Raw genomic sequence first — 57,128 nt, forward strand, 5'->3', positions numbered from 1 at the left:
AACCCCGGCACCCAGGCGCGGCGCTGCTCCTCGGTGCCGAACCGGTCGATCATCCAGGTGACCATGTTGTGGATGGAAATGTAGGCGGCGATCGACGGACAGCCCTTCGCCAACTGCTCGAAGATGCGGGCCGCATCGACCCGGGTCAGCTCGGAGCCGCCCACGTCCTCGCGGATGTAGATCCCGCCCATCCCCAGCGAGGCCGCCTTCCGCAGCACATCGACGGGGAAATGCTTGGCCTGATCCCATTCCACCGCATGCGGCGCCAGATGCTCGGCCGCGAAATCACGGGCCGTGTCGCTGATCGCCCGCTCGTCATCGGTCAAGGTGAACATACAAATCGACCCTTTCAGGTTCGGGTAGTTGGAAGTACTATAGTTGGATATCCATGTAAATTGCCAGTGGGATGTGACCCGAAAGTGGTCGTTCATTGGATGCCCGAGTACGAACCACGAGGAGGCTACCGGTGGCCACTACGCAACCACCCCACCCGGCGCCCGCTGCCGATTCCGTCGCGCCGGCCACGGCGCTGATCGCCGCCGTCCTGCAGACGCAGAAGCTGATCACCCATCACCTCAACTCCACGCTGCGCCCACTCGGCCTGTCCTTCGCCCGGTACGAGGTCCTGGCGATGATGGTCGCCGCGAACGGCCCCCTGCCGATGGTGCGGATCGTCCGTGCCCTGGACCGGCACCCGACCACCATCGGAACGCTCGTCGACGGCCTCGAAGAGGCAGGGCTGTGCGTGCGGACGATCAATCGCTCCGATCGTCGCTCGACCCTCGTCACGGTCACCGACAAGGGCCTCGAGGTGGGGGCCTCGGCGAGCCGAGCCCTCGACGGCGTCGCTCTCGCGGACCCGCAGGACATGCACCGTCTCCACGAGGGTCTGCAACAGTTACTCACCGCAACCCGGCGGGCATCGACCGCGGCCGCCGAAATGTCGGAGGGTCGGCCGTGATCGACGTACGCAACATTCGCTCGGATGATCTGCGGTACCTGCTCGCCGTGGCGCGCACCGGTCGTCGCCAATCCGCGGCGATGGACCTGGGCGTCGATCACACCACCGTCTCGCGGAGAGTGCGCGCGCTCGAGAAGGTCCTCGGCGTCCGACTGCTGCAGCGCAGTGCCGACGGGTGGGAGTTGACCGATGTCGGCCGATCGATCGCGGAGAAGGCGCAACAGATCGAGGAAGCCGTTCAGGAAGCTGCGGACGTGGTCCTCGGCATCAGTGAGAATCCACTCCGCGGAACGGTCCGGATCACCGCCCCGGACGGATTCGGCTCGTTGTTCGTCGCTCCGGCGCTGGCCAAGCTGAGAATGAATCATCCGCATCTCGTCGTCGAATTGGTCACCGATACAAGGCAACTCAACCTCTATCAATCGGGGTTCGACCTGGCCGTCGCGGTGGGGACACCGATCACCAGTCGGCTGGTTTCCGAACGCGTGTGCCAGTACTCGCTCGGGTTGTACGGCAGCGAAGAGTACTTCCGCGACTACGGTGAACCCGGCAGCATCGAGGAGCTGACGGCGCACCCGCTGGTCTTCTTCGTCGATTCCCTGCTGCAGGTCGGGGATCTCGACTTGAACCGGCATCTGCCCGGGGTCGCGGCAAAATTCATGTCCACCAACATCTTCGCTCACGTCGCGGCCACCCGGTGCGGCGGCGGCATCGGACTGCTGCCGGCGTTCATGGCCGACCAGCACGCCGATCTGCGCCGGATCCTGCCCGACACCGTCGACGTCCGGCTCGCCTTCTCCCTGGCCGCTCGCCGCGAAAGCCTGACCAATCCTGCGGTACAGGCTGTCCGGCAAGCGATCCAGGAAGAGGCGCTCAGTCGTCGAGACGAACTGGTCCCGACCCGGTAGTCCCCGGGGCGGCGTTGCAGGACGCAGACTCCCGCAACGCCGCTGACCGGTGTGCCAGGCGGACTCTTGCCGAATTCACGCCTGCGCGGGCACCTTGGTGTCGAGCGGATCGGCGGCGTCCACCGCATCGAGCCAGTCGAGGATCTGTTCGGTGTGCTGCCCGAGCACCGGTGGTGCTGCATGCTCGGCGCGCACCAACGAGTCGCCGCCGGCCGATTCCATCCGCAAGGACGGACCGGGCAACTGCACAGTTCCCACCACCGGGTGCTCGACCTCGAGTAGCAGTCCCTGGCTGCGGGTCTGCTCCCACTCGTATACCTCGTCGATCGTCCGGATCGATCCCGCGGGAACACCCGCGGCCTCGAGCGCGGCGAGCACGTCGACCCGGGTACGGCCGGCGAAGTCGGCCTCGATCGCGGCGATCAAGGCATCCCGGGCCGCGACCCGGTCACGGTTGACCGCGAACCGCGGATCAATTGCCGACAGACCGGCCACCGGGGCGAACTTCGCCCAGATCGCCTCGCTGCCGACCGCGATCTGCACGTAGCCGTCCGCGCAGCGGAAGCTGCCGTACGGTGCGATCTGCGGATGGTGGTTGCCGGACCGCTGCGCGACCTGCCCGCCGACGGTCCACTTCGTGCCCTGGAAGGTGTGCGCGCTGACCGCGGCAGCCAACAGCGACGTGCGGACCACCATGCCCTTGCCGGTCTTCTCCCGGGCCGCCAGCGCCGCCGACACCCCGGCAGTTCCGTGGACACCGGCGAGGACGTCCGCCATCGGCACACCGATGCGCGTCGGTTCCCCGTGGGGATCACCGGTCACCGACATGAGTCCGGCCTCGCCCTGGGCGATCTGGTCGTAGCCCGCCCGGGATCCTTCCGGCCCGTCGTGCCCGAACCCGGTGATCGACAACGTGATCAGCCGCGAGTTGAGCTCTTCGAGCACCTCCGTCGAAAATCCGAGGCGGTCGAAGGCGCCGGGCCGGAGGTTCTCGATCAGCACGTCCGCCCGCCGGATCAGCCGACGCAGCGCGTCCTTGCCGTGCTCGGATTTCAGGTCCAGCACGATCGATTCCTTGTTCCGGTTCGCCGACATGAAGTACGACGACTGCGGGTCGTCCTGCGGCCCGACGAACGGCGGCCCCCAGGTGCGGGAGTCGTCGCCGGTGCCCGGGGCTTCGACCTTGATCACCCGGGCGCCGAGGTCGCCGAGCATCATCGCGGCGATCGGCCCGGCCAGTGCCCGGGAGACGTCGAGCACGAGGATGTCGTTGAGAGGTCCGACAGTCATGATGCGTTCCCTCCTCAGAGTGTGCGCAGGCGCACGTTGACCTGCTTGGTCTGGGTGAATCCGGCGATCATGCCCTCGAGGGACACCTCGCGGCCGAGGCCGCTCTGCTTGTATCCGCCGTACGACTGGCCGATCATCTGGCCGCCACCCTGGTTGACCTGCACCCACCCGGTTTCGAGGGCGTGGGCCGTGGACAGGGCCAGGTCGAGGTTGTGCGTCCACACGTACGCGGCCAGACCGTAGTGCGAGTCGTTGGCCATCGAGACGACGTCGGCGTGGTCGTTCCACGGGATCGCGACCAGGGCGGGTCCGAAGATCTCTTCCCGCGACAGTCGCCAGGTGTTGTCGGCGCCGGAGAAGACGGTCGGGCCCATGTAGTAGCCGTCGGTGTTGCCGATCGTGTCGGGGGAGCCGTCGAGGACGGTGGAGACCTTCGTCGAGCTCAGGCCGTCCTCGAGGAACCCGTTCACCGACGCGAACTGCTTGTCGTTGATGATGGCGCCCATGTCCGTCGACTCGTCCAGCGGGTTACCGACTTTCAGGCCGGCGAGGGTGGTGACGAGTCGGTCGAGGACCTGGTCGTAGATGTCCTGGTGCAGGAACAGCCGGGATCCGGCGGTGCAGCTCTGGCCCTGCCGGTGCACCCGGGTCGAGAGCAGCAGCTGGTTGATGAAGTCGTCGTCGACGTCGACGTCGGGGAACACGATGGAGGGGTTCTTGCCGCCGAGTTCGAGCGAGACGTGCGCCAGACGGCCACCGGCTTCGCGGGCCACGTGGCGGCCGACCTCGGTGGAACCGGTGAACGACACCTTGTGGACGTCCGGGTGCTGCACGAGCGCCTCACCGGCCACCGACCCGGATCCGGTGATGACGTTGAGGACACCGGCGGGCAGGTATTCGGCGCAGATCTCGGCGAGCAGCAGGACGCTGAGCGGTGCGGCTTCGGCGGCCTTGACGACGACGGTGTTGCCGGCGACGAGGGCCGCGGGGATCTTGAAGCCGGCGATCATCAGCGGGGAGTTCCAGGGCAGGATGGCGCCGATGACACCGAGCGGTTCCTGCCGGGAGTACTGCAGCTGGTCGTCGCCTGCGGGCAGCACGGTGCCCTTGATCTCACCGGCGACGCCGGCGAAGTAGCGGAACAGGTTCGCCAGGGTGGTGACCTCGGGGCGGGCCTGGGTGCGCAGCGCGTTGCCGGTGTCGAGGGCGGTGAGGCGTGCGAGTTCCTCGGAGCGGGCGTCGATGGCGTCGGCGATCTTCGCCAGGATCCGGGCTCGTGCGGTGAAGTGCTGGGAACGCCACTGCGGGAATGCCTTGTTCGCCGCGCGGACCGCCCGATCGACGTCCTCGGCGCTCGAGGACGGGACGCGGCCGATCACGTGCTCACGCAGGATCGGGGTCGTCACGTCTCGCCATTCGCCGGAGCGGGCTTCCACCCAACTGCCGTCGACGAACATGGGATAGTCGCGGGTTTCGGGAATCTCGAGATCGGCGAGTGTGGGCTGTGTGGAGGTCATGTCGGAATCTCCTTGAAATACGGATAGGTCTGCCGGGGTGCAGGGAAAGTGCTAGGTGGATGGAGCGACGCTTCCGCGCTCGGACAGCGCGTCGATCGCGTGGGTGTAGACGTCGTCGACCTCACCGTCCGCATCGACCGACAGCAGAAGTGCCGAGTAGTAGTCGAGCAGTGGGCGGGTCTCGTCGTGATAGACCCGCAGACGTCGGCGAATGACGTCCTCGGTGTCGTCGGCGCGGCCACGGGCCAGCATCCGCCCGACGACCGCATCGTCCGCGATCGAAAAATCCAGAACAGCGTTGATCTGGATCAGCTGCTCGCCCAGGAATTCGTCGAGGGCGATCGCCTGAGCCACGGTGCGGGGGAAGCCGTCCAGAATGAACCCGGCGGTCGTGTCGTCGTCGGAGAGTCGCTCCACCACCATCCCGATGGTGACCTCGTCCGGCACCAGTTCGCCCGCATCGAGGAACGACTTCGCTCGCCGGCCCAGTTCCGTGCCCTGCGCGATGTGGCTACGGAACAGATCGCCGGTCGAGATGTGAGGGAGCTGCAGTGCCGACGAAAGCGACTGCGCCTGAGTTCCTTTGCCCGCTCCGGGCGGTCCGGTCAGGATGATGCGCACAACGAATTCCTTTCGCGTCGAGCGGGGATTACGACGGTTATGCCTGCGCGTCGAGAGCGCCGGAACGGATCGCCGTCACGATTGCGGAGAAGTCACGGCCCGGGCCGTCCTGAGCGACGAACTGTTCGTACAGTTCGGTCGCGCGCCGTCCGAGCGAAGTGTCCACCCCGTTATCGGTTGCGGCGGCCTGCGCGAGGCGAAGATCCTTGAGCATCAACGCACTCCCGAATCCGCCGGCGTAGTCGCGGTTGGCGGGGCTGGTCGGCACCGGACCGGGGACCGGGCAGTTGGTCGTCAACGCCCAGCACTGACCGGACGCGGTCGACGAGACATCGAACAGTGCCTGGTCGGTCAGGCCCAGTTTGGCGCCCAGCGCGAAAGCTTCGCTGACGGCGATCATGGAGATTCCCAGGATCATGTTGTTGCAGATCTTCGCGGCCTGACCGGCGCCGGCGTCGCCGCATCGGACGATACGGGACCCCATGGCATCGAGGAACGTGGCGGCCTGGTCCACCGCCTCGGCCGGACCACCGACCATGAACGTGAGGGTTCCGCCGTCCGCACCGACGGTGCCGCCGGAGACGGGGGCGTCCACGGCACTGTGCCCGGCGGCGACGGCGAGTTCGGCGGCGGCCCGTGCGTCGGCGACGTCGATCGTCGAGCAATCGAGGAACAAGGTTCCCGGCCGCGCGGCCGGGACCAGGTCGGTGTAGACGTCGAGCACGTGCTTGCCGCTGGGCAACATCGTGATGATCACGTCGGCATTCTCGGCGGCGGCGACAACACTGTCAGCGGGGGCGACCCCGTGTGCGCGAGCCTTCTCCGCTGCTGCCGGGGAGGGATCGAATCCGACGACCGTGTGGCCGCCCCGCGTCAGATTCGTGGCCATACCCAGGCCCATGTTTCCGAGCCCGAGGAAAGCGATCTTGCTCATCTGTACTCCTTGTGGTTGCCGACGTTCCACGCACGGGGCATCGATCCGAACAACAGGTCGTGGGTGAATCCCGGGAAGCGGGCCGCTGTGCGTCGCTCTCCGCCGGGAACGGTTTCGAGTGTGCCCGCGCGGGGACGATTGCGGAATCACCGAACCTGCACAGGGGATGTGCAAAATTGCATCGCCGCGGTCGCTCGGGCTTGCGATGCGTCACACTTGCCGGATCATCGCCCCCGGCAACTTAGGAGCAGGCGAAAACCGCGGGCGTCATCGACCTGGGGGTGCGCTGGATCCGACGGCTCGTCCTGATCGGGGCGGGTCTCGGCATTGCCCAGCAGTTCACTCCGGGACGCGGGCTATTCCGGACCGCTCCCGATCGAGAACGAGGACTACACCCTCGGCCAGTGAGAGTCCGTCGCCCTCGCCGTCGACACCCTCCAGCGCGCTCGCAGCGCAGCGACCGCCCGGAAACCGACCCCGACGAGGCATTTTACCGTCAACTGCTCGCTCCGTGTTACCGGCGTGAACTCGCCTCACTGGCGACCTGACGTTTCGACATACGACGCCAGGTTGGCAAGCGAGGACGCGATGCCGGCCTCGTGGTCCGCTTGGCTGATGCCCGGTGGCACGTCCGTGGCGGTGACGGTCACCTCGGTCCCGCCACTGGTCGGGGTGAGTTGCCAGGTCATCGTCATGGTGCCCGCGAACGACGGGTCGTCGGCCTCGAACACCGCCTGCTGCACCACCCGCTCCGGCGGCACCAGGGCTGCAAACCCGACGTCGACGACATCCGTCGCAGCCGAACTCTTGCCGAGGCTGTCGGCGGGATCGAGGTAGGTGAGGACCATCCGGAACCCGCCACCCGGCCGAGGGTCCCACTGCTCGATCCGACCCCGCATGCCGTCCGGCGGCAACCAGGCCTCGACGGATTCCCGATCGAGCAGGGCGTCGTAGACGGTTGCCGGTGATGCCGCGATCACCCGGCTGGCGCGGTCGGTCCTTCCCATGGGCCGAGTCTAGGGCGAGGTTCCCGCCCGGCAGAGGCATTTCGATTCACAGATCGAGGACCAGTCGGTCGGACGTGCACCGCGATACGCAGATCATCATGGTGTCGCCGCGCTCGCGCTCGTCGTCGGTCAGGACGGTGTCGCGGTGCTCGGGCCTGCCTTCGAGGACCGGCGTTTCGCAGGTGCCGCACAGCCCTTCCCGGCACGACGAGAGCACCGGAACCCCGTGCTCGCGGACCACGTCGAGGATGGAGCGGTTTTCGAGGACGTGCAGGATGTCGCCGGTGCGGGCGAGTACGACATCGAACGCGGTATTGATCTCATCGTGCTGGGTTGGGGCGCTGAATCGTTCGGTCTGAAGGGTGAGGTCTACGGCGCTGGACGCGGTGGCGAGGGCGTCGAGGAGCGGCGCGGGCCCACAGGCCAGGACTGTCGTGCCCGGATCCGCGGAACCGAGGAACGCTTCGAGGTCGAGAAGCCCGTCGGTGTCCTGCGGGCTGACGAGGACCTTGTCTCCGTGGCGTTCGAGGTGGGACAAGAAGGCCATCGATGATCGGGTTCGTCCGCCGTAGAGCAGCTTCCACGGTTTTGCGCGTCGTTCGGCGTCCTCGATCATCGGCAGGATCGGCGTGATGCCGATGCCACCGGCGACGAAGACGTATGACTCGGCGTCGGGCATGCGGAAGTGGTTGCGTGGGCCACGAACTCGGATCGACGCACCGGCTGCGATGTGGTCGTGTACGTGCGCCGATCCTCCGCGAGAGCGGGGTTCGCGCAGGACGGCGACGCGCCACCTGTCGTGGTCGTGGGGGTCGCCGCACAGGGAGTATTGACGGGTCAGGCTGTCGGTCAGGCACAGGTCGATATGAGCGCCCGGCTCCCAGGCGGGGAGCGTGACCCCGGCGGGTGGGGTGAGGGTGAGCGAGGCGACGCCGTCGGCTTCGGGCTCGACGGCCTCGACCACCAGGCCGGCCTCCCACAGCGTGCGTTGGGAGACGGGCGGACTCGCCGGCCCGTCGGTCACCGACGCGGACCTTCCCTGGGGTTCCGGGTGCTGGCGGACGGTGGTGTCAGTGGCGGCCATGGCCTGCCAGGTTCTGCGTTGGAACATGGCGATGGTCGACTCGCAATTGGTCATCAACCGGCCCTGCGGGACTGCACCGGAGTCGTATCCGCCCTGCTGGGCGGCGACGACTGTCTTGTCTTCGTCGAAGGTGCGGTCGTAGACGTCGAGCCATTGCCCCAGCACCTCCGGGTCGGTGCCGGGTTTGACGAACGTGTCGACGACGAACCGACTGCCGTGTGAGCCCGCCGGTATCTCGGTGAGGTCGATGAGTCCGGACCGGGGTTCGAAGGCCACGATCAGGCTTTCAACTGTTGCCGATATGTCGAACACTAGTTAAAGGTTGCTTCGGCAATAGGGTGTCTCGTTGCGCGTGATTCGCACCGTGCTGCTTGATCATTGATGAATGGCAGGGAAGGAAGCCCGTTCCGGCGAGGGGTCCGACGCCCGGAAAGTCAAGCAGCGCGGGCGGCGGCAGGTGGATGTCGCGGTCGAGTTGGAGGTCTCCCAGCAGACCGCCTCACGCTGGCATCGACAGTGGATCGAAGGAGGCAACGAGGCGTTGGAAGGTGCCGGTCGGGCGGGACGCCGGCCCCGGCTCGATGACGCCCAGATTGCCGTGATCCGAGAGGAATTACTCAAGGGACCCCAAGATCACGGCGTCGCGACCGGGGTGTGGACGCTGGGCAGGGTCGCGATCGTGATCGAGCGGCTCACCGGCGTGACCTACGGACCCACCCAGACCTGGACGATCCTGCGGACCAGGCTGGGCTGGAGCCGCCGGCGTCCCGCACGGCGGGCAGTCGAACGCGACGAGGACGCCATCGTCGCCTGGCGTGAGAGATGAGTGGCCGCGGATAAAAAATAGCGCGGCGCCACGGTGCATGGATCTGATTCCAGGACGAAAGCGGTGTGTCGCTGCTCCCGGTGGTCCGAGCAACCTGGGCGCCGAAAGGCGTGACACCGGTGTTGCGTCACCGATTCTCGTTTCAAGCGCATGTCCATGGCCGCCAGTCCTGGCCTATCGACACGACCGCAGCCGCAGCGCATTCGTGTTCTCCATGACTGACGGTGCCGAGGGCACCGACAAATTCATCGAGTTCCTCACCGAACTCCGCACCCATTTCGCCGGCGAGATTGTCATCGTGATCTGGGACGGGCTCATGGCCCACCGGTCGCGCGCGATGACCGCGTGGCTGGCCACCCAACGCGACTGGCTCCACGCCGAACGCCTCCCTGCGTTTGCGCCTGAGCTCAATCCCATCGAACAGTTTTGGGGCAACATGAAATCCACCGAACTGGCCAACCTGTGCCCCGATGCTCTCGACGAGGTCCGTGTGGCGACCGAGTCCGGGCTGACCCTGATCGGCTCGAGCTACGACCTGTGTCACAGCTTCCTCGACCACGCCCGACTTTCCTTATGATCAGCGCTCACTCAATTACCGAAGCATCTTTGATGGGTTCTGACATTGTCTGCCTGTGTGAATTGGTGAGGCCGCGGAATGCTTGGGATGTCGGTGGTTGTGGTGTGCAATACGGCGGCATGGGGCCGGTGGCCTTCTGGGAGTGTCGGTTCGGGTCACCGAATCATTGACCGCGCGGACCTCGCTGCTCTCTGGGCAGGCCCGGAGGGGAGTGTGCGGGAGCGACGCCGGAGAGGGGGTGGAGGCGGTGTATTGCCGGGTGTGGGGCTCGAGGGGACAACGGGACGTCGATGGCCGATCGGGAAAAGATGTTGCGGGACAGCGCCACTGGTGAGGTGTAGCGGGGGTGGGCATGGATCGCGGCCCCGAGTCCGCGGGGGCGGCGCGCGGGGTTGGGCCGGATGCTCGGCGGCGCGGCCGCGCGTCGGTTCACGGTGGCGCGGGTGGTGTGGCGCGGGATCGATTGGGCCGGTTCGCCCGTGGGCTGGTTCGGGCGGCGCATGTCGGAGGTCGGCGTTACAGTCGAGATCTTACGAGAGGGGGGTGTCACATGTGCTGGTGGGAGGGTCGATGAATGACGTCACGGCGGCGCCGGCATCGTTGTCCGGCCCGTTCTCCGGGCGCTGTGGCCGACACAGCAACAACGACGGGGTCTCCACGACGCCGCGGCAGTTCGCGTTTACCACCCGCGCCCACGTGGCGGTCGACGACGCGACCGGCGAACCGATCGGCCTCGACGACGTCGACACCCGGGTGCGGTGGCTCCTCGACCTGATCACCGCGGCCGGCGGCCAGTTGGTGTCGCGGCTGTGGCAGCCGGCGACGTTCGACGTGCTCGCCGCCGGCCGGGACCGGCACGATCGCAGGCTGCCCGCACAGGGCCACGTCGCCGCGGCCCGCCTCGGCTGGAACCCGCACTACCCGGACGGAATCTACGTGCCCTCGCGGGTGAGCAGGGTGGTAGCGGCGCAGGTGATGGCGACCCTGCGGACCCTCGCCTACCGGGACACCGCGATCACGGCACTGTCTGAGCGGTTCGACCCGGCCACGGGCCGGATAGCCCCACCCACCGCCGCCGCGGACTGCGCGCCGTTGGGTTTCGCCCGAGGCGTGCGGCGCCAGCTCGTCGCCCACGCCCGCCGCACCGGCGGGGCACTGGCCGGCCGGTTGCGGATCACCGACGTCCAGGGGCCGCCGCAGGTCGCGGCGATGGCCCAGCTCTCCGCCGCCGATCGGCAGCTCGCACAGATCACCGCGACAGACCGTGAGTTGGTGTTCACGGTGAAGCTGCCGACCTGCCCGGCCCCGGCGGGGCGGGCGCAGTGGCGCAATGTCCGGCTGACCGCCACCATCCCTGGGCACCTGCACGGCCGGGCGATCACCGACTGGCACCTGCCGACCCTGGTCCTCGACCGGAAGGGTCTGCTCTGGCGGTGCGCGGCGACCGAACTCGTCCCCGACTGTGACCTGGGATCGGCGACCGTCGCGGTCGGGGTCGACTGGTCTCCGTCCACGCTGGGTGCCGCCGCCATCACCACCGAGAACCCGGACGGGCTGTCCTCGGATTACCGGGGCTTCACCTACGACGACCGCGGCCTCGGGACCAAACTCGCCCGCCTACAGACCGAGGGGCAGATGCTGCACCGCAAGGCTGCCCGATTGACCCAACTGGCCGCCACCGCCCCACCCGAGGTCCGCGCCCGGCTGGAGGAAAAGATCGCCGTCCTCAACGAGCACCGCACCTCGGTGGGCGTCAAGCGGGGCAGGATCAACCGGGAGCTGGGATTCCATTTCGCTCGCCAGGTCACCGATTACGCCGAGGCGGCGGGCGCGCAGGTGATCGCGGTCGAGGACCTCACGACCCTCGAGACCCGCGGGCACGGTCGGGTCAACAACAATCGGGCCGCGCAGTCCGCCCGCCGTAAAGCGGTCACCGCCCTTGCGCACACTGCCGCGAGTGTCGGTGTTGCGGTGGTGTCGGTGCCGGCTCGGGGATCGTCCGCGCAGTGTCCGGGCTGCGACGCACCGCTCGCCCGTCCCGGCGGCTACCACACGGCGTGGTGCCCCCGCTGCGGGGTCGGCGGCAACCGGGACCACGTCGCCGGGGTGAACCTGGCCAAACGCGCGCTCCTGGGTAGAGGCAAGGCCATCCGCCGGCGGGGGCAGCTGCCCGCGATCCGGGTCGCCGAGCATGCACCGGTGCGCCGGTCCCGGGACAAGACCAGTCCGACACCACCTCGGCCGCGGCATCGCCGGGTCCGCCGCAGCCAGCCCACCGCAACGCCGCGGGTGGGGGTGACTCCGAAACAGCATGTTCCTGCACCACAAGCGTCGGTGTGGGACACGGTCAAACCCGCACCGCCGCACGGTGATGCGGGTAGCCGTGACACACGTTCTATCTCCGACATCCGCCACGCAAGTGGCAGAGAGTATGAGATCTACGTAGACGCTGTCTCCGTCCATCGGGTATTCGTACTGTGCGAAGTTCAGGACGGCGTCGCTGTCGGCGAGGGCGGCGAACTTCCCGATGTCGCCCTTGACGCGGATCCAGACCTTCACTCCGCTCGATGCCTGCCCCTCGGAGGCGACAGTCCGGGGGTGACGGCGATGCTGCCCAGAATGTTGAGCGGCACGGTGATCACCACCCTTTTGCCGCGCAGTCTGGTTCCGTCGCCGCAGGTGACGGTGACCCCGTCGGCCGTTTCGTCGATGCTGGTGACGGTGGTGTTCAGGCGGATGTCGGCGCCGGCCGCGTCCGCGGCGATCGCGTCGAGAAGCGACTTGGTTCCGCGGGCGAACTTGTAGGTGGCGCACGCCTCGAACATCAATTTCCAGTCGCCGCCGGAGAGGGCACACCAGCGCAGGGCCTGGGTGTAGCCGCCGCGGGCGGGATCGCCGCTGAAGTTCAGTGCCCACATGCCGTCGAGGAGGGCGCGTTGCTGCGGGTCGAGGTCGAGCCTCGCGATCTTGTCGGCCACGCTGACCTGGTCGAGGGTCTTCATCTCCTCGGACAGCGGAAAGTAGTCGTACGGCTGAGGCAGTATTCGGCGGGACTCGGCGAGGACTTCGGTCATCGACGCGTCGAGTAGATCGAGCATGGTGCCGGCGGTCCCGGTGCGGACCTCGTCGCCGACCCGCCAGTAGGCGGTGTCGAGTTCGGGGCTGGCGACCAGGTCCAGGTTGTAGCGGCTGATCTCGGCCCACACGTGCGGCTGGATCCAGTGCACCCAGGTGCCGCCCATGTCCAGCTCCCGGCCGAGGGCCGTGTCGCGGGTCCAGGTGCGCCCCCCGAGGCGGTCGCGGGCTTCGAGGACGACGGTCCGCACGCCCTGTCGGGTCAGTTCCCGGGCGGCGGTGATTCCGGCGAATCCACCGCCGACGACGATCACGTCGGTGTCGTAATGCATGTCAGTACTCCTGAGAAGTGAAGGACGAATTCGTTGACGCGGCAGCGGGTCGGGCGAGCGCGGGTGCCATTGGGCTTTCCGCCCGGGCCGAGAACTGTCCATCTGGACAGCAGTGATCTATGGCACATAGAATGCACCTCGTGGAGAAACTGGTCAAGTGGACAGGGAGAAATTTCTTCGCAGGGTCCGGAACGGCCCAGGTTGGCGACGACCGAGTACAGAATCGGAGAATGACCACGATGAGCAGCTCGCAGGAAGACCCCGCCCGTCAGGCGCCCCGCTACGGAGAGGGCCGCACCGCCCTCCTTTCAGCGGCCGTGCGTGTGGTCGCCGAGCAGGGACTCCGGAAATTGACGTACCGGGCGGTGGCGCGCGAGGCCGGCGTCGCTCACGGGTTGGTGGCCCATCACTTCGGCTCTCGCGACGCGCTCCTCGAAGCGGCGCTGCAGTTCTCCCTGGACAACAGCGTGACCTCCATCAGCACCCGTCCGGGAAGTGGTGATCTCGACGCCGTCTTCGCCGGGTTGGTGACGATGGTGGAGAACAACCCCGACGATCAAGCCTTCCAGTACGAGCTGATCCTCGAGTGCCGACGCCGGCCGGAACTGCGCCCGTACGTCGAGTCGATCTACCAGGCGTACATCGATGGGCTCCAGTTCGAGCTCGAGTGCGCCGGGATGGACCCCGACCCCGCCTTGAGCCACCTGATCTATGCGGCCGCCGACGGCCTGGTTTTCCATCAGATCACCATCGGCTGCCCCGAGTTGACCGAACGATCCCTCACGCATCTGCGAGCCCTGCTCCAGCAGAGCAGATCCGGGCGAGGAGTATCGCCGTCTTCGTCGAAGCCGACGGAGCACCTGCACTCCGGTATCGAGGACCGAGTCAACTATGGGTGAGATCGTCGAACGTCGGAATCGATCCGTCGATCTCGACACGTTCCGAGCGTCGGTGATCGACAGCTTCGTCCCCCTGGAGACGTCGATTGCCCCGGACACCGATTTCGAGGGCTACATCCACGGCACCTCCCTCGGTCAGGTCCAGGTTGCCGAGGTTGTCGCGTCGGCGCACACCGTGCGCCGCACTCCGAGGACGATCCGCGCGAGCGATCCGGGTTTCTACAAGGTGGGGTTGCAGGTCCGCGGCTACTGCGTGCTGACGCAGGACGACCGTGAGGCAGCGTTGACGCCGGGTGACTTCGCGATCTACGACACGACGAGGCCCTATCAACTCTCGTTCGACGATCGGTTCCGGATGCTGGTCATGATGTTCCCGCGCGAGCTGCTGCGGGTCCCGCCCACAGGAATAGCCGAGCTCACGGCGCGGAGGATCTCCGGCCGCCAGGGCATAGGCGCGCTGGTCGCTCCGTTCGTCAAGGATCTGGGGGAGCGGGTCTTCGATACCGCGCCCGCCGTGGCGGTGCATCTCAACGACGCGGTCCTCGATGTGCTCGCCGCGGCATTTGCCGAACAGCTGCAGATCACCGACAGCCTGTCGCTCGAATCGCGGCACACGGCTCTCCGCGTTCGGGTCGGTTCGTTCATCGAGGATCACCTGTCGGATCCGGGCCTCGATACGGCGATGGTCGCTGCCGCGCATCACATTTCGGTGCGGCATCTGCAGAAGATCTTCGAGGCGGACGGCACCCCCGTTGGCGGGTGGATCCGGGAGCGCCGACTCGAGCAGTGTCGGCGAGATCTCCTCGATCCGCGACATTGCCACCTCCCGGTGGCCGCCGTGGGAGCGCGCTGGGGGTTCTCCGACCCGGCGCACTTCTCCAGGTTGTTCAAGACCCGTTTCGGAGTCACCGCCGGCCGCTATCGGTCTGCCGGCGGTGCCCTCGATCAGGCTCTTGACTGAAAGTGCTTGTTCAGCAGCATTGTTTGTTGTCGCCTACTCGACCATCTGCGGAACCGGCGTGGTGACGACAGGCGTGGCGATCCGCCGGGGTTGGGCAGCGATGATCAGTGCCAGCGACAGGACCAGTCCCGCAGCACTGACCGCGATCAACGTTCCGTATCCGCCTGCGCTCTCGACGAGGCGGCCTCCCATGAACGGGCCGATCGCGAAGCCGCCGCCGATTGCGATGTTGGCCAGGTTCACCACCCGCCCCGACCGGTCCAGGCCGGACAGGGTGGACATGATGTAGGGGAGAATGAACGTCCAGGTGAACTTGAAAAGGAGTGCTGCAATGGTGAACCGGAGCAGCCCGGGCATTCCGGCGAGCAGGCCGACCGACAGCGTCATCGCCACATACCCGACGAGGAGGTTGGTTCTCGTGCTCGGCCGGGAGCCCAGGACAGTGGCCAGCGCAGAACCGGCGATACCCAGGACGGTGGCGACCGACAGGATCGAACTCGAGGTTTCGGTGTCGATGGTGGATGCCGCGGCAACGCCGCCGACGAACGTCCAGACTCCGCTGAGGCTCACGTAGAAGGCGAGCACGGCGACGAGTCCGAGTGCGGCGCGCAGCACGTAGTTGCGCGTCGGTCCGGTCTCGTCGTTGCCGTCGTGGTCGGCCGTGACGTTGCGCTCCGGCAGGAATCGTGCGAGCGGGAGAACGAGGATCATCAGCACGGCGAGGGTCCAGTACACGATGCCGATTCCGAAGCTGCTGAAGAAGTGCGGAAGCACCGCCAATCCGATCGCCCCGAAGGACAATTGCCCCATCACCCACAGTCCGTACACGCGGTTGCGGTCGCGGGTCTGGGCGGCGAGCGACATGCACAGGACCATCAACGACCCGCCCGCGAGGGAGGTGAGAAAGCGTACGGCGAGTAGGGTGCCGTAGTCATCGATGTACGCGGAGCTGACGTTGCCGGCGATGAAGATCACGCCGAAGATCGTGGACATCGTCCGGATGTTGAATCTCTTCATCCACCACAGTGCGGGGATCGAGGCGAAGCTCATCGCACCGAGTTCGGCAGAGAACAAGTCACCCGTCTGCGAGGGATTCAGTCCCAGCTGAAGTTGGAGCTGACTGGCCACGGCAGGAGCCATGAGCAGGAGAGTGCCGACAACGGAGGAGAAGAGAACGATCAGTGCCACGCGTCCCCTGGAGTTGGGATCGGTGCTGTCGAAGGGGGTGCGTCGACCGTCGAGAGTGTGGGGCATCGGGTGGTCCTTCGTGATTGGGGGAAGTTGGATTCACTGCAGTCCGAGCTGGGTGAGAACGGTGAGCTGATCCCAATACCGCCGGGTCGAAGCGATCCGGCCGTTCTCGACCCGGTGGATGTCGCAGAAGGGAACCGACAGTGTGCGACCGGTGGGGCGGATGTCGTCTCCGTCCGGGGTCGGGAGGGGGCCGGTGTGGGTGCCGACGGCGACGAACTCCGTGACGACAAGACCGTCACCCCCCCGCGAAGGTCAGCTTCTCGCACGTTCCGTCGCGGAACGGCCCGTCCCAGTGCCAGTAGTTGTCCGCCATCCCGTCGTGGCCCGCATGGATCTCTCCGGTGGGCAGATTCGTCCAGGTCGCGTCGGGGGTGAAGGAATCGACCCAGGCCGCGATGTCTCGGGTGTTCCACGCCTCGTACAAGGCTGCGACGATGTCGAAATCGGGATTGGACACGGTGGGTCCTCCAGGATTGGTCAACGGTTGGTAGGGGTGTACTGCGCTCAGCGCTGATGAAGATCGGTGGCGGTCGATATTTCGGCGTCGAAGACGGTGCGCCCCTCGAAGAGGGTCCGCAGCACCTGCGTGGATCCGACGTGCTCGGAAGGGACCTCGAAGATGTTGCGGTCGAGCACGATCAGGTCGCCGGACTTCCCGGGGGTGATCGTGCCCTGCACGTGGTCGCGACCGACGACCCGTGCGCCGCCGAGGGTCATCAGATACACAGCGGTGGCGAGATCGACGGCCTCGTCTCCGCGTTGCAGCATGCCCTGAAGGGCAGGGAACAGGTTCGGATTCGGGGTGATGATCCAGTCCGAGCCAACGGTCATCGTGGCACCCGAGTCGAGGATGGTGCGAAATTTGAATGCATCGTCGTGCCCGGGAATGTCGAGGTGCCAGATCGCGGGCGACATCTCGGCGATCACGTCGAGCTGGCCGAATCTCTTGTAGTCGTCGTCGTGGATGAATGGGCAGTGCGCGATCTCGTGAGCTGGGCCGCGTGTGCCGTTGATCCGGCGGACGGTCTCGAAGGCGTCGAGTGCGGCGCGCACGGAACCCGCACCGGCGCAGTGAATTTTCACCGACAATCCAGCCGCGTCGAATCCGCGTAGCACCTCGGTGAGTTGATCTTCGTCGACGAGAATGTTGGTGGGGTCGACGCTGCCGTGGGCGTCGAGGTCCGCCTGTGTCATGTGCGGCGGCAGGGGTGACCCGTCGAGCCAGATCTTGATGCGTTCGGTGTCCAGATGTTCACTGGTGAACGTCGCCCGTTCGGCGATGGTGCGGTCGAGTTCGGCGGTATCGGCCATGCCGAAACCCTCCTCCTTCCAGACCAGGTGCGCGGCAACGTGCAAGTTCAGTGCGCCGTCCCGGTCGAGGTCCCGGTAGGCCGCGAGCGCCTGCGGAGACGCGGAGGCCTCCTGGACGGACGTGATGCCGTACCGATGGCACACCGACGCCGCCCAGGCAACCGCGTCACGATAGATGTCGGCACGGTAATCGGACATGGCGCGCATGACGGGCCAGCGGGCCTGCTCGACGAGTTCCCCGGTCAGCTCGTTCGTCCCTTCCCGGCGGACCAGTCGGCCACCAGGTGGGTCCACCGAGTCTTCGGAGAGCCCGGCGAGGTCGAGTGCGGTGGAGTTGGCCAGGGCGTGGTGAATGGTGTAGTCGTACAAGAACACCGGCTGATCAGGAAACGCTTCGTCGAGGAATTTGCGGTCCAGTTCTCCCGCGGCGAAGTCGGCAGGAACGAACTCGCCGCCGACGATCCAGGGCTGCACGTCCTCGTCGACGAGTTCGGCGCATCTGCAGTGACCGAGGTCGTGCACGATCTCCTTCGGGGAGCCACCCGGTGTCAGGCGGGCCTCGTAGCGAAACTTCAACCCGCTGAACAGCAGATGGGTATGGGCATCGTGCAGTCCGGGCATCGCCATGCGGCCGTCGAGGTCGACGAATTCGGTACCGTCCGGGGCGGCGTCACGGACGTCGTCGTCGGACCCGACGACCGTGAAGACGCCGTTGTCGACCAGAACGGCCTGCACCCAGGGTGCGGCCGGGTCGACGGTGTAGATGCGGCCGTTGAGCAACGCGGTAGGCATCGGTTCTTCTTTCCATCGTGGGTAGGGGCGTCGATTTGAGCAGTTCGCACTGTGGTCCGTCAGGGCATGGGGACGGCGAGCGAGAATCGTGGGTCGAGGGAGACGGTGCCGACGTCGACCGCGCTGTGCCCGCCGTCCACCGGCAGCACGGCGGCGTTGACATAGGAAGCGGCGGGGGAGAGCAGCCACGCAATGGTGGCGGCAACTTCGGCGGCATACGCGGGCCGAGGCAACGGGACGAGTGCGGAGGCGAGGCGATAGGCCTGCTCCGCGTCGACGCCGCGTTCACCGCCGAGTTGGGCCATTTCCTCGTCGGCCATCTCGGTGCGGGTCCAACCGGGGCAGACGACGTTGGCGCGCACTCCTCGCGGCCCGTAGTCGACGGCGACCGACTGCAGCAACATGCTCAGTCCCGCCTTGGTGGCGTTGTAGCCGGGGGTTCCGCCCGAGGCGCGCAGCCCGCTGACCGAGGACACGCCGACTACTGCCCCGCTGCTCCTGACGAGGTGCGGCAGGGCGGTGTGCAGCAGGCGGTAGGGGGCGGTGAGGTTGGTCTCGACCATCGCCGCCCAATCGCTGTCGGACAATTCGCCGACCGGCCCGGGGCGGACGACTCCGGCGTTGAGGACCAGTCCGTCCAGGCGCCCGAAGCGGGTGACGGTGCTCTCGACGAGGCGGGCCACGGCGGCCTTGTCGGTGGTGTCGGTGACGATCGGATGTGCCCCGGTGGCGTCGGCCACGCGCTCGAGGGCTTCCGCCCGCCGCCCGCAGATCGCAACGGACCAGCCGACGGCCGTGAGCGCCTGCGCGGTGGCAGCGCCGATCCCGCTCCCGCCGCCGGTGACGATGGCGACTGCGCCGGACGCCTCCCGGTCAGTGAGTGTGGCCTGCGGTTCGTGGTCCGCCGTGTTCGTCATGGTGGGGGCTCCTTCTGAGTGCCGAGGGCAATGGCGCGGTCGAAGCGGACCGCGAGCGAAGAGAGGCGAAATATCCAGATGGATAGATGTGATCAGTGGCACAAATATGCCCCGTGCTGTACAACTAGTCAAGTGGATAGATGAAAAGGATGTTGGAGGACACCGATGACCGCTGTTGCGTCCACACCGGGTCGGAGTTCGCCGATGTATGGCGAGGGCAGGCAGGCGCTGCTCGCCGCCGCCGTCCGTGTCGTCGCCGCCCAGGGGTTGCGACATCTGACCTACCGCGGCGTCGCCCGCGAGGCGAACGTCACGCACGGCCTCGTCGCCCACCACTTCGGCAGCCGCGACGCCCTGCTCGAAGCTGCCCTGCAGTATTCCGTCGAGAACAGCGTCACCTCGATCAGTACCCGGCCCGGCACCGGTGATCTCGACGCGATCTTCGCCGGACTGATCGGGATGGTCGTAGTCAATCCTGACGAGCAGGCCTTCCAGTACGAACTGATCCTCGAATCGCGGCGCAGTCCCGAGCTGCGTCCGCACGTCGAGTCTCTGTACGGCACCTATCGGCAGGCCCTCCGTGAGGAGTTGGCGCACGGCGGAATCGACTGCGACGAGGCGATGGCTCAGCTGTTCATCGCGGCCGCCGACGGACTGATCTTTCAGCAGATCACCCTTGACCGCCCCGAACTCAACGAGGCCGCGCTCGCGCACCTGCGCCGGTTTCTGCGCACGCTTGTCGAGTGAGGTGCGTGGCTCCGTGCTCCCTCAAATAGGTTCTGGTGACATGGTATTCGCCTCCGGTCGTCGTGCGTTGTCGCTTCGCCGCCCGCCCCGCCTCGTCGTCCGTCGGCCGTGGCGCTCTCGATTGACCTGTCGCCGCCGAAGGTGTGCGGGATTAGTCAATGCTTGTACGGACTTCGGCAATGCATTCCCACAGATCCCGGAGCAGAGTGAGACTCACGTCACGTGACCTGGTCACGAGTATTTCGAGGAGTTCTCACAATGGATGTGCGCGAGCAGTTGCTGATCGACGGCCGGTGGGTTCCGGCCCGGTCCGGTGCCGAGTTCAAGACCTACGATCCGGCGACGGGTGAGCCTCTGGGCACGGTCGCGGACGCCGGCGCAGCGGACGTCGACGCCGCGGTCGCGGCGGCGCGGCAGGCGCTGACCGATCCGGCGTGGAAGGCACTGGTGCCCGCCGCCCGCGCACGGCTGCTGTGGAAGGTCGCCGACCTGATCGAGCAGCACGCGGACGAACTCGCCGAACTCGAAACCCGCGACCAGGGCCAGCCGCTCGGGGTCGCGAAGACCGTCAGCCTCACCATGGCCGCCGAGGTCTTCCGCTACTACGCCGGCTGGTGCACCAAGATTGAGGGCAAGAACTCGGCGGTGTCGATCCCCAACACGATGCACTACACCCGCCGGGAACCGGTCGGAGTGTGTGCCCTGATCACTCCGTGGAACTTCCCGCTGATGATCGCCGCCTGGAAGCTGGCCCCGGCGCTGGCCTGCGGCAACACGGTGATCCTCAAGCCCGCCGAACAGACGCCGCTGAGCACCGTGTTCCTGGCCGGGCTGTGCGTGGACGCCGGTTTCCCGCCCGGAGTCGTGAACTGCCTGACCGGCGGCCCCGAGGCGGGCAAGGCCCTCACCGAGCACGTCGACGTCGACAAGGTGTCGTTCACCGGGTCGACCGCGGTCGGTAAGCAGATCGTCGTCGCCGCCTCGGGCAACCTCAAGCGCGTCACCCTCGAACTCGGCGGCAAGGCGCCGAGTGTCATTGCGCGAGATGCGGATATCGACGCAGCGGTCGCGGGGAACCTACAGGGCGCCCTGCTCAACAGCGGTCAGGTGTGTGCCGCCTACACGCGGTTCTTCGTCGACTCGAAGAGGGTGGACGAGTTCACCGAGAAGATCGCCGCGGCGGCGAGCGTGCTGCCGATCGGTCCCGGCATGTCGCCCGAGACGGTGATCGGCCCGCTGGCCTCGCCCGAGCACGCCGACCACGTCGAGCGGCTGGTCAACGCCGGGGTCGCCGAGGGCGCGCAGTTGGTGACCGGCGGCAGCCGCGTCGGCGGAGAGTTGTCCGGCGGGAACTTCTTCGCGCCCACCGTGTTCTCGGGTGTGCGTGACGACATGACCATCGCCCGGGAAGAGATCTTCGGGCCGGTGTTGTCGATCCTGTCCTATGACGACGCCGACGAGCTCGCCGCCCGCGCCAACGACACCGATTACGGTCTGGCCGCCTGCATTTGGACCAAGGACCTCGAGCTGGCGCACAACCTCGCCGCGTCGATCCACGCCGGCAGTGTCTTCGTCAACATGCTGCCGTTCCTCGATCCCGCCGCCCCGTGGGGCGGATTCGGTTCCAGCGGATGGGGCCGGGAGATGAGCTCCAACGCCATCGACGAATTCACCGAGACCAAGGGCGTCTGGGTCAACCTCGGCTGACCCGGCCCCGAACGACCCACCGGAAATCCCTCCACAGATTCAAGGACACCTGACACCATGAGCACCTCCACTACCTCGGCCTTCAGCTGGAACAAGGACGACTGGGCGTCGCTGAGCGAGATGGCCGACGGCTTCGACGAATACCGGCCCGCCTACAGCCGCGCCCTCGACGGCCGGGAACTCAGCCTGAACGCCCGCTTCGTGGATTCGGGTGACGAGTTCACCCTCACCCACGCATTTTCCGAAGGAGAACTGAGCTGGCGCACCGGCGAGCAGGCCGGCACCGAGACTTACGAACTGTTCGAGATGCAACCCGGACTGTTCTACCTGCACTACCGGCGCAGCGGCGAGGACCACCCGGTCGTCGTCAGCGCGGCGCTCGATCTGACCACCGGTCAGGTCACCGGCGCGGTCGGCGAACTCGGACTCGGCCCCAACCCTCACCTCGCCCGCCAGCGGTGGTTCCAGGGCCAGATCGCCGGCAGCACCGCCACCGCGGCCGACGCCCACGAGCCGACCGACGAGCTGATCGGGCGCCGGGTGCGCTACGCCTACAGCGGCGACGACGTCTACGACCACGTCTACCTCAACGAGAACCTCTTCACCTGGCTGTGCATCGGCGGTGCCGAGCTGGGAGTGGGGGACACCGACAGCTGCACCTACTGGAAGCTGCGCGAGAACACGTACCTGTTCTCCTGGCTGGAGAAGAACGTCGGCGTCGAGGGCATGGTCCTGGTCGACCTGAACGCTCTCCGCACCGTCGGCATCCAATTCGGCATCGACCAGCAGAGCGGTGACCTGGTCAACATAACCATGGGCTCGTACGCGCGCGAATTCGAACGCACCCCGTCCGTCGACGACGCCCGCCCCGGACCCACGGCCTGACGCGGATCCGTCCGCCAACTGTCAACCACCAACACGCCGCGACACCCACCCCGCACTACCCCGCGAATGTCTTTCTTCGGAGGCTCCAATGTCCACCCCTCCCCACCAGGCCGTCCCGCCGCAGAACACCGGTCACAACGAGCCCCCCGGGGAGGGGCGGGCGGGGTTGCGGGCCGGCAGGCTCGGGGTCGCGGCGATCGTGTTCTTCGTCGTCGCCGCAGTCGCCCCGATGGCCGCGATCGTCGGCGCCTCTCCCGTCGTCTTCTCCGTCAACGGCGTCGCCGCCCCCGCGACGTATCTGCTGGCGGCCCTGTTGTTCGTCGTCTTCTCCGTGGGGTATGTGACGATGAGCCGGCACATCACCAATGCCGGCGGCTTCGTCGCGTACATCGCGCAGGGATTCGGGCCACGACTGGCCACTGCCGCCGCCGGGCTGGCCATCCTGGCATACATGGCGCTGCAGGCGGCCCTGTGGTCCCAGTACTCGGTGTTCGCGCAACAGTTGATCACCGACAAACTCGGTGTCGACGTGCCGGCGTGGGTGCTGCTGTTCGCCACCTTGGCCTTGGTCACCGCACTCACCGTCCGCGGTGTCGACGTCAGCCTGAAGGTGCTGGGGCTGCTCGTGTTGCTCGAGGTCGCCGCCTTCGTCGTCCTGGACGTCGCGATCATTTTCGGGGGCGGCGTCTCGGGGAACTCGCTGGCGGCCTTCGATCCGTCCGCGCTGGTCGGTCCGGGGCTCGGTGTGGCGTTCCTGTTCTGCATCACCTGCTTCACCGGTTTCGAGGCCACCGTCGTCTTCTCCGAGGAGGCGAAGGACCCACACCGCACCATTCCTCGCGCCGTGTACACCTCGATCGCGTTCATCGGCGTCTTCTACGCCCTGACGACCTGGGCGCTGGGCAACTCAGTCGGCGCGGACGCCGTCCAGGCCGCCGCCACCGACGACCCGGCCGGATTCGTGTTCGCCATCGCCGAGTCCGAAGTCGGTGCCTGGTTGAGCACGGTGATGGAAATCCTGGTGGTCACCAGTTTCATCGCCATGCTCATCGGCTTCCAGAATATGCTCTCCCGCTACCTCTATGCGCTGGGACGAGCGAAGGTGCTGCCGCACCGCCTCGGTGAAGCCAACGCCAAGACCGGCACCCCCGCTGCGGCCGCCTTGGTAGTCGGCGTCGCGCTCGCGATCATCCTCGCCGTCTTCGAAGTCGCCGGCGCGGACCCGATTACCGTCACCTTCAGCTGGTTGCTGTCTCTGGGCACCGTCTCGCTCATCGTGATCCTCGCCCTCACCTCGGCGTCGATCATCGCCTTCTTCGTCCGCACCCGCCTGGAGACGAGCATCTGGAAAACCAAGGTGGCACCCGCCGGCGCACTCCTCGGGTTCGCGGTGGTCGGATGGCTCGCCGTGCAGAACTACGACGTCCTGCTCGGCGGACAGGGCGGCGTCGCACGATGGCTGCTGCTGCTGATCCCGCTCTGCGCGGCACTGGGATTCGGCTGGGCGGCACTACGTCCGGACATCGACTACCAGGCCGAACTCGTCTGACCCTCACCCCTACTCCGCCGCCCACACAGTCGCGGGGCGTGCCCCAGCCGGCACCCACACACCACCTCGGACATCGCGAATGACCTCACCGCTCACTCCTGCCTCGACACCAGCGATCATCCTCGCCCTCCCACCACACGGTGAGGCGTCACTCATCACCCGGCTCTCAGCCGACGCCGGCTTCCGCGTGATCCGCGGAGCAGCCGTGCAGTCCACGCCTGAGCGACCCGATGTCGTCATCATCGACTCCCGAGTCCCGTGCTTCGACGGCCTCGCGGTTTTACGGGACGTCAGAATTGCAGAACCGGACATCGGCATCGTGGTGATCACCGGACCGCAACCGACCGGCTCCGACAGCGTGTGCGAGTTCCTCGAGGCGGGCGCCGACGACGTCTTGATTGCCCCGGTTGTCCACGATGAAGCCATCGCCAGGCTACGCGCGTTGCTCCGGCGCCTCGCACCCCCGGCACTGAATCCGTCACACCCCGCGTACATCGCCCTGGATGTTGCGCGCAGGGCAGCCGAAATACACGACGCCCGAATTCTCCTGACCAGAACTGAATTCGAACTGATGGGCATCCTCACCGAGAACGCGGGCCGTGTCGTCAGCCGCCCACACCTCCTCCGTACCGTCTGGGGCTATCCCGGCGAAGCCCGCACCAACGTGCTCAACATGTGCGTCAGCTCGTTGCGCCGCAAGCTCGCATCGAGCGGCATCCCGCCCCTCATCCACACCGTCCGCGGGATCGGCTTCACACTGCACGCCTAATCTACGCCGGGCATCGTGCGGATCCGGAAGGGCGACATCGATATCGGCGGCCGAGCTGGGTGTCCGGCCGCCGATACCGGTCACGTCAGGCCGGTGCCATGCCGGCCCGGCGGAGGTGGCGGGCGAAGAACCGGGCCGAGCTGTCACGCTCGTACTCGGGCACCTGGTTGTACCCGCCCGGGTGGGCGTGCAGTGTCTTCTCCCTCGAGCCGAAGGCGTCGAACAACGCGAGACCGGCTCGGCGGTCGATGTATTCGTCGTCCCACGGAATCCGGTACTCGACCGGGACGGTGATCTTTCGTGCCGTCTCGATCAGAGCGTCGTCCACGAAGACCGCACCGATGCTCAGGGCGGCGATCCGGGGTTCGACCGTTGCCAACATCAGCCCGGTCACGACACCCAACGTCATGCCGCCGTAGCCGACGGGCGCTCCGGAGCCGATCTCGGGCAGCGCCTGCAGTGCGTCGAGGGTTTCCTGCCATTCCGGCACCGCACGCTCCGCGAGCGACGCGTTGTAGTCGATGACGATCGGGGCGATCGGCTCGCCCGCCGCCCGGGCCTGATGGATCGCGTCGCCCCACCGCTGATCCTGAGGGCTCCGCGGCCGGTCACCGTGTCCGGGCGCGTCGATGGCGGCGACGGTGTACCCGTAGGTGCTCACGCAGTGGAGTGCGCCGGCCACCAGTCCGGGCGCCTTCTTGTGCATGCCGCCGCTGTGCCCCGACAGCAGCAGCGGTGCGCCGACTGTTCCGGATGCGGGTGACCAGAGCACGCCGGTGATCTCGCCCAGGGTGAAGGTTCGTTCGATGACACCGTTCGACGATGCCTCAGAGGTGAAGTGCATGGTGTTGCCTTTCGGGATTGCCTTGTTGTCGAGGCGCTCCCGGCGACATCTACGTCGATCGCCCGGCCGTGAAGAGGGGGAGCACCCACCTGCGTACTGCGTTCATGGGTCTCACCTCCTCGCTCGAAGTCACGGTCCCCCGAACGTTAGCAGTGCGGGCGTCGTGCCCGCCAACCATTTTCCGGCCGCCCGTCGGGTCTCACGACCGTCTCCCCGCAATCGCTGACATGCCGAAATGGCGCGTGGCCTGTGGTGCCCGCGCCTTGTTCCATCCGACTTCTCGGGAGCTGTGGCGCCTTGACAACCACCGCCCTCTGTGACCACGATTACTCCATCACGTGATAGACGTTATCACGGTATGAGAGGAAATCATGAAGGTCGCTGTTCTCGGGCTCGGTGAAGCCGGAAGTCTCTACTCGTCGGGATTCCTCGCGAAGGGCTGGGAGGTGACCGGCTTCGACCCGGCAGACACCGCCACCCCGGCGGGGGTGCTGCGCTTCGACGCCGTCGCCGACGCCGTCCGGGGCGCGGATCTGGTGCTCAGCCTGACCAGTGCGAAGGTGGCCGTGCGGGCCGCCACCGACGCTGCCCCCCATCTGTCGGACGGCGTCTGCTTTGCGGACATGAATGCCGCTGCGGCCGAGATCAAGGCGCAGGTCGCCCACGTGGTCACCGCAGCCGGTGCCTCGTTCGCCGACGTCGCAGTCGTCGGCTCGGTTCCCGCCAACGGGGCGCGCACCGCGCTCGTGATCAGCGGCGACGGATCAGCATCGGCAACAGCATATTTCGAGGAACTCGGCGCCTCGGTCGAGGACATCGGCAGCGCCCCCGGGGACGCCTCGAACCGCAAGCTGCTGCGCAGCACGTTCATGAAGGGCCTCGGCGCGTTGATCGTCGAATCGGTCGATGCCGGGATCGCCGCCGACGCCGAGCAGTGGGTGCGTGCCCAGATCGCCGGCGAGCTGTCCGGCAGCTTCGCGGCCCTGGACCGGTTGCGGGACGGCACCCGCAAGCACGCCGCACGACGCTCGGTGGAGGCGACCGCCTCGGTCGAACTCCTCGACACGCTCGGCGTCCGCCCGGTCCTCACATCCGCAACGGCACAGGCCCACCGCACGCTCGCCGATGCGAACGGCCGCGCCGCCGACGAACTGCTCGACTCCTACGCCGGGCTCCCGGTCGCCAACATCGGCGACGCCCGCCAGCGCATGGGAATGGTCGATTCGGGTATCCACGCAATGTGGAAGGGTGCACGTATCGTCGGTCGCGCCCGCACGGTGTGGACCCGCGCCGGTGACAACAAGGCGCTGCACGAGGCGCTGGCGAAGGTGCAGCCGGGTGAGGTGATCGTCATCAACGGACAGGGCGACCAGAATCGGGCCCTGATGGGTGAACTGATCGCCGAACGCGCCCGCTCCCGCGGCTGCGTCGGCATGATCATCGACGGCGCCGCCCGCGACATCGACGTCCTGCAGGAAATCGGGTTCGGCGTCTGGGCCCGCGCGGTCAACCCGGCAGGCCCCTACAAGGACGGCCCCGGCAAGATCGACGTCCCGGTCGCGGTCGGCGGTGTCGTCTGCGCCCCCGGCGATCTGGTCGTCGCCGACGACGACGGCGTCATCATCGTCCCGGCCGCCGAGGCGTTCACCAGCCTCGCCGGTGGCCGCGCGGTCGAAGCCGACGAGGCGCAGCGCCGCGCCGCGATCATCGCCGCGCGCAAGGTCGCATCATGATCGCCATCTGGGCGTTGCTGGCGTTCATCGCCTCCATCGTCTTCTGGAATGCGGTCCTCAAACGCAACATCGGCGAGGCGATGATCGTCGGGTTCGTCGTCGTCGGTGCGTTCGCCGGTCGCGACGCCCCGAAATACATGTGGGACGGCTTCGTCGATTCGATGCAGGAGGAAGTGACGTTCGCCGGTTTGGCGTTCATCTTCATGAGCTTCATCCTCGCGAAGACGCCGGTGCTGGACCGGCTCATCGACATCCTCAACTCCTTCCTGGGACGGCTGCGCGGCGGCCCGATCTACACCTCCACTGTCGCGGGCGGCATGTTCGGTGCCATCGCCCACGTCGGGGCCTCGGTCACCGCAGCGGTCGGCTCGGTCACCGTGCCGTGGATGAAACGCTCCGGCGTCAGCGGTGAACTGTCCGCCACCGTCGTCGCCGGCTGCGCCGGCATGGGTGTGACCTTCCCGTTCAGTGCGACCATGTTCATCCTGGTCGGGTCGAGCACCGTCACCGGCATGATGGCCGCCGACGACATCATCGTCCCGCTCGCGATCGCCGGCCTCTGGTGCCTCGGCTACCGGCTGGTGCTGAGCTACTACCTGGTGCGAAAGAACGGCCTGCAGCCCATCGCCCCCGAGGACCGCATCCCGGTCAAGCGGAGTCTGCGCGTCGGCTGGACCTCGCTGTTGCTGTTCGTCCCGATCGTGATCCCGCTGCTGCTCACCCGCGGGCCGATCGCCGCCCCCATCGCGCACTACACCGACCTGGTGATGTCGAGTGCCCTGAGCCTGATCACCTGGATCCCGGTCCTGATGATCCTGCTGGTGCTCTTCCTCGGCCGCCGGCACCTGCCCAAGACCACCACGGGCTGGTGGAAGGTCCTCGGCGACGCGGCACCCCAGTTCGGCGTCATCGGCATCACCATCGTCGCCGCGTTCTCCGCTTCGGCGGTGCTGGCCAAGCTGAAGCTGCCTCAGCAACTGACCGCGATGCTCGAAAGCCTCAGCGCACCGTCCTGGTTGATGGCGATCCTCGTCGGCATCATCATCGTCATCATCGCGATCCCGCTGACCGCCTCCGCCACCATGGCCTCGGTCGGCCCCGTCGCAGTCGCCGCACTGGTCGGCACCGGCATCGCCGCCCCCGTGGCCGCGGCCGCCGTCCTGGTGTTCGCGTCCACCGAAGGCGCCTCCCCGCCGTCCGGCGCCCCGATCTACGTCGCCTCCGGCATCGCCCGGATCGACCCGTCGAAGATCTTCATGCCGCTCCTGAAGTACTACTGCGTCCCCATTCTTGGCATCGGAGTGCTCATCGCCCTCGGCCTCCTCCCCGTCTGACCCTCGCGACAGGACACGTCATGTTCCAGAAAAGCTTCTCCACCCTCTTCCGCATCAGCGTCGTCGCATTCCTGCTCGGCGGACTGGCGATCGTGCTCGGCCAGACCGTCGGCCTGATCCTCGGTGACGGCCACATCGTCACCCACGTCGAGGAACTGCTCGCCCCCTACGCCTACGGCGCCGCGGGCATCGCCGGACTACTCGCCTTCGTACTGTCGTACTTCCACCACGGCGGAGAGGAGGACGCCCTCGGAAACGAGGACTCTCCCGCCCGCGCCGCCGAGCACGTCGGATGACCAGTCCCGTGAGCACGATCGGCCCCGACTCCACCTACGCCGACCTGTGCGCCCGCACCGACGGCGCCCCGGCGGGGTCGAGCTGGGGAGTCTTCGACGACCCCGACCGGGGGACGGCGAATTTCGCCGGCCCCGAACAGGTCCGGGCCGCCGCGGAGCTCGTCCGCCGCGGAGCCGTGTTCGCCCTCGACCATCCGCTCGGCGCGTTCGATCCGCCGATGGCGCGGTCGCGCACGGCGCCGAAGCACACCATCGTCTCCGCGCACGCCGAATCCCGCGACGACCTCCTCGACGGCTTCTACCTGCAGGCCAGTAGTCACCTCGACGGGCTGCGCCACCGACGGGTGTCCGGACACGGCTTCTACGACGGCACCCCCGACGGCCAGGTCACCGAGAACGCCCCCGCTCTCGGAATACAGGCCTGGTCACAGAACCCGATCGTCGGCCGCGGACTGCTCCTCGACCTCGAGGGGCTGTTCGCGGACCGGGGCACCCCACTCGATCACGTTCGCGGACCGGCGGTCCAGGCCGCCGACCTCGACGCCGCCCTCGACCGTCAGAACACCCGGATCCAGGACGGAGATCTGATCCTCGTCCACACCGGCTGGGCGCACTGGTACCTGACCGCCACCGACGACCAGCGCAACGAGGTCCGCGCCGGCCGCCGCTCCACCGGATTCGCACAGAGCCGCGAACTCGCACGATGGTTGTGGGACAACAAGATCGCCCTGTTCGGCACCGACACCTTTGCCGTCGAGGTCCTGCCCGTCGTCCCAGGCAGCCCCTTCGCCGAGTCCGCTCCCGAGGACGCCGGCATGATGCACCAGGAACTGATCGGCAAACTCGGCGTCCCACTCGGCGAACTGTGGAACCTCACGGCCCTCGTCGAGGACAGCCGCCGCACCGGTACCTGGGACGCCCTCGTCACCGTGAAACCGCTCAACTTCGTCGGTGGCGTGGGTTCACCGTGCAACGCGACCGCCATCCGCTGACCGTTCTCGCACAATGATAAGTTCGATCGAAAGTGGGTCCATCGAGGAGGACAAATGGCGGTGCCGACCAACAACATGCGTTCCCTGGACCGCGCGTTCGACGTCCTCGGCGTCCTGCAGGACGCCAAGCAGCCACTGCGATTGAGTGAGGTCGCCCGGCATGCCTCCCTGCACGTCGCCACCGTCCAGCGCATCCTCGGAGTGCTCCTCGACCGCGGCTACGCAGCGCGGATCGGCGACACCTACACCGCCGGGCCCGCCGCGCTGGCGGTCGCCCACGCATTCATGGTCACCAACCCGCTCAGCGTCCTCGCCCAGCCCACGCTGCAACAACTCGCCGCCAACACCGGTTTCACCGCGTCGATGTACGTGCGGGTCGAAAACTCGCGAGTCCTGATCGCCCGAGTCGAAAGCGAACACCCGCTCAACTACATACTTCCCGTCGGCGAGCGCCTCCCGCTGTACCTCGGCGGCGCCGGCAAGACCATCCTCGCCCACCTCGGCGCCGAGGAACTCGAGACGATCCTCGCCGGCATCGGCGACGTCCCCCTCGCCGGCGGCGGCACACTGCGGAAGGACGAATTGCCCGCCCAGCTCGACAAGATCCGCAGCGACGGCTTCGCGGTCTCGGTCAGCGAACGCCTCTTCGGCATCGTTTCCGTCACCGCTCCTGTCCGGGCCGCCGACGGCACCCTCGTCGCCGTCCTCGGCGTCACCGGACCCACCGACGCCCTCGACGACGCCCAGATCGCGCACCTGATCCCCGAAGTCCGTCGCGCCGCCACCACGCTTGGCGCCCGGGTACCGGTCACCGGCTAGCGGATCTCTCCACCCCGCGGTTCCCGCGCGACCCGTGTGGGCGGCGCGGATCGGTGAGGACGCCATGGAGCGCCGGATCGACGAAGCCGTGGTCCATTGGGTCGAGCACGGTGGTGGTGTGCCGATTGTCGCCCTGCACGGCGCCGGCGTGGATCATCGTGAGATCGAGGCGGCGATCGAGGCCGTCGTCCCGGGCACGGGGTACCGGCGGATCTACCCGGACCTGCCGGGGATGGGCCTGTCGACAGCAGACGGGCTGACCTGCAACGACGATGTGGTGACGCTGCTCGGCGACTTCATCGACGGCCTCGGGGCGGGCCCGGTGACGCTGGTGGGGCATTCGTACGGCGCCTATCTGGCTCGCGGTGTAGCCGCGCAGAGGCCAGACGTGGTGCTCGGTCTGGCGTTGTTGTGTCCGGTCGGCGAGCGGTCGCGGAACGTACCCGACCACACTGTGGTTCGTCGGGACGCCGATGCCTACGACGAACTCGACCCTGCGCAGTGGGCGGGGTTCGACGAGTACTTCGTCGTTCACACCCGGGCCACCGCTCGCCGCTACCGCGACCATGTGGTGCCGGGTTCGACGCTCGTCGACGAGGAGGCGCTCGGACGTATCTTCGCCGGGTGGGCGGTCGACGTCGGGTCGAGTGTGTTCCCGGGGCCGACGGTGATCGTGGCCGGCAGGCGCGATTCGGTCGCCGGGTACGCCGACGCGTGTGAATTGCTCGAGCGCTATCCGCACGCCGCCCTGGCTGTCATCGAGGACGCCGGTCATGCGCTCGTGCACGAGCGGCCCGAACTGCTCGCCCCGCTGCTCGGCAACTGGCTCGATCGCCTCGATCGAAAATAGTCCCGGAGACGATGTCGAGAACCGGTGATCGGCTCCGTCCCTGTGGTGAATGCGGCCAGAATGGGTCGCACCCGTACCGAGGAGAACATGATGGCCAAGTACCTTCTGCTCAAGCACTACCGCGGCGCGCCGGCGGCGGTCAACGACGTGCCGATGGCGGAGTGGACGCCGGAGGAGATCTCGGCGCACGTGCAGTACATGCAGGATTTCGCGACCAAGCTGGAGGGGACCGGGGAGTTCGTCGACGGTCAGGCGCTTGCTCCGGAGGGGACGTTCGTCCGCTACGACGGTGAGGGACGGCCGCCGGTCACCGACGGCCCGTTCGCGGAGACGAAGGACCTGATCGCGGGCTGGATGGTGATCGACGTCGAGACCCACGAGCGGGCGCTCGAACTGGCCGGCGAGCTGTCGGCGGCGCCGGGTGCGGGCGGGAAGCCGATCCACGAATGGCTCGAGCTGCGGCCGTTCCTGTCCGCGCCGCCGACCATCTCGGACTGCCACGGTGGATCAGGCCTCGAGGCCTGACGCATTTCGGCCGGCATCGAAGCCCCGTGGCAGGCTGGGGCGAGGGGAACCGATTCGGACGACCCCCTCGGCCTGGCCACACGAAAGGGGACGTCGCTGATGACCGTCCGTACCGTGAATACAGAGGCGGGGCGACTCTCCGGTGACCACACCGACGGGGTCGCCCGCTTCCTGGGAATCCCCTACGCGGCAGCCCCGGCGGGCGAACGCCGATTCGCACCGCCTGCCCCGACCGAACGATGGGCAGGGACCAGGGACGCCACCGGCTACGGCGCGACCGCACCCCAGCCGCAGTTGCATCCCACTCAGGCGTGTCTGGCGCCGCTGGTCGGGCCCGGATGGGTAACCGGAGACGGCAACTACCTCAATCTCAACGTCTGGACACCCGACCCCGGCACGAGCGGGCTCCCGGTGATGGTCTACCTCCACGGCGGCGGGTTCATGATCGGTTCGGGTGCCGCCCCGGCGTTCGACGGCACCGCGTTCGCGCGCGACGGCGTCGTCCTGGTCACCGTCAACTACCGACTCGGCGCGGAGGGCTTCCTCGCGCTGCCCGGTGAGATCACGAACATCGGACTGCGCGACCAGATCGCCGCTCTGCACTGGGTTCGCGACAACATCGCCGGGTTCGGCGGGAACCCGGACAACGTCACCGTCTTCGGCGAATCGGCCGGCGGCACCTCGGTCGCGTTCCTGCTGCACTCCCCGCCGGCCGCCGGCCTGTTCCGGCGTGCGATCGTCCAGAGCGGACACGACGAGATGGCCCGCCCGCTCGCGCTCACCGAAAAACTCACGAAGGCAGTCGCCGCCCGGCTCGGAACCTCCCCGACCGCGGACGCATTCCGAGCATGCTCTGCCCCCGACCTGCTGCGCGCGCAGGGCGCCCTGCTCAGAACCGCACCCCGCCCAGACCTGCGCGACGACAACGGTTTCGACCCGGGCCACGGACGCGCACTGTTCCTCCCCACCACGGGGGACGACGTCCTCCCCGACCCGGTCGGGGTCCCGAGCACCCACGCGCGCGGCGGCGAGCTGTTGATCGGCACGACACTCGAGGAAGCCAACCTCGGTTTCGGTGCCGACGGGTTCGCCGCCTTCGACGCGGACGACGCGGTCGCCGAACTGGCCGCCACCTACCCCGAGGCCGAAGCGCTCCTGGAACGACACCGTCTCCACGACCCGGCCGTGACCCCCGCGCAGGCACTCACCGCCGCCTACACGGACCTGATGTTCCGGTCGCCGAGCCGCCGCACCGCGCACCGTCACCCCGGCCCCGCTTACGTCTACGAATTCGCATGGCGATCACCACTGCACGGCGCAGCACACGGCCTCGACGTTCCCTTCGTCTTCGACACCACACAGACATGCCGCGGCCTCATCGGCGACGACGCTCCGGACGCCCTCACCCGCGCGATGCACCGAACCTGGCTCGACTTCGCAGCGCACGGGGATCCCGGCTGGCCCACCTACGACATCGCCGGACAAGCGATGAAGTTCGACGCCGACCCCCGACTCGGCGAGGACACCGCTCCCGACGACATCGGCGCCGGATTCAGTCGGTGGCCTCGTCCCGTCGGCGAGCAGGAAACACGACACGAACGGTCAGTGCGCTGCCGGTGAGGAGTGCTCCGACAGCGCACCACGGTGCGGCGAGGGGCCACCCGGTGGACGGCACGGCGTCGATCAGGGCGCCGACGGCGACGGATCCCAGCAGGACGGCGGCTCCACCGATGGAGGCGAACACGCCGTAGTACGTTCCGAGCCGGCGGCCGGAGGCCATGCGGGCAATCGCATCTCGTGCGACGGGCATGGCGATCATCTGGCCGAGTGCGAGCAGGAGTACGAACGCGGCGGGTGGAATCAGTCCGGGTATCCCGCGGGGTTGCGCGGGGACGGCGACGGCCATGACGGCGAAACCGACGGCCATGACGGCGAGGCCGAGGGGAAGCGCGGCGTGGGTGTGCGCCCGTTTCGTGATGGGGAGTTGGGCGGCGACGACGAATACCGAGGACAGGGCGAAGAACCAGCCGAGCGGGGATTGCGAGCCCCAGGCCCGCTCCACCTCCAGCGGCAGCAGCAGGTACAGCTGGTTGTACGCGACCAACTGCGTGCTCATCGCCGCGGCGAAGAGGAGGAACGGCTTGTTTCCGAGTACTTCCCGCCAGCCGTCGCGCCAGCTGTCGGTGGCGTGGACGCCGGGCCCGGACGGCAGCCACCGCAGGTGCGCGAGCAGGATCGCGACGAATACCCCGGCTGCGGAGAGGCACGCGGCCGAGAAGTCGGCGAGCAGCAGGACCGATCCGACGAGCGGCCCGGCGAACGACCCGATCTGCCCGCACACGTTGAACAGTGCGAACGCGTCCACCCGGGACCGTCCCCCGTCCTCGGTTCCGCCGGCGGCCGTGGCGAGCGCCGATTCGACAGCGGGCGAGAACAGCGCGCCCGCGAACCCGGTCAGGACGGTCGCGACCACGATCCCGGGCACGGACGTGAACAGTGCCAACCCGGCGAAACCGAGGATGCGGCAGACACAACCGGTGAGGACCACCGGTTTGACGCCCCAGCGGTCGGCGAGCGAACCGCCGACGAAGAACAGCCCCTGCTGCGAGAAGGTGCGGAGACCGAGCACGGCGCCGACGAACGCCGCCCGCAGACCGAGATCCTCGAACAGGTACACCGACAGGTAGGGCAGCACCATGAAGAAGCCGACGTTGAACGCGAGTTGGGTGAGGACCAGCAGCCGGACCTCCGGGGTCGCCGCGGCCAGACTGCTCAGCAGCGACCATCGACCCACGAAGCGCCGGCGGGTGTCCGTCTCCGTCACGAGTTGTCGTTCCTCAGTGGACGGGAACGGGAACCGGACCCGGCTCGAACAGGATGGACAACCGCCCCTTGGCCTCGTCGACGAGTACCTCGGCCCGGACGTTGTACACCTGGGCGATCAGGTCCGACGTCAGCACGTCGGCGGGGGTTCCGCCGGCGACGACGCGACCCTCCTTCAGCACGATGACGGTGTCGCAGAACATGGCGGCGAGATTGAGGTCGTGCAGGGCGATCACGCTCGTGACCGGCAGCCGCGTGACGAGCGAGAGCAACTCCAGCTGGTGATGGATGTCGAGGTGATTGGTCGGCTCGTCGAGGAGCAGCTCGCGCGGTTGTTGCGCCAGGGCACGGGCGATCTGCACTCGTTGCTTCTCGCCGCCGGACAGTCTGTGCCAGAGACGATCCGCCTTCGCCGAGAGGCCGGTGTGCTCGAGAGCGGCGGCGACGGCGGCCTCGTCGGCGGCCGGGTTGCCGCCGAACGTTCCACGGTGCGGGATGCGTCCGAGTCGCACCACGTCGCGCACACTGATGTCGACGTCGGTGTCGGCGTGCTGGCTCACGACGGCGACGGCGCGCGCAATGTCCTTGCGACGCACGGTGGTGAGGTCGTTGCCGTCGAGGGTCACGACACCCGAGGTGGGGCGGACGACGCCATTCAGCAGGCGCAGGAGCGAGGACTTGCCGGATCCGTTGGGTCCGAGCAGACCCACCGTCGCACCCTGTGCCGGTGTGACGGTGACACCGTCGACGACCAGTGCGCCCCCACGATTCCAGGTGACGCCGTTTGCGTGGAGTGTCACTGGGCTCTCCTTCGCCGGGACAGGATGACGATGAACGCGGGAACGCCGACGAGGGCGGTGCCGACACCCACCGGCAGCGGTGTGGGTGCGAACGCGACCCGGGAGACGGCGTCCACCCACACCATGAAGACGGCGCCCATCACCGCGGTCGCCGGGATCAGCCGACTGTGTGTGGGGCCCACGAGGAATCGTGCGGCGTGGGGGAGTACGAGTCCGACGAAGCCGATCGCCCCGGCGACGCTGACGAGGGTCGCGGTGATGATCGCCGTGACCACCAGCAGCAGGAGGCGGACCTTGCCGACGGCGATGCCGAGCGACGCTGCCACCTCGTCGCCGAAGGAGAAGGCGTCGAGGACGTACGCGTAGCGCAGGCACAGGGCGGTGCCGGCGAACACGACGATCGCGCACAGGGTCACGTCGTCCCAGCGGACGCCCTCGAGGGAGCCGAGTAGCCAGAACATCACGCCGCGGGTCTCGTCGGAATCGGCGAACGCGAAGATGACGAACGACGTGAGCGCCGAGAACAATTGGGTGCTCGCGACGCCCGCGAGGATGACACGGTCGTTGTTGCCGCCGGAGATGTGGGCGAGCAGCAACACGAGCCCGAACGCGACCAGTGCGCCGATGAATGCGCCTCCGGACAGTCCGAGCGCGGCGCCACCGACCCCGAGCACACCCACCACCACCGCGCCGGTCGACGCACCCGACGAGATCCCCAGCACGAATGGATCGGCGAGGGGATTGCGCAGCAGTGACTGCATGATGACGCCGCAGAGTCCGAGTCCGGCGCCGCACGCGGCGGCGACCAGTGCCCGGGGCAGGCGCTCCTCCCACACGATCGCGTTCTTCGACAGCCGCACCGGAATATCCGCCAGCCCGGTGTGATTGAGCAGCACGTCGCGGACGTTGACCAGTGAGACGTCCGCCGGTCCGAGCGTGACTGCGACGAGAATCGACAGTCCGAGCGCGACGATCCCGCCGGCCGCGATCAGGGTCCCGAACACCCACCGCCGCCGAACCGGTGCGGGGACACCGGTGTCGGCGTGGTCGAGGGTGGCGGTCAGGACGGGACCTTCTGATCGCGCAGGCCGGCAGCGACCTTCTCGAGGCCGTCGACCGCGCGGATGGACGGGTTCATCTCGGCGCCGTGCAGGGCGATGTACCGCTTGTTGCGCACCGCGTCGAGGTTCTGCGTCACCGGATCGGATTCGAGGAACGCGATCTTGTCCGCCAGCAGGTCACCGGGGAAGCGGTTGCGGAGCAGGTCGCCGAGGATCAGGACGTCCGGGTTCCGTTCCACCACGATCTCCCAGCCCACGGGCGACCAGTCGTCGGTGAGATCGGAGAACACGTTGGTGGCACCGACGGAGCGGGCGAGGAGGCTCGCGGACCCCAGACCGCCGGCCACGTACGGACTCTTGGTGTCGGCGAACCAGAATGCCGTCGACACAGTCGACTTCTCGATGGACGCCAGTGCGGCGGCTTCTCGTTCTTTCAATTCGTCGATCAGCTGTGTGCCGCGCTCGGTCACGTCGAACACCGCGGCGAGCTCACCGATTTCCTGGTACAGCGCTTCCATCGTCAGCGGGTTCGTGCGCTTGCCGCCGCCGTTGATGCTGACCCCGTTGTCGCAATCGGTGGGAGACAGGTACGACTCGACTCCGGTCTCGGCGAACCGGGCGCGCTCCGCCACGCCACCCTGCTTGAAATGCCGGCCGAACGACGCCGTCACGAAGTCGGGATCGGCGTCCAGGACCACCTCGTACGTCGGGGCGTTGTCCGCGAGCCGCGGCACCGACGCGTTGGCCTCCGCGAGGTTCTCGCGGATCGGGTCCGTCCATGACGCCGTGCCCACCAGCCGGTCGGCGAGGCCGAGCGACAGCAGGATTTCGGTCGAACCCTGGTCCAGTGACACCACCCGCTGCGGCGCGGCGTCGACGGTGACCTGCTGTCCGCAGTTGTCGAGGAGGAGGGGGTAGCTCGTGCTGCCCTCGCCGGTCGACGCGGCGCCGGAGTCGTCGACGGTTTCGGATTGCCCACAGGCGGCCAGGGTGCTCGCCAGTACTGCAGTGATGGCCACGAGGCCGATTCGGCCCACGGATGTTCTCACGCTCGTCATGCTTTCTGTTCGTCCAGGATCAGCGCCCCACTCGGGCGTCGATCCCGGCTGTCGAACGAAAAGAGCGATCAGCACGTGCACGCGAGGAAGCGCGTGAACGTTATCACGAAGTAAACCTAACCTAATTTACTGGTGTGGTCTCGGCCTACTTCGTCGAGGCCAGCGAGCGCAGGAAGAAGGCCAGGTTGGCGGGGCGTTCGGCGAGGCGGCGCATGAAGTAGCCGTACCACTGCTCGCCGTAGGGGAGGTAGACCCGCAGGTGCTGCTGCTCACCGATGAGCCGCAGTTGTTCGGCGTCCCGGATGCCGTAGAGCATCTGGAGTTCGAATTCGTCGACGTCGCGGCCGTTCGCCTCTGCGTACTGCAGTGAGGCGTTGATCATGGCGGGGTCGTGCGAGGCGACCATCGGGTAGCCACGGCCGTTCATCAGGATCTGCAGACACCGCAGGTAGGCGTCGTCGACGGCGGCCTTGCCCTGGTACGCGACCGAGGCCGGTTCTTTGTAGGCGCCCTTGCACAGCCGGATCCGGGATCCGGGCCCGGACAGGTCCCGGCAGTCGGCCTCGGTGCGCTTGAGGTATGCCTGCAGCACGGTGCCCAGCGACGGGAAGTCCTGACGTAGTTCCCGCACGATGGACAGGGTCGAGTCGGTGGTGGTGTGGTCCTCGGCGTCGACGGTGACCCATGCCCCGGCTTCCTCGGCGGCGGTGCAGATCTTGTGTGCGTTCTCCAGGGCCACCGTGTGCCCGTCCCGGGGCAGGAACTGACCGAGCGCGGACAACTTGAGTGAGACCTCGATGTTGCGCGGTTCACCGGTGTGCGCACCGGCGGGTGCGAATTGCGCCAGCGAGGACAGCAGGGTGAGGTAGTGCGAGACGGTGTTGTTGGCCTGGGCGAGGTCGGTGGTGTCTTCGCCGAGATGGTCGATGGTGATGTAGCGGCCGGAGTCCAAAATCGAGGTGGTCGCGGCAACGGCCTGGTCCTCGGTTTCGCCGGCGACGAACCGGTCGACGAGGTTGCGGGTCACCGGGATCTTGGTGATGGTGCGTTCCATGCGGGGGGAGCGGGCGGCGGCGAGCAGCGCCGGACGGAGCAGATCGGAGGCGGCCATCAGATGTCCTGGTGGGGGTAGTGGTGGTCGGTGGCGGGGACGAACGTTTCCTTGATGGTGCGGGCGGACGCCCAGCGCAGCAGGTTCTGCGGGGAGCCGGCCTTGTCGTTGGTGCCCGACGCCCGGGCACCGCCGAAGGGTTGCTGTCCGACGACGGCGCCGGTGGGCTTGTCGTTGATGTAGAAGTTGCCGGCCGCGAATCGCAGGTCCTCGGTGGCTTTCGCGACGGCGGTGCGGTCGTCGGCGATGATCGAGCCGGTCAGCGCATACTTCGAGCCCTTGTCGACCAGGTCGAGCACGGTGTCGAAGGATCCGGCGGCCGAGTCGTCGTAGACGTGTACCGCCAGGATCGGCCCGAAGTATTCGGTGCGGAACGCGTCGTCGGTGGGGTCGTCACCGAGCAGCACGGTGGGGTCGACGAAGTAGCCGACGGAGTCGTCGGCGTGTCCGCCTGCGGCGATGGTCAGGCTGGGGGTGGCCTTGGCGCGGGTGAGGGCGTCGGCGTTGCGGTCGAAGGCCCGCTTGTCGATGACGGCGCCGCCGAAGTTCGAGAAGTCGGTGACGTCGCCGTATGTCAGCGTCGACGCCTTGTCGATGAAGTCGTTGCCCATTTTCGCCCACACCGATTTCGGGACGAACGCGCGGGAGGCGGCGGAGCACTTCTGGCCCTGGTAGTCGAAGGCGCCGCGGATCAGGGCGGTGGTGAGGGTGTCCGGGTCGGCGGAGCTGTGGGCGAGGACGAAATCCTTGCCGCCGGTTTCGCCGACCAGGCGCGGGTAGGAGTCGTAGTGGGCGATGTTGGTGCCGACCTGACGCCACAGGTGCTGGAACGTGGCGGTGGAGCCGGTGAAGTGGATCCCGGCCAGGCGACGGTCCGCGAGGACGACGTCGGAGACGGCGGCGCCGGGGCCGTTGACGAGGTTGATCACGCCGGGCGGCAGGCCGGCGGCCTCGAGGAGTTTCATCGTCCAGTACGCGGCGACGGCCTGTGTCTCGGAGGGCTTCCAGATCACCGTGTTGCCCATCAGTGCGGGGGCGGTGGGCAGGTTGCCGGCGATGGCGGTGAAGTTGAACGGGGTGATGGCGTAGACGAAGCCCTCGAGGGGGCGGTATTCGACCTTGTTCCACACGCCGGGGGAGGAGATGGGTTGGTCGGCGAGGATCTGCCGGGCGAAGTGGACGTTGAACCGCCAGAAGTCGATCAGCTCGCAGGGGGTGTCGATCTCGGCCTGGTACGCGGTCTTGGACTGGCCGAGCATGGTTGCGGCGGAGAGTGTTTCGCGCCACGGACCGGACAGCAGGTCGGCGGCGCGCAGGAACACCGCGGCGCGGTCCTCGAAGGAGAGGGCTCGCCATACCGGGGCGGCGGCGGCAGCGGCGGTGACGGCGTCCTGGATGTCCCGGGCGCCGGCGTTGGTGAAGGTGCCCAGCACCGCGGCGTGCCGGTGCGGCTGCACCACGTCGATCGTCGGGCCGTTGCCGCGTCGGTGCTGCCCGCCGATCACGTGGTGGATCTCGGTGGGGTTCGATCCGAGTTCGGCGAGCTTGGCCTGCAGTCGGGCACGCTCGGGGCTGCCCGGCGTGAAACTGCCGACCGGCTCGTTGACCGGCTGCGGGGTGGTGGTGACGGCGTCCATGAAACCTCCTACGAGATGTGGCGGCGAGTGGACCGCCGCAACGAACTAGTCACAGTGAACACCGGAAAAGCCGCTGGTTGATGAGTCAGCCGAACAAATTATGGTTCACTGAGTTGTACGCTTGGCCAAGCTGCTTTTCGATTTCCGAACTGGAGACATCACCATGAGCCGCCGCGATCGACCCGTATCTCCGATCCCGGAGAAGGCACCGGACGAGGTCGAGATCATCACTCTGCGTGAGCTTCTCAGTGCTCTCGACACCGCGGTCGTCGAACTGGTCGAGGCTCCCGCCGGTGACGACGTCGTCCTCGAATCGGTCGCCCTGGTCGACGGCACCGATCTGGCCGCCGAGATCGAATCGCAATCTCCGCTGCCGGACCTGCTGTTGCACGTCGGGGTCGGCAAGGCCGAGGCGGTGCGCTGGTTCGATCGCGTTGCGCAGCGGCCACCGGGACAGCGACCGCGCGCAGTGATGTCGAAAACGGCAGTCGACCCGCGCGCACTTCAGGCCGCGGCTCGCCGCGCCGGTGTCGCGCTGGTGGCCGTGCACCCGAGGGCCCGGTGGGACCATGTGTTTCCCCTGGTGCAGCGCATGCTGGACCGTTCCCGTCGGCTGCAGGCCGGTCTGGGAGACCAGGAACTGCTGGCCACCGACACCGACCTGTTCGGACTCGCCCAGATCGTGGCCCAGAACTCCGGCGGGATGGTGTCGATCGAGGACGCGCAGTCGCGCGTGCTGGCGTATTCGTCGTCCGACGAGTCGGCGGACGAGCTGCGGATGCTGTCGATCCTCGGCCGCGAGGGACCGCGGGACTATCTGCGCGTGCTGCGGAAATGGGGCGTGTTCGACCGGCTTCGCAAGAGCGACGAGGTCATCGACGTCCCGGCACACCCGAAGCTCGGTACCAAGCGGCGGCTGGTGGTCAGCATCCGGGAAACCACCGAAGGGGCGAGTGTGTCCCGGCAGCTCGGCTCGATCTGGGTGCAGCAGGGCGACGCACCACTGACGCCGGACGCGGCCGACGTGCTGCGGGGTGCGTCGGCGATTGCCGCACGGATCATCTCACGCACCCTCAACGCCCCGTCCACGGAGGCGTTGCTGATCCAACGGCTGTTCGGTGCGCGCGGGGGAGGGGTGGACGTCCCGTCGGTGGCCAGTGCCCTGAATCTGCCGGTGACCGGCCCGGCCGCCGTCGTCGGGTTCGCTCCGACCGCCACGGACACGGCAGCGCCGATCGGCGACTTCGCGGAATCGGGCAGCATGCTGCGCCTGCACGCCAGTTCCTTCAGCCGCGACTCGGTGGCCACCATCATCGGCGACCGCGCGTATGTGCTGTTGCCGCGCTACAAATCGGCGAACACCGTCTCCGCTTGGACCCGGCAACTCGTCGACCAGTTCGAAACGAAACGGTCGATCGTCCTCCGGGCGGCGATCGCCGTCCCGGTCATGGATCTCGGGCACGTCGCCGGCGCGCGGACCGAGGTCGACCGGGTCCTCGACGGCACCGCCGCCACCTTCCCGGAGGGGCGGGTGACCACCCTCGCCGAATCGCGCACCGCGGTGCTGCTCGGCGAGATCCTGGACCTCGTCGATCAGCACCCCGAACTTCACGATCCACGATTGGATGCCCTGTTCGAGTACGACACCACACACGCGTCGAACCTGAGCGAGAGTGCTGAAAGCTACCTCGCGCATTACGGCGACGTCCGCAGCGCCGCGGCGGCCGTGCAGGTGCATCCGAACACCCTGCGGTACCGGATCCGCCGCGTCGAGGAAATCGTCGGGGTGGATCTCCAGGACGCCTCCGATCGCCTGCTCCTCGAGTTGCAACTCACCCTGCGCCGACGCCGCGATCGGGAGAAGCCCGCCACCTGAACGGGTTCGGAACCGTGAGAAAGTACTGCAAGTACCCAAGGGTGAACCTGCCATTCGACGGAAACAGCATGACTGGTCCGTGACTGTCCCGGGGGGGTCCTCCGTCCATTTCGAACGGCGGAATGCCTATCCGACGTGCGAAGCCGAGGTCCGCGGCCCTCGTGGGCGCGGACCGGGGGAGACACCGAGCACGACGAGCGGGCGACGCTCTTCGTCCGGCAGCGCGTCGGCCCGCCACTTCTTCACCGCTCGATAGAGCCACTGGCCCACCTGTTCTCCGTCGGCGGTGACGTAGTTCGCAGGAACGAGTGCGTTGCCGTGCTCTTCGCGGTAGGCGGCGATGGCGGTGAGCATTCGTCGCCGCTTGCTGTCGGCCGGTGACACGGCCGGGAGCGGGACGGCGTCATCGCTCCACAGGAAGCCGATCGCGTCGAGTTGCTGGATGCGTTGGGGCGGCAGGGTGCCCAGCATGCGGGCCACGCGCTGGCGATCCTGCCAACGTCCGAGTCGGAAACCGCAGTCGGTGACGTAGTCGGAGGGCATCACGCTGCGCGGATGCTGGTGTCGAAAGGCGCAGTAGAGTTGCAAGGCGGAGGCTGCGGACTGGTTATCTCGCATCGAGATCGCATCCTTGTGAGAGCCGTGAAACATTGTCCGGGTAGTCATTAGTTCAAGTATGTCAAACACATTGACGATCTGTCACGGAAGTCGGCTCGTGTTGGGGTGCAATTGTGTGCGAATGACCGTCCTTGCGGGCGTTACACCGCCATCTCCCGTGTCTTCTGCGCCAGCTCGCCGAGGCGCCGGGCCCGGGCGATCTCGGCCGGCGTGAACGGCTCGTCCGCCGACCGCACGAAGATGAGCAGCTCATCACCCGACGGGATCTCGACACTCGCTGCCGTGGTGGGAACGTCGCTCACGCGCGTATCGACGTATTGGGCCCCGAGGAGTTCCGCGATCGACAGGGGAAGTTCGGACGGATCGGCCACCACCCGCGACGCCAACGTCAACGCCTTGGTCTGGCCGTCGATCAGGGCGAGCGCCGATGCCGGCCAGATGCCGACATCGTGACCGCCGCCTGCGCGAACGGCATTCGACAGCGCCTCGGGCGACGTGTCCCGGCACGCCCCGACGATCAATTCGTCGAGTGAACCGCCGTCCAGGTGATGGACGTGCACGGTCAGGATGTTGGCGTCCAGCTCCGCGAGGTTGCGGGCCAGCGATTCCAGCTGCCCCGGGCGATCGCTCACCCGGACACGGATGCGCCAGAGCGACTGTCCGGTCACGAGGTGGCCGTGCTTACCGTCCGCGGGACCGTGCAGCCACCCGCCGAGGAGCCGCATCGCCGACGGCTCGACCACCCAGATGACCAACACGGTGGTGGTGACGGTGAGAACCGCGACGGTGATCAGATAGGAGACGTGGAAATGAATGACCAAGGCGTGGAGTAACAGCTCGACGGGAAACACGGCGCACAGCTTCGCCAGCGCCAGCCGGACGCGGCGGGGATGCGGAAGCCGGCCGCACGCCTCGCACGCGTTGACGTGAACTCCGGGTTCTCTCACGGGATCGTTCATGCCCCCACTGTCGACCCGCCGTATTGCGAAGCGGTTTCCTCGCACGGTCGGTGATGTGACGGTCGATCGTGAAATACGTTGGCGTGCAGCGGACATGTGGCGCGGCAGACATGTGGTGCGGAAAACACCGCGCGGCCGGTGTGAGCGGGGACATGGAAGCGCCGCTGCCGCCGGGGACTGGCGCCCGGCAGCAGCGGCGTGTTCGGGGAGAACTCAGCGCAGTGACGCCGCGTCGCTCAGGTCCGTTCCCCGAGTCTCCGGGGCCATGAGGAAGCTGACGAGTGCGCCCACTCCGGCGATGCCCGCGGCGATGTACATCGTTGCGGAGAGTCCGAGGTTGGACAGCGCCCACGGGGTGGCGAACGTGCCGATCGCCGCACCGATCCGGCTGATTCCCGTGCACAGGCCGACGGCGGTGGCCCGCACCTCGGTGGGGAACAGTTCGTTGGGGTAGATCCATTCGAGGATGGAGGGTCCGCCGTTGAAGAGCGCATAGATCGCGAACGCGAATGCGATCACCCACAGGCCCGCGTCCGGCTTGATCGCGAGGAACAGCAGTCCGAGACCGGAGAGCACGAAACCCCAGATCAGGATCGGCCGTCGCCCCAGTCGATCGACGAGGAGCAGTGCGACGACATTGCCGATCAGGAAGAACAGGTTGATGAGGCCGTATCCGATGTGGGCGAGATTTCCGGAACCGAGGTTGAAGAGTTCGAGGATCTGCGGGCCGAAAGCGTAGATGGCGAACAGCGTCACGATCGTGCACGTCCAGAAGATCGAGATGAACACGACGCGCTTCAGGTATCCGCCGCGCATCAATCCGCGGATGGACGTGCTTCCCTCCTCGTCGGGCAGGTCGTCCAGCGTGGCATCCGTCCCGATCGTCTTTCGCAGCACGGCGAGTGCCTCGTCGGACCGCCCCTTGCTCAGCAGCCACCGGGGAGACTCGGGGATGCTCGTGCGTGCGACGACGATCAGGGTGGCGGGAACCGCGGAGGAGAGCAACATCCACTTCCATCCGTCGGGGTTGCTGAGCAGCAGGTATCCGACGAACGCGGCTGCCGTTGCACCGACGAACCACATGGCGTTGAGGCCGCCGACGAGTTTGGCGCGCCACGCCTTCGGCGCGAATTCCGTCACCAGCGCGGTGGCGATCGGATAGTCGGCGCCGACCGCGATGCCGATGATCAAGCGCAGTATGAACAACTGCATCTCGTCCGCGGCGAAGAACTGCAACACCGAACAGACGATGATCACGATCAGGTCGATGGTGTACATCAACTTCCGGCCGATCCGATCGGTCACCGCACCGAACACGGCCCCACCGAGGAACACCCCGATGAGCGCGGAGGATCCGATGAGGCCGGCCCACAGTGCGCTCATGTCCCACTGTGCCTGGATCTGCACCATCGCGATGCCGATGATGCTGAGGATGTAGCCGTCGAGGAAGGGGCCGCCCGAGGAGAAGAGGGCGAGCTTGGCGTGAAAGCCGTTGAGTCTGGCGCTGTCCAGTGTGACGCCCGATCGGGCGGAGACGGTGGTGTCGAGGTTCATCTGAGGAATCCCATCGGGGGTGTGGGCTTGAGGGTGTGTCCCCACGTGATGTGGTTGCTGCCACAGTAGGAAGAGAATTCGCGGCGCGGAATTACCAATCTCCTACCAATTCATGCTCTGTGCTTATCAATTCGCCGGGTCGACGGCCGCGATCCCGTCGATCTCGATTCGCTTGTCGCCGCGGAACCGAGCAACCTCGACAGTCGTCCGCGGCGGCAGGGGAATGCCGTCCAGCCGGGCCAGGTACGCGGTGTTGTATTCGTCGAATTCCGACAGGTCGGCCAGGTACACCGTGGCCTTCAGAAGGGTGTGCAGGCCACCGCCCGCAGCGTGGAGGGTGGCCTCCAGATTGTCGAGCGCGACCCGGACCTGGTCGCCGATCGCGGTCGGGGTCCGTCCGTCCGCGGTGGTGGGGATCTGCCCGCAGGCCCAGATGGTGCCGGCGAACACCGCCGCCCGCGCGTACGGTCGCTCGGTGCCCGCGGGATGTGGGACGAGTTCACGCTGATCGGTCACGAATGTGCCTCCGGGACGAGGAATCGCCTGCCGAGTTCGTAGGCGCGCGACCACGTCGCGGCGTCGACGAACACGCCGTAGGAGACGGCGTGGCGGTAACGCGTCTCCCGTTCGGCGGCGGTGTGGACGGGACGGGACAGGTGTGCAGCGGGCGGTGCGGTCTGGAGGAGCGTTCCCGCGATGGCCGGTACGCCGGTGGTGAGCGCCGCGGCGGCGGCGTCGCGGTACATGTCGCCCGCCTCCGTCACGACGGTCGCGCCGGCCGGGTGCCCACCGTCGTCGAGCGTGATCAGGCGCAACGTGGCACCGGACCGGGAGACGGCGTGCAGGGCGTACCAGGCGACGGCCTCGTGATCGACGATCCGGGGCAGGAGAACCGGACGAGACTGCGACAGGGCCAGATCGACCGCCGGCGGACCCGTGAGCAGGGCGCTCCGCGGTGACCGCTCGACGATGTCGACTTCCGGGCCTCTCGTCAGCGTGACGTCGGCGGGCCCGGCCGGTGAGTCGAGTTCGGCGATCGTCGCCAGGAGCGTGTCGATGCCGTTGCGGGCGTGGAGTTGCATCGCCGTCACGACGTCGGCCGCGCCACCGGCCTCGCCCGCGCTGACGCCTGCGGCGTAGAGGGCGCGGAACGCCGTCTCGCGAACCTCTCGTACCGCCAGCCTGATTCGGTTTCCCGGCGTGAGAGCGGTGTCGTCTTCGAGGGTGTGGGTGAGCATGTCGGTCATCGGCGTTCCTGTGATTCGGGCAGTCCGGGGAAGACGTCGTCGAAGATCCGCAGCCAGTTCTCGCCGAGGATCTTCGCGATGGTCGCGTCGTCGAGGCCGACCTTCTGCAGGCACTCGGTGAGAACCGGGAAGTCCGCCGGGCCCGAGAACCAGTTCGGCCACATCGGCCACTCGGGTTCGACCGGATTCTGGCTGGGCGGTCGCCAGCGACCGTTCCGCAACCACGCGACGTAGTCCTCCGACCAGTTGCGGGTGCAGTCACTACCGATCGCGACGTGGTCGGGACCGATCTGGTCGACGAGCCGCGCGACCATGACCGCGAAATCAGCGCTGGACGTGGCTTCCCCACCCAGGACGTTCGGGTAGAGGCAGCAGCCGATCACACCGCCGCGTGCGGCCAGCGCGTCGATGACCTCGTCCGGTTTGTTGCGGGGACTGTCGACGAACCAGGTCGGGTTCGAATGGGTGATCGCGACGGGCGTGCGCGATGCGTCGATCGCGTCCAGGCAGGTGCGGTTCCCGACGTGGGAGAGGTCGACGAGCATGCCGACCCGATTCATCTCCGCAATCATGATGCGTCCGAACGCGGTGAGTCCAGAATCGTGCTCGTCGTAGCAGGCGCCGCCCGCCAGGTTCTGAATGTTGTAGGTGAGCTGCGCGACGCGCACCCCCAGCCGGTGGAAGATCTCCACCATGCGATAGTCGTCCCCGAACGGGGAGGAATTCTGGAACCCGAGCAGCACGGCGATCCGGTTGTCCCGCTTCGCGTTGCGAATGTCGTCGGAGGTTTCCGCGAGGGTGACGATGTCGTCGTTCTCGGCGGCGAGCTGATACCACTGTGCGACGGCGCCGAGCGTGTCGGCCGGACCGTCCCACACCGCGCAGGTGGCATTCACGCCGGTGACCCCACCGGCGCGTAGTTCTTCGAGGACTTTCCGGTCCCAGTTGTTGATCCGTGAGTCTTTCGGCGCAAACCCGGTCCTTCAGGGCCGGGGTAGCCGATCCGACTTTGTCGGACCGTGTGGCTAGTGTCTGGGGCATGGCGGGGAGGGTGGTGAAGCGGGCGTTCAAGTTTCGTTTCTATCCGTCTGCGGTGCAGGCGGAACAGCTTGCTCGGACGTTCGGGTGCACCCGGTATGTCTACAACCGGGCGTTGGCCGAGCGGACGCGTGCCTGGTCGCAGGAGCAGCGTCGGGTCACCTACGCGGACACCTCGAAGATGCTCACCGGATGGAAGCGGGACGCGGGGACCGCGTGGTTGGCGGAGCCGTCGAAGGGGCCGCTGCAGGAATCGCTGCGGCAGTTGCAGGGTGCGTTCGAGAAGTTCTGGCGCAAGCAGACCGGCTACCCGCAGTTCAAGAGGAAGGGGCGGTCGAAGGATTCGGCGACCTACTTCTCGAACTGCTTCACCTACCGCGGCGGGCAGGTCCGGTTGGCCAAGCAGTCCGAACCGCTGGATATTCGGTGGTCGAGGCCGCTGCCGGAGGGGGCGGTGCCGTCGCAGGTGACGGTGTCGCGCAATGCTCGCGGTCAGTACCACATCTCGATTCTCGTCGAGGACACGATCGCCGAACTCGAGCCGGCCGATCGGGTGGTCGGGCTCGATGCCGGGATCACCAGCCTCTACACGCTCTCGACGGGGGAGAAGATCACCAACCCGCGCCATGAGCGCGCGGACCGTGCGCGGTTGGTGAAGGCGCAGCGGGTGCTGGCCAAGAAGGAGAAGGGATCCCGTAATCGGGTCAAGGCTCGACTGAAGGTCGCGAAGATTCATGGTCGGATCGCTGATCGGCGGCGCGATTATCTGCACAAACTTTCCACTCGGCTGGTGCGCGAAAATCAAGTGATCGCCATCGAGGATCTGAGTGTGCGGAACATGGTGAAGATTCGGTCGTTGTCTCGGGCGATCTCGGATGCGGGGTGGTCGGAGTTCCGGTCGATGCTCGAGTACAAGGCCGAGTGGTACGGGCGGCGGGTGGTGGCGGTCGATCGGTTCTGTCCGTCGTCGAAGACCTGCTCGGTGTGTGGGGAGGTCGCCGGGGCGATGCCGCTGGATGTGCGGGTGTGGGCGTGCCGGTGCGGCGTCGTCCATGATCGGGATGTGAATGCTGCGAGGAATATTTTGGCCGTCGGACTGGCGGTGGCAGCCTGCGGAGACGGTGTGAGACCGCCTCGCACATAACGTGTGGGGTGGCGACTGTCGGTGAAACAGGAACCTCGGGACGTGAGTTCCGAGGGGAATCTCGGTCGTTCACTGCCGAGAGGAGGTCAACTGGAGTCCGTCCACCACCAGCAGGTCGGAGTGTGTGAGCGTGTGCACTAGGCGTCCTTTCGCGGCTTGCGGGTGAAGATCCAGTCGTCGTCCACCCCGGCGGCGACGTCTTCGGCCCGTGGGGCTCCCGAGTAGAGGGTCACCCGGAGCCAGTCGGTCGATTGCGGCATGTAGTTGTCCATCCCGTACATCGCCAGCTGGAAGCGCTGCAGATTCAGGGGCAGGAAGTTCCGGGCGAGCAGGTTGTCGTGGGCCTCCGCGTACGGGACGCCGGTGAGCGTCTGCACGCGGGCGACGATGCCGCGGTGCCGCGGATGTTCGACGAGAAACGCGGCGACCGTGGTCTCGTCGCGGGCGGACGCCAGATCGCGTTCCAGGGCGGTCACGGATCGGGCGACATCGATCGGATGCTCGACGTGCTCGCCCGGATCGACACCGCGGCGTCCCCGGCGCGGCTCCTCCTTGTACTCGGACGAGAACCAGAAATGGGCCTGCTCGTCGGGATCGTCGAAGTCGAACCGCTGCACCCACGCGTAACGGTCCCGGAGGACGGCGCGGAGTTCGGCGCAGGTCTGCGCCGGTTCGACGGCCAGCCGCTGATCGCAGCACAGCAATTCATCGACCTCGGTGTCGAGTTCCGGATGGACCTCGACGATCACGGAGTCCATCACTCCGCGGGCCTCCGCGCCGATCGACGCGGCCCGGTCGTGCAGCGCCCGCCAGGCGTGGTCGGTCGGCGTCCCGCCGACGGTCCCCGACCCGATGTACTCGGACAGCAGGTCCCGGAGCACGGCGAGTTGGGAGGCAAGCTCGCCGCAGGTGACAAAGGGCGCGGTCGACATGTCTGCTCGCTCGCCGAAGTAGAGCGTGGCACGGTCGAGCAGGTCACGGGCGCGGTGGATGCGCGGGCCGCCGGGTGCGGTCGTCTGCGCCAGCGCATGCGCGAGAGGCAGTTCGCGGGTGGCGCACCAGGCGTCGAGCACCTGCGGATGATTGACGACGTACGGCACCATGCCGAGACCGGTCGCATTGCCGAGCCCGAGGTAGCGTCGCCAGTCTCCGGACAGCCGCGCCGCCCGCGGGTTCCGGGCCCGGGCACAGTGCTCGACCAGGTCGTAGCTGAACTCACGCAGCAACCAGGCGGTCAGCATGTGTGCCCGGTACGGCTGTCGCAGGGGATGGTCGGCACCGAGCCGATCGAAATCTGCCAGCCCGAACTTCCCGTTGCTGTAGAACGCGGTGCTCCGCAGGATGTAGGCGGCGTCGCCCATCGTCTTTATGTCCGGTTGACCGCCCGCGGACAGGCGATCGGCGACGTAGTCGAAGAACCGTGCGCTGCGATTCGCCCGGGTCCAGATGAGGGTGCCGTCGTCCGCCCGGCCTTCTTCCTGACGCGGCACCTGCATTCGCAGTGCGCTCGAACGACTCTCGGTGAGCGGCCCCTCGATCAGGGCTGCGGTGACGTCCCAGGCCTTGGCGATGACGCGGTCGGTTCGGTCGCGCTCGGCGAGGGTCGTCGAGAACACGACGAATCTCACCTCCCGCGCGCCGATCCCGACGCGGTACACGACCTCGCCGCGGCCGTCGGCGTCGACGTCCCACCGCTCGCGTTCGACCCGCCAGTTCTCGGCGGCCGCGGTTCTGAGGAAGGACCGGGCGAAGCTGTGCCGGGTGTAGCGGGCGGCTCCCATGTCGGCCGGGTCCAGAACCTGTTCGGTGACCGGGCGGATGTCTGCGTCCGCCGCAGCAGTTCGGTCGGTCTCATGCCTCGCTCCTCGGTGTTCCGGTGCGGGAGTAGGCGATCTTGCTCCAGGTGAAGAACTCGGCGCTCGTCGCGGCATTCTGCTCACGGGGCGCCGGGAACGACGAATCCTTGAGTCCGCCGAAGGGAGCATGCAGTTCGGACCCGGTGTTGGGTGCGTTGACCTTGATCAGGCCGGCGTCGAGGTCCCGGATGCAGCGGCGGACGGCCCGCTCGTCGCACGTGAAGACCGCGGCGGTGAGACCGAACGACGTCGCGTTCGCGAGGTCGATGGCCTCGTCGAGGTCGCACGCACGCAAGACGAGGGTGACGGGACCGAACACCTCGTCCCGGCTGATGGTCAGCGCCGGCGTGCCGGCGAGCAGCGTCGGGGCCACGAAGGCCGCACCCGACGTGGGGAGTGGTGCAGACCCCAGCAGTTCCGCGCCCTCGGACAGCGCCTGGTCGATCGCGGCCGTCACTTCCTTTGCCGCGCGGGCGGAGACGAGCGGACCGATCTGCGACTCCGGGGCAAGCCCGTCGCCGACGACCAATTGCTCGACCCGTGCGACGAGTTCGGACACGAGGTCGTCATAGGCGTCGCCGACGGCGATGATCCTCCGCGTCGCCGTGCATTTCTGGCCACTGCTACCCATCGCCCCGGCGATCAGGACCGCCGCTGCTTCCCTCGGATCGACGTCGGGGAGCACGATTGCCGCGTTGTGCCCGCCGAGTTCCATCTGAACCTTCGCGCCGCGCGGAACCGCGGCGGCCTGGATCGACCTGCCCACCGGAACCGATCCGGTGAAGGTGACTCCCGAGATCTCCTCCCGCGCCACCAGTTCGGCGCCGATCGTCCCCGGGCCCAGGATCATGTTGACGACTCCGGCCGGAACACCCGCTGCGGCAAGGACTTCGGCGAAGGCTGCCGCGACCGCGACCGTGTCGCTGGCCGGTTTCCAGACCACCGTGTTGCCCCACAGCAGCGCCGGCGCCAGCTTCCACGCCGGAATCTGCAGCGGGAAGTTCCACGGGGTGATCGCGGCGACCACGCCGAGCGGTCGGCGGACCGTGCGGATCACCTCGTCGGGATGCGAGGAGGGGAACGTGGCGCCGTCGGCGTTGCGCGCCTGCGCCGCGTGGTAGTGCAGGGTCTCGACGGCGGCTCCCACCTCGGCCCGCGATTCGGGGAGCGTCTTTCCCTGCTCCCGGGTCATGAGTTCCGCGATCGCGTCGGCACGCTCGGCGAGGATCTCGGCCGCCCGGCGGAGGACGAGTCCGCGTGCGATGATTCCGCGGTCGTCCCACTCGCGGCGTGCCGACACCGCGGCAGCCACCGCCGCGTCGAGGAGCCGGCTGTCGGCCGGATGGTATTCCGCGACGACCGTCTCGTCGGCCGGGTTTGTCGTCGCTGCGACCGGACCGTCGCCGTCCACCCACTCGCCGCCGATCAGGTGGCGGAGACGGGTGTCCGTGTCTGGTGCGGTGAGATGGTGCTCCACTGCTGACTCCTCGAAGGGCTGGTAATTCGGTGCCCTCAACGCTAGGCCCGGCGACCACCGTGCAGAAGTACCTATTGTCAACCGACTGATAAGTTGCAAGTATCAATCGGGTGGAACTGCGGCAGCTTCGATACTTCGTCACGGTGGCCGAGGAGATGAACTTCAGGCGCGCCGCGGAACGCCTGCACATCGCGCAGCCCGCGCTCAGTCAGCAGATCAGCAAGTTCGAGAAAGAACTGCGCACCACCCTGTTCGAGCGGACGACGCGACGCGTCGAGCTCACCGACGCGGGTCGGGTACTCCTGGACGAGGGCAGGCGTGTCCTCGCGGAAGCCGATCACGCGCTCGCCGCGGTGGAACAGGTCGCGCACGGGGAGGTGGGGCTGCTCCGCATCGGTTTCGTCAGTTCCGCGGCGCTGCGGATCGTCCCCGCGACCATGCTGGCCCTGCAGAAGGAGTGGCCCGGAGTTCAGGTGGAGTTGTCCGAGTCGACGACCGACCGCCAGCTGTCGGCGATCGCGGACGGCATCCTCGACATCGGGCTGGTCCGCGAAGTCGACCGCGCGGACGGCATCGTGGTCCGGCCGCTGACCCGCGAGCCTCTGCTGGTGGCGATGCACTCGTCGCATCCCTTCGCCGCCCGGGAGTCGGTGCGGCTCGTGGAATTGCGCGACGAACGGTTCCTCACGTTTCCGCGCGGCCAGGTGTCACGACTGTACGACCACATCGCCGCCCTGTGCCATCACGCGGGCTTCCGGCTGGAGGCCGCGCAGGAGGCCGTCCAGTTTCCCACCCTCCTCGGGTTGGTGGCGGCGAACACCGGAGTCACCATCGTTCCGGCCAGCCTCCGGGCCCTGCACCTCCCGGACCTGCGGTACGTCGCACTCTCCGACGCGCAGGCGGTATCGACGGTGTCGGTCGCGTATCGCGCCGACCGGCAACAGATCCCGGCGATCCGGCACTTCCTCGACGTGGCGACCGCGCTCGACCTGTCCTAGCGTCCAGGACAGTCGGGCGTCCGGGGTCGTCGGGGCGGCTACTCGACGTCGAAGTCGTTCGACGTCCCGGTGAACGAGGTGACCGCTCCCGCCGCGTTCCGGCTGTCGCCGCAGTGCTGCACCCGGTATCGGCCTGCGGGCGTTCCGGGCGGAACGTCCCACGTGATGCGCGCGACCGACCGGTGGGGCTCGGTGCGTGTCCAGTGGTACTTGGTCGACCAGTCGCCGTCGTCGGCGTGCCGGAGCCAGTGGTCTCCGCTCAGGCGCTGGATCTCGAAGAACGTTCCCCCACGGCGCGGGTTGTTGCGCGGGTGTCCGGTGACGAACTCGACGGTGACCTGTTGGCCCGGAGCTATTTTCGCGGCCGGCTGGGTGAGTATGTCGCCGAAGGCGCGGCCGGCGGGTGGCTCGTCGTGGTCGATGCCGGGACCGAAATACGGCTGGAACTGCGACAGGTCGCGAGGTGCCGGGCCGCGCGGGACGTCGCTGCCGGAGTAGCCCATCATCCCGACGTCGGCGACCGGCCCGGTGGCGTCGGAAATGCCGACGCCGACCAGGAATTCGCCGGAGTCAGGGCCGCGCCCACGAGCACGCTGCGTCGTGTGATCTGCACTACCGGTCGTCCTTTCGGCGGCAACCCCACGTGAGTGACAAAGCGTGCCGGGGCACACTTTGCCACTCACCTGCGGGTCAGGCGGGCTGCGCGTCCCCGAACGTCATCTTCAGTTCGGGAATCGACGACGTGAGGAGCGCCCGCTTCGGAAGTCCCAGCGACCGCAGTTCGTCGGCGATCGGATGGCTGCCCAGTTTCAGTTCCGCGCCTCCCGGCCGGGAGCGGACGCCGGTCGGGCTCATGTCCCAGGTGGTGAACCGGGTGAGTCCGTCGAGGTGCGAATAGGCGGCGAGCGACGCACTCGCGCCCGAACCCGGCACCGGAATTCCCTGTTTGACACTCAACTGGGCGATCAGCCGACCGCCCTGGCTCACCGACCCACGTTTGACGGAGCCGGAGTGGTCGACGTCGAAATGGGCGAGGACCTTCGGGAAGCCCCAAATGCCGCGGCCGGCGGCCAGGGTGAAGTCGCCGTCGACCGGCAAGTGGTGGATCAGCGCCCCGGCCCGGCCCCGGGCCAGCGCCTTCAGATCCTGCGGGACCGAGGTCCCGGCGGCCCGGTGGTCGCGGACGAGGAACGACACCCCGAATTCGTTGTACGGGCCGAGGTCGCCGTCCACGTAGTCGACGAACACCAGGACGCACACGCCGCGCCCGGGCCGGAACTGCAGGATCTCCAGTCCGGTGTAGTCGATCAGCGACTGGGCCGCGGCGGTCGACACCGAATACATCGCCGTGAACGCCGACGCCGCCCGGATCTCCACGGGCATGTCGACCTGCTTGCCCAGAACCTGATGCGACGTCACGGCGCGACCACCCCGCGCAGGCCGTCGGCGCCGAACATGGGCTCGAACATCGACCCGAAGTCGGGGCCGCGCCGCAGCATCTGCCCGCCGTCGACGTTGATGATCTGACCCGTGATCCAGGTGGAGTCGGGGCCGAGGAGGAACTTGGCGAGCGCGGCGATGTCGGTGACCTCGCCGACCCGCGAGATCGGGGTGTTGGCCAGGTAGTCGTCCAGGACGGGTCCGCCGTCGGTGATGAGCGCGACGAGGTCGGTGCGGGTGAGTCCGGGGCGGATGCAGTTGACGCGGACGTTGCTGGCCCCGAGTTCGTCGGCGGCGAGTCGCGTCAGGTTGTCGACGCCCGCCTTCGACGGGCCGTACGCGCCGAACCAGCGGTGGGTGTTGCTGCTCGCGATCGAGGAGATGGTGACGATGGAACCGCCGCCCCCGGCGACCAGTGCCCGGGCGGAATGCTTGATCGTCAGCATCGTGCCGGTGACATTGAGATCGACGGTTCTGCGCCAGGCGTCGACGTCGAGTTGGGTCACGGGCCCCACCGTCTCGTTGCCGCCCGCGCAGGTGACGACGCCGTCGAGTTGCCCGGTGCGCTCGCTCGCCTTCGTGACCGCGCGGACGACGTCGTCCTCGTTCGTGACGTCGGCGGTCACCGCGTCGACCGTCCCCGTCGGGTTGTCGGCGCTGATCTGCTCCGCCGCGCGTGCCAGCTTCTCCTCGTTCCGACCGCAGATCGTGACGTGGACGCCCTCGGCGGCCAGTGCGGTGGCGATGCCCAGTCCGATGCCACTGCCGCCGCCGGTGACGAGCACGGACGTCTTCGCGAGCCCGCTGCTGCCGTCGTTGGTAACCACGCACACCTCCAGGTAATAGAACTCGTGTCAATTCTCGAGCCGTGGATCTGTGAAAACTGCCGCTATACCTCTGCGTCATAGTAGGAACACGTTCTATTATCGGGGCACGAACGGCGGGATTCAATGCGGAGGAGCGTCTCGATGACGGACAGGCCGGAATTCGATCTCATCGACGGACGGTTCTACTCGGGCGAACTCGGCGACCCCCGGCAGGCATACGCCTGGATGCGCGCCCACGAACCGGTGTACCGGACAGGCGGCATTCTCGGCGCCGCGTCGTACGAGGCCGTCCTGGCCGCCGAACGCGATCCGGAGTTGTTCTCGAACGCGGGCGGAATCCGGCCCGGGGTGGGCCCGCTGCCCCAGATGATCGACATGGACGACCCCCAGCACCTGCAGCATCGCCGACTCGTCAACGCCGGCTTCACCCGCAAACAGGTGGAGGCGAAGGTCGGCCGGATCCGCGAGATCTGCGACCACCTCATCGACGCCGCGTGCGGCAAGGAGGAAGTGGACTTCGTGCGCGATCTGGCGGCGCCGCTGCCCATGGCCGTCGTCGGCGACATGCTCGGCGTGCGCCCCCAGGAACGCGACCTGTTCCTGCAGTGGTCCGACGACCTGATGAATGCGCTCGGCAGCAACGCCACCCCGGAAGGACTGCAGGCACAGGCCAACGCCTACCTCGCGTTCAACGAATTCACGCTCCGCACCATCGAGGAACGGCGGCAGAACCCGACGGACGACCTCACCAGCAACCTCGTGCACAGCGAGATCGACGGGCACCGGCTGAGCGACGCGGACATCGTCGGCGAAACCCTGCTGATCCTCATCGGCGGCGACGAGACCACCCGGCACGTCCTCAGCGGCGGCATGGAACAACTGCTGCGCCACCCCGAACAGCAGGCGCGTCTCGTGAACGACCCCGACGGCATCCCGACGGCGGTCGAGGAGATGCTGCGCTGGTCGTCGCCGATCAAGAACATGTGCCGCACCGTCACCCGCGACGTCGACTTCTTCGGAACCGCCCTCCGCGAGGGCGAGAAGATGATGCTGCTGTTCGAATCCGCCAACTTCGACGAGGCGGTATTCCACAACCCCGACGTGTTCGACATCGGACGGTCCCCGAACCCGCACGTCGCATTCGGCTTCGGCACCCACTTTTGCCTCGGCAACCAACTCGCCCGGCTCGAAGCGAAGATCATGTTCGAGCAACTGCTGTCGCGGCTACCCGACATGATGCTCGTCGACGACACCCCGCTGCGGCGTCGTCCTGCCAACTTCGTGTCCG

At 67.6% G+C, this 57,128-nt stretch carries 52 protein-coding genes and 3 pseudogenes (1 of these 55 running past the window's edge); 24 read left to right on the forward strand and 31 right to left on the reverse strand.

The features are described from left to right. Positions 1 to 335, reverse strand: a 335-nt coding sequence (locus AC1DWT_RS04035) for an acyl-CoA dehydrogenase family protein (protein ID WP_477919824.1), incomplete at its 3' end; no start/stop codon positions are given. 131 nt (positions 336 to 466) lie between these two features. On the opposite strand from AC1DWT_RS04035, the gene AC1DWT_RS04040 reads away from it, so the two are divergent. Further along, positions 467 to 961 (forward strand): MarR family winged helix-turn-helix transcriptional regulator, encoded by a 495-nt coding sequence (locus AC1DWT_RS04040; RefSeq protein ID WP_095863133.1) that lies wholly within the window; start codon positions 467 to 469, stop codon positions 959 to 961. Continuing rightward, positions 958 to 1,869, forward strand: coding sequence for a LysR family transcriptional regulator (locus AC1DWT_RS04045; RefSeq protein ID WP_095863134.1), 912 nt, complete (start codon positions 958 to 960; stop codon positions 1,867 to 1,869). The genes AC1DWT_RS04040 and AC1DWT_RS04045 overlap by 4 nt, the downstream gene beginning before the upstream one ends. A 75-nt stretch (positions 1,870 to 1,944) precedes the next feature. Here the strand turns inward: AC1DWT_RS04045 and AC1DWT_RS04050 are convergent, their stop codons facing one another. From AC1DWT_RS04050 to AC1DWT_RS04075, 6 genes are all read right to left on the reverse strand, one after another. Then, entirely contained in the window at positions 1,945 to 3,159 is a 1,215-nt protein-coding gene (locus AC1DWT_RS04050) for a CaiB/BaiF CoA transferase family protein (RefSeq protein ID WP_095863135.1), read from the reverse strand. 14 nt (positions 3,160 to 3,173) lie between these two features. Further along, positions 3,174 to 4,676 carry an aldehyde dehydrogenase family protein gene (locus tag AC1DWT_RS04055; RefSeq protein WP_095863136.1) on the reverse strand — a complete coding sequence of 501 codons (1,503 nt, stop codon included), beginning with the start codon at positions 4,674 to 4,676 and terminating at the stop codon, positions 3,174 to 3,176. A gap of 51 nt (positions 4,677 to 4,727) precedes the next feature. Beyond that, the gene (locus AC1DWT_RS04060) at positions 4,728 to 5,297 is read right to left on the reverse strand and encodes an adenylate kinase (protein WP_095863137.1); all 570 of its coding nucleotides are present in this window, start codon (positions 5,295 to 5,297) and stop codon (positions 4,728 to 4,730) included. 37 nt (positions 5,298 to 5,334) lie between these two features. After that, positions 5,335 to 6,261 carry a 3-hydroxyisobutyrate dehydrogenase gene (gene mmsB, locus AC1DWT_RS04065; RefSeq protein ID WP_373560151.1) on the reverse strand — a complete coding sequence of 309 codons (927 nt, stop codon included), beginning with the start codon at positions 6,259 to 6,261 and terminating at the stop codon, positions 5,335 to 5,337. Positions 6,262 to 6,764: 503 nt separating this feature from the next. Then, complete coding sequence (locus AC1DWT_RS04070; protein ID WP_095863140.1) at positions 6,765 to 7,238, reverse strand: SRPBCC family protein; 474 nt, start codon at positions 7,236 to 7,238, stop codon at positions 6,765 to 6,767. Between the two features lie 46 nt (positions 7,239 to 7,284). Beyond that, on the reverse strand, positions 7,285 to 8,598 hold the full coding sequence (locus AC1DWT_RS04075; protein ID WP_306454249.1) for a PDR/VanB family oxidoreductase: 1,314 nt from the start codon (positions 8,596 to 8,598) through the stop codon (positions 7,285 to 7,287). Positions 8,599 to 8,707: 109 nt separating this feature from the next. On the opposite strand from AC1DWT_RS04075, the gene AC1DWT_RS04080 reads away from it, so the two are divergent. The 3 genes and pseudogenes from AC1DWT_RS04080 (at position 8,708) to AC1DWT_RS04090 (ending at position 12,171) form a co-directional block, all read left to right on the forward strand. Then, a complete protein-coding gene (locus AC1DWT_RS04080) occupies positions 8,708 to 9,148 on the forward strand; it encodes a winged helix-turn-helix domain-containing protein (RefSeq protein ID WP_072939107.1) in 441 nt (146 codons plus the stop codon). A 214-nt stretch (positions 9,149 to 9,362) separates the two neighbouring features. Continuing rightward, complete coding sequence (locus tag AC1DWT_RS04085) at positions 9,363 to 9,725, forward strand: transposase (RefSeq protein ID WP_072939104.1); 363 nt, start codon at positions 9,363 to 9,365, stop codon at positions 9,723 to 9,725. A 570-nt stretch (positions 9,726 to 10,295) separates the two neighbouring features. Further along, a pseudogene (locus AC1DWT_RS04090) lies at positions 10,296 to 12,171 on the forward strand (zinc ribbon domain-containing protein). Positions 12,172 to 12,280: 109 nt separating this feature from the next. On the opposite strand, the gene AC1DWT_RS04095 reads toward AC1DWT_RS04090, so the two are convergent. Next, positions 12,281 to 13,132 (reverse strand): flavin monoamine oxidase family protein, encoded by an 852-nt coding sequence (locus AC1DWT_RS04095; protein WP_257015743.1) that lies wholly within the window; start codon positions 13,130 to 13,132, stop codon positions 12,281 to 12,283. Positions 13,133 to 13,362: 230 nt separating this feature from the next. On the opposite strand from AC1DWT_RS04095, the gene AC1DWT_RS04100 reads away from it, so the two are divergent. Both AC1DWT_RS04100 and AC1DWT_RS04105 read left to right on the forward strand, forming a co-directional pair. Further along, positions 13,363 to 14,031, forward strand: a complete 669-nt coding sequence (locus AC1DWT_RS04100; RefSeq protein WP_257015745.1) for a TetR/AcrR family transcriptional regulator — start codon at positions 13,363 to 13,365, stop codon at positions 14,029 to 14,031. After that, entirely contained in the window at positions 14,024 to 14,992 is a 969-nt protein-coding gene (locus AC1DWT_RS04105; protein ID WP_095863141.1) for an AraC-like ligand-binding domain-containing protein, read from the forward strand. Before AC1DWT_RS04100 ends, AC1DWT_RS04105 begins: the two co-directional genes overlap by 8 nt. Positions 14,993 to 15,025: 33 nt before the next feature. Here AC1DWT_RS04105 and AC1DWT_RS04110 read toward each other — a convergent pair whose 3' ends face one another. The 5 genes and pseudogenes from AC1DWT_RS04110 to AC1DWT_RS04130 all read right to left on the reverse strand — a co-directional run bounded on the left by AC1DWT_RS04110 (position 15,026) and on the right by AC1DWT_RS04130 (position 19,266). Next, complete coding sequence (locus AC1DWT_RS04110) at positions 15,026 to 16,246, reverse strand: MFS transporter (RefSeq protein WP_095863142.1); 1,221 nt, start codon at positions 16,244 to 16,246, stop codon at positions 15,026 to 15,028. Between the two features lie 33 nt (positions 16,247 to 16,279). Further along, positions 16,280 to 16,417 (reverse strand): annotated as a pseudogene (locus tag AC1DWT_RS04115) (ester cyclase); the annotation flags it as partial. Positions 16,418 to 16,481: 64 nt separating this feature from the next. Next, on the reverse strand, positions 16,482 to 16,703 hold the full coding sequence (locus tag AC1DWT_RS04120) for a nuclear transport factor 2 family protein (protein WP_257015746.1): 222 nt from the start codon (positions 16,701 to 16,703) through the stop codon (positions 16,482 to 16,484). A 47-nt stretch (positions 16,704 to 16,750) separates the two neighbouring features. Beyond that, entirely contained in the window at positions 16,751 to 18,349 is a 1,599-nt protein-coding gene (locus AC1DWT_RS04125) for an amidohydrolase (RefSeq protein WP_477919830.1), read from the reverse strand. Between the two features lie 59 nt (positions 18,350 to 18,408). Then, the gene (locus AC1DWT_RS04130) at positions 18,409 to 19,266 is read right to left on the reverse strand and encodes an SDR family NAD(P)-dependent oxidoreductase (RefSeq protein ID WP_083395639.1); all 858 of its coding nucleotides are present in this window, start codon (positions 19,264 to 19,266) and stop codon (positions 18,409 to 18,411) included. A 165-nt stretch (positions 19,267 to 19,431) separates the two neighbouring features. Between AC1DWT_RS04130 and AC1DWT_RS04135 the strand changes: the two genes are divergently transcribed. The 5 genes from AC1DWT_RS04135 to AC1DWT_RS04155 all read left to right on the forward strand — a co-directional run bounded on the left by AC1DWT_RS04135 (position 19,432) and on the right by AC1DWT_RS04155 (position 24,923). After that, positions 19,432 to 20,013, forward strand: coding sequence for a TetR/AcrR family transcriptional regulator (locus AC1DWT_RS04135; RefSeq protein ID WP_072939089.1), 582 nt, complete (start codon positions 19,432 to 19,434; stop codon positions 20,011 to 20,013). 258 nt (positions 20,014 to 20,271) lie between these two features. After that, complete coding sequence (locus tag AC1DWT_RS04140; RefSeq protein ID WP_072939086.1) at positions 20,272 to 21,720, forward strand: aldehyde dehydrogenase family protein; 1,449 nt, start codon at positions 20,272 to 20,274, stop codon at positions 21,718 to 21,720. A gap of 57 nt (positions 21,721 to 21,777) precedes the next feature. Continuing rightward, positions 21,778 to 22,605: a MoaF C-terminal domain-containing protein gene (locus AC1DWT_RS04145; protein ID WP_072939084.1), complete on the forward strand. Its 828-nt coding sequence runs from the start codon at positions 21,778 to 21,780 to the stop codon at positions 22,603 to 22,605. Positions 22,606 to 22,693: 88 nt separating this feature from the next. Next, positions 22,694 to 24,154, forward strand: coding sequence for an APC family permease (locus AC1DWT_RS04150; protein WP_095863144.1), 1,461 nt, complete (start codon positions 22,694 to 22,696; stop codon positions 24,152 to 24,154). A 79-nt stretch (positions 24,155 to 24,233) separates the two neighbouring features. After that, positions 24,234 to 24,923, forward strand: coding sequence for a winged helix-turn-helix transcriptional regulator (locus tag AC1DWT_RS04155; protein WP_072939078.1), 690 nt, complete (start codon positions 24,234 to 24,236; stop codon positions 24,921 to 24,923). An 85-nt stretch (positions 24,924 to 25,008) separates the two neighbouring features. Here AC1DWT_RS04155 and AC1DWT_RS04160 read toward each other — a convergent pair whose 3' ends face one another. Continuing rightward, complete coding sequence (locus AC1DWT_RS04160; RefSeq protein ID WP_095863145.1) at positions 25,009 to 25,767, reverse strand: dienelactone hydrolase family protein; 759 nt, start codon at positions 25,765 to 25,767, stop codon at positions 25,009 to 25,011. Between the two features lie 371 nt (positions 25,768 to 26,138). Between AC1DWT_RS04160 and AC1DWT_RS04165 the strand changes: the two genes are divergently transcribed. The 8 genes from AC1DWT_RS04165 to AC1DWT_RS04200 all read left to right on the forward strand — a co-directional run bounded on the left by AC1DWT_RS04165 (position 26,139) and on the right by AC1DWT_RS04200 (position 33,936). Then, the gene (locus AC1DWT_RS04165) at positions 26,139 to 27,500 is read left to right on the forward strand and encodes an RraA family protein (RefSeq protein WP_072939073.1); all 1,362 of its coding nucleotides are present in this window, start codon (positions 26,139 to 26,141) and stop codon (positions 27,498 to 27,500) included. Continuing rightward, on the forward strand, positions 27,497 to 28,834 hold the full coding sequence (locus AC1DWT_RS04170; RefSeq protein ID WP_072939070.1) for a TRAP transporter large permease subunit: 1,338 nt from the start codon (positions 27,497 to 27,499) through the stop codon (positions 28,832 to 28,834). The genes AC1DWT_RS04165 and AC1DWT_RS04170 overlap by 4 nt, the downstream gene beginning before the upstream one ends. Before the next feature lie 20 nt (positions 28,835 to 28,854). Next, positions 28,855 to 29,130 carry a hypothetical protein gene (locus tag AC1DWT_RS04175; RefSeq protein ID WP_095863146.1) on the forward strand — a complete coding sequence of 92 codons (276 nt, stop codon included), beginning with the start codon at positions 28,855 to 28,857 and terminating at the stop codon, positions 29,128 to 29,130. Further along, positions 29,127 to 30,122, forward strand: coding sequence for a cyclase family protein (locus AC1DWT_RS04180; protein ID WP_095863147.1), 996 nt, complete (start codon positions 29,127 to 29,129; stop codon positions 30,120 to 30,122). The genes AC1DWT_RS04175 and AC1DWT_RS04180 overlap by 4 nt, the downstream gene beginning before the upstream one ends. Before the next feature lie 54 nt (positions 30,123 to 30,176). Continuing rightward, positions 30,177 to 30,941, forward strand: coding sequence for an IclR family transcriptional regulator (locus AC1DWT_RS04185; protein WP_095863148.1), 765 nt, complete (start codon positions 30,177 to 30,179; stop codon positions 30,939 to 30,941). 64 nt (positions 30,942 to 31,005) lie between these two features. Then, positions 31,006 to 31,791 (forward strand): alpha/beta fold hydrolase, encoded by a 786-nt coding sequence (locus tag AC1DWT_RS04190; RefSeq protein WP_095863149.1) that lies wholly within the window; start codon positions 31,006 to 31,008, stop codon positions 31,789 to 31,791. Positions 31,792 to 31,881: 90 nt separating this feature from the next. Beyond that, positions 31,882 to 32,316 carry a YciI family protein gene (locus AC1DWT_RS04195; protein ID WP_072939544.1) on the forward strand — a complete coding sequence of 145 codons (435 nt, stop codon included), beginning with the start codon at positions 31,882 to 31,884 and terminating at the stop codon, positions 32,314 to 32,316. 99 nt (positions 32,317 to 32,415) lie between these two features. Beyond that, a complete protein-coding gene (locus AC1DWT_RS04200) occupies positions 32,416 to 33,936 on the forward strand; it encodes a carboxylesterase/lipase family protein (RefSeq protein WP_095863150.1) in 1,521 nt (506 codons plus the stop codon). Here AC1DWT_RS04200 and AC1DWT_RS04205 read toward each other — a convergent pair. From AC1DWT_RS04205 to pruA, 6 genes are all read right to left on the reverse strand, one after another. After that, positions 33,869 to 35,140 carry an MFS transporter gene (locus AC1DWT_RS04205; RefSeq protein WP_257015748.1) on the reverse strand — a complete coding sequence of 424 codons (1,272 nt, stop codon included), beginning with the start codon at positions 35,138 to 35,140 and terminating at the stop codon, positions 33,869 to 33,871. The genes AC1DWT_RS04200 and AC1DWT_RS04205 overlap by 68 nt on opposite strands. 13 nt (positions 35,141 to 35,153) lie before the next feature. Next, complete coding sequence (locus tag AC1DWT_RS04210) at positions 35,154 to 35,939, reverse strand: ABC transporter ATP-binding protein (protein WP_095863151.1); 786 nt, start codon at positions 35,937 to 35,939, stop codon at positions 35,154 to 35,156. Continuing rightward, a complete protein-coding gene (locus AC1DWT_RS04215) occupies positions 35,936 to 36,943 on the reverse strand; it encodes a FecCD family ABC transporter permease (protein WP_095863152.1) in 1,008 nt (335 codons plus the stop codon). The genes AC1DWT_RS04210 and AC1DWT_RS04215 overlap by 4 nt, the downstream gene beginning before the upstream one ends. Before the next feature lie 56 nt (positions 36,944 to 36,999). After that, on the reverse strand, positions 37,000 to 38,049 hold the full coding sequence (locus AC1DWT_RS04220) for an ABC transporter substrate-binding protein (protein ID WP_095863603.1): 1,050 nt from the start codon (positions 38,047 to 38,049) through the stop codon (positions 37,000 to 37,002). Between the two features lie 154 nt (positions 38,050 to 38,203). Then, the gene (locus tag AC1DWT_RS04225; protein ID WP_095863153.1) at positions 38,204 to 39,169 is read right to left on the reverse strand and encodes a proline dehydrogenase family protein; all 966 of its coding nucleotides are present in this window, start codon (positions 39,167 to 39,169) and stop codon (positions 38,204 to 38,206) included. After that, a complete protein-coding gene (gene pruA / locus AC1DWT_RS04230; protein WP_095863154.1) occupies positions 39,169 to 40,806 on the reverse strand; it encodes an L-glutamate gamma-semialdehyde dehydrogenase in 1,638 nt (545 codons plus the stop codon). Before pruA ends, AC1DWT_RS04225 begins: the two co-directional genes overlap by 1 nt. 163 nt (positions 40,807 to 40,969) lie before the next feature. Between pruA and AC1DWT_RS04235 the strand changes: the two genes are divergently transcribed. After that, a complete protein-coding gene (locus tag AC1DWT_RS04235) occupies positions 40,970 to 42,682 on the forward strand; it encodes a PucR family transcriptional regulator (RefSeq protein ID WP_095863604.1) in 1,713 nt (570 codons plus the stop codon). Positions 42,683 to 42,808: 126 nt separating this feature from the next. On the opposite strand, the gene AC1DWT_RS04240 is transcribed toward AC1DWT_RS04235, so the two are convergent. The 6 genes from AC1DWT_RS04240 to AC1DWT_RS04265 form a co-directional block, all read right to left on the reverse strand. Next, the gene (locus AC1DWT_RS04240) at positions 42,809 to 43,300 is read right to left on the reverse strand and encodes a helicase associated domain-containing protein (protein ID WP_072939043.1); all 492 of its coding nucleotides are present in this window, start codon (positions 43,298 to 43,300) and stop codon (positions 42,809 to 42,811) included. A 140-nt stretch (positions 43,301 to 43,440) separates the two neighbouring features. Then, positions 43,441 to 44,259, reverse strand: coding sequence for an ACT domain-containing protein (locus tag AC1DWT_RS04245; protein ID WP_095863155.1), 819 nt, complete (start codon positions 44,257 to 44,259; stop codon positions 43,441 to 43,443). A 213-nt stretch (positions 44,260 to 44,472) separates the two neighbouring features. Further along, complete coding sequence (locus AC1DWT_RS04250; RefSeq protein WP_095863156.1) at positions 44,473 to 45,813, reverse strand: MFS transporter; 1,341 nt, start codon at positions 45,811 to 45,813, stop codon at positions 44,473 to 44,475. Between the two features lie 126 nt (positions 45,814 to 45,939). Next, positions 45,940 to 46,329 (reverse strand): RidA family protein, encoded by a 390-nt coding sequence (locus AC1DWT_RS04255; protein WP_143548917.1) that lies wholly within the window; start codon positions 46,327 to 46,329, stop codon positions 45,940 to 45,942. After that, complete coding sequence (locus AC1DWT_RS04260; RefSeq protein WP_095863157.1) at positions 46,326 to 47,060, reverse strand: hypothetical protein; 735 nt, start codon at positions 47,058 to 47,060, stop codon at positions 46,326 to 46,328. Before AC1DWT_RS04260 ends, AC1DWT_RS04255 begins: the two co-directional genes overlap by 4 nt. Continuing rightward, positions 47,057 to 48,013, reverse strand: a complete 957-nt coding sequence (locus tag AC1DWT_RS04265; protein ID WP_095863158.1) for a membrane dipeptidase — start codon at positions 48,011 to 48,013, stop codon at positions 47,057 to 47,059. The genes AC1DWT_RS04260 and AC1DWT_RS04265 overlap by 4 nt, the downstream gene beginning before the upstream one ends. Positions 48,014 to 48,099: 86 nt before the next feature. On the opposite strand from AC1DWT_RS04265, the gene AC1DWT_RS04270 reads away from it, so the two are divergent. Further along, entirely contained in the window at positions 48,100 to 49,242 is a 1,143-nt protein-coding gene (locus AC1DWT_RS04270) for an RNA-guided endonuclease InsQ/TnpB family protein (protein WP_477919841.1), read from the forward strand. A 137-nt stretch (positions 49,243 to 49,379) separates the two neighbouring features. On the opposite strand, the gene AC1DWT_RS04275 is transcribed toward AC1DWT_RS04270, so the two are convergent. Then, entirely contained in the window at positions 49,380 to 51,023 is a 1,644-nt protein-coding gene (locus AC1DWT_RS04275; RefSeq protein WP_257015750.1) for a hypothetical protein, read from the reverse strand. 70 nt (positions 51,024 to 51,093) lie between these two features. Further along, positions 51,094 to 52,575, reverse strand: a complete 1,482-nt coding sequence (locus AC1DWT_RS04280; RefSeq protein WP_095863160.1) for an aldehyde dehydrogenase family protein — start codon at positions 52,573 to 52,575, stop codon at positions 51,094 to 51,096. A 110-nt stretch (positions 52,576 to 52,685) separates the two neighbouring features. Between AC1DWT_RS04280 and AC1DWT_RS04285 the strand changes: the two genes are divergently transcribed. Further along, positions 52,686 to 53,573 (forward strand): LysR family transcriptional regulator, encoded by an 888-nt coding sequence (locus tag AC1DWT_RS04285; protein ID WP_095863161.1) that lies wholly within the window; start codon positions 52,686 to 52,688, stop codon positions 53,571 to 53,573. Between the two features lie 38 nt (positions 53,574 to 53,611). Here the strand turns inward: AC1DWT_RS04285 and AC1DWT_RS04290 are convergent. The 3 genes and pseudogenes from AC1DWT_RS04290 to AC1DWT_RS04300 all read right to left on the reverse strand — a co-directional run. Further along, a pseudogene (locus AC1DWT_RS04290) lies at positions 53,612 to 54,067 on the reverse strand (neutral/alkaline non-lysosomal ceramidase C-terminal domain-containing protein); the annotation flags it as partial. Between the two features lie 196 nt (positions 54,068 to 54,263). Then, on the reverse strand, positions 54,264 to 54,992 hold the full coding sequence (locus tag AC1DWT_RS04295; RefSeq protein WP_095863162.1) for an acetoacetate decarboxylase family protein: 729 nt from the start codon (positions 54,990 to 54,992) through the stop codon (positions 54,264 to 54,266). Next, a complete protein-coding gene (locus tag AC1DWT_RS04300; RefSeq protein WP_095863163.1) occupies positions 54,989 to 55,840 on the reverse strand; it encodes an SDR family oxidoreductase in 852 nt (283 codons plus the stop codon). The genes AC1DWT_RS04295 and AC1DWT_RS04300 overlap by 4 nt, the downstream gene beginning before the upstream one ends. Positions 55,841 to 55,981: 141 nt before the next feature. Between AC1DWT_RS04300 and AC1DWT_RS04305 the strand changes: the two genes are divergently transcribed. Beyond that, positions 55,982 to 57,128: the 5' portion of a cytochrome P450 gene (locus AC1DWT_RS04305; protein WP_477919844.1), read on the forward strand. 29 nt of this gene lie beyond the right edge of the window; the window shows 1,147 of its 1,176 coding nt (coding positions 1-1,147); the start codon lies at positions 55,982 to 55,984; its stop codon lies beyond the right edge, outside the window.

Source organism: Rhodococcus sp. P4_B6, from assembly GCF_056402215.1.

Coding starts and splice junctions, on each gene's coding strand:
- AC1DWT_RS04135 (WP_072939089.1), top strand. CDS start 19,432: ATGACCGCTGTTGCGTCCACACCGGGTCGGAGTTCGCCGATGTATGGC.
- AC1DWT_RS04110 (WP_095863142.1), bottom strand. CDS start 16,246: ATGCCCCACACTCTCGACGGTCGACGCACCCCCTTCGACAGCACCGAT.
- AC1DWT_RS04155 (WP_072939078.1), top strand. CDS start 24,234: ATGACCTCACCGCTCACTCCTGCCTCGACACCAGCGATCATCCTCGCC.
- AC1DWT_RS04270 (WP_477919841.1), top strand. CDS start 48,100: ATGGCGGGGAGGGTGGTGAAGCGGGCGTTCAAGTTTCGTTTCTATCCG.
- AC1DWT_RS04130 (WP_083395639.1), bottom strand. CDS start 19,266: ATGACGAACACGGCGGACCACGAACCGCAGGCCACACTCACTGACCGG.
- AC1DWT_RS04125 (WP_477919830.1), bottom strand. CDS start 18,349: ATGCCTACCGCGTTGCTCAACGGCCGCATCTACACCGTCGACCCGGCC.
- AC1DWT_RS04240 (WP_072939043.1), bottom strand. CDS start 43,300: ATGCGAGATAACCAGTCCGCAGCCTCCGCCTTGCAACTCTACTGCGCC.
- AC1DWT_RS04105 (WP_095863141.1), top strand. CDS start 14,024: ATGGGTGAGATCGTCGAACGTCGGAATCGATCCGTCGATCTCGACACG.
- AC1DWT_RS04250 (WP_095863156.1), bottom strand. CDS start 45,813: ATGAACCTCGACACCACCGTCTCCGCCCGATCGGGCGTCACACTGGAC.
- AC1DWT_RS04165 (WP_072939073.1), top strand. CDS start 26,139: ATGAAGGTCGCTGTTCTCGGGCTCGGTGAAGCCGGAAGTCTCTACTCG.
- AC1DWT_RS04140 (WP_072939086.1), top strand. CDS start 20,272: ATGGATGTGCGCGAGCAGTTGCTGATCGACGGCCGGTGGGTTCCGGCC.
- AC1DWT_RS04180 (WP_095863147.1), top strand. CDS start 29,127: ATGACCAGTCCCGTGAGCACGATCGGCCCCGACTCCACCTACGCCGAC.
- AC1DWT_RS04275 (WP_257015750.1), bottom strand. CDS start 51,023: ATGGGAGCCGCCCGCTACACCCGGCACAGCTTCGCCCGGTCCTTCCTC.
- AC1DWT_RS04080 (WP_072939107.1), top strand. CDS start 8,708: ATGGCAGGGAAGGAAGCCCGTTCCGGCGAGGGGTCCGACGCCCGGAAA.
- AC1DWT_RS04050 (WP_095863135.1), bottom strand. CDS start 3,159: ATGACTGTCGGACCTCTCAACGACATCCTCGTGCTCGACGTCTCCCGG.
- AC1DWT_RS04175 (WP_095863146.1), top strand. CDS start 28,855: ATGTTCCAGAAAAGCTTCTCCACCCTCTTCCGCATCAGCGTCGTCGCA.
- AC1DWT_RS04245 (WP_095863155.1), bottom strand. CDS start 44,259: ATGAACGATCCCGTGAGAGAACCCGGAGTTCACGTCAACGCGTGCGAG.
- AC1DWT_RS04085 (WP_072939104.1), top strand. CDS start 9,363: ATGACTGACGGTGCCGAGGGCACCGACAAATTCATCGAGTTCCTCACC.
- AC1DWT_RS04235 (WP_095863604.1), top strand. CDS start 40,970: ATGAGCCGCCGCGATCGACCCGTATCTCCGATCCCGGAGAAGGCACCG.
- AC1DWT_RS04150 (WP_095863144.1), top strand. CDS start 22,694: ATGTCCACCCCTCCCCACCAGGCCGTCCCGCCGCAGAACACCGGTCAC.
- AC1DWT_RS04225 (WP_095863153.1), bottom strand. CDS start 39,169: ATGGCCGCCTCCGATCTGCTCCGTCCGGCGCTGCTCGCCGCCGCCCGC.
- AC1DWT_RS04055 (WP_095863136.1), bottom strand. CDS start 4,676: ATGACCTCCACACAGCCCACACTCGCCGATCTCGAGATTCCCGAAACC.
- AC1DWT_RS04200 (WP_095863150.1), top strand. CDS start 32,416: ATGACCGTCCGTACCGTGAATACAGAGGCGGGGCGACTCTCCGGTGAC.
- pruA (WP_095863154.1), bottom strand. CDS start 40,806: ATGGACGCCGTCACCACCACCCCGCAGCCGGTCAACGAGCCGGTCGGC.
- AC1DWT_RS04160 (WP_095863145.1), bottom strand. CDS start 25,767: ATGCACTTCACCTCTGAGGCATCGTCGAACGGTGTCATCGAACGAACC.
- AC1DWT_RS04145 (WP_072939084.1), top strand. CDS start 21,778: ATGAGCACCTCCACTACCTCGGCCTTCAGCTGGAACAAGGACGACTGG.
- AC1DWT_RS04170 (WP_072939070.1), top strand. CDS start 27,497: ATGATCGCCATCTGGGCGTTGCTGGCGTTCATCGCCTCCATCGTCTTC.
- AC1DWT_RS04190 (WP_095863149.1), top strand. CDS start 31,006: ATGGAGCGCCGGATCGACGAAGCCGTGGTCCATTGGGTCGAGCACGGT.
- AC1DWT_RS04070 (WP_095863140.1), bottom strand. CDS start 7,238: ATGGGAAGGACCGACCGCGCCAGCCGGGTGATCGCGGCATCACCGGCA.
- AC1DWT_RS04195 (WP_072939544.1), top strand. CDS start 31,882: ATGGCCAAGTACCTTCTGCTCAAGCACTACCGCGGCGCGCCGGCGGCG.
- AC1DWT_RS04260 (WP_095863157.1), bottom strand. CDS start 47,060: ATGACCGACATGCTCACCCACACCCTCGAAGACGACACCGCTCTCACG.
- AC1DWT_RS04100 (WP_257015745.1), top strand. CDS start 13,363: ATGACCACGATGAGCAGCTCGCAGGAAGACCCCGCCCGTCAGGCGCCC.
- AC1DWT_RS04185 (WP_095863148.1), top strand. CDS start 30,177: ATGGCGGTGCCGACCAACAACATGCGTTCCCTGGACCGCGCGTTCGAC.
- AC1DWT_RS04095 (WP_257015743.1), bottom strand. CDS start 13,132: ATGCATTACGACACCGACGTGATCGTCGTCGGCGGTGGATTCGCCGGA.